Origin of the sequence: Mesonia sp. K7 (genome assembly GCF_003233725.1) — a bacterium.
Lineage (GTDB): Bacteria > Bacteroidota > Bacteroidia > Flavobacteriales > Flavobacteriaceae > Mesonia.
This window is the reverse complement of the sequence record NZ_QKQV01000004.1, coordinates 115,344-173,014: the sequence shown is the minus strand read 5'-3', so window position 1 is coordinate 173,014 and position 57,671 is coordinate 115,344. Positions and strand designations below refer to the sequence as shown.

Here is a 57,671-nt window from a genome sequence, read left to right as displayed (position 1 = left end):
AATTTTAAGACAGGCGATGTTCAAGCGATAAAAGATAACGTCCCTGGTTTAAAATATGTTTCACCGAGAAACCAATTGGGTGGTTTTGGAGGATCAAACAATGTAGTTAGAGGTTTAAAAACTGGAGCTTTTAACGTATATGGCGATTATCCTGAAATCATTTCTCAGCAGCCGATGGACATTACTTCGGGTAGATTTTTAAATTATAATGATATCAATGAAAAAAGAAAAGTAGCTATCATTGGTGAAGGCGTAAAATCTACGATGTATGATTATGATGAAGAAGTTTTGGGAAGCTATATCAAAATAAATGGGGTAAACTTCCAAGTCATCGGAACTTACAAGAAAAAAGGTGGGGGCGGAAACAGAAACCCAGAAGAAGATCAAAAAGAAATTTATGTCCCATTTACAAGCTTCTCTCAGGCTTTTAATATGGGTGATATTGTAGGTTGGATGGCGATTACCGCAAATGACGGAAATTCTATTACCGTTTTAAAACACGATATCATCGAAGTGGTGAAAGAAAGGCATTCCATTCACCCTGAAGACGATCGAGCAGTCGGAAATTTCGATTTATACGAAGAGTTTAAAAAAATAAATGGTTTGTTTACCATCTTGAATATTGTGGCTTATGTAGTTGGCGTTCTAATACTCGTTTCAGGTATTATCGGGATTAGCAATATTATGCTAATTGTCGTAAAAGAACGTACCAAAGAAATTGGAGTGCGAAGAGCCTTAGGTGCAACACCTTGGTCTATTCGTGGGCAAATTTTACTCGAGTCTATATTTTTAACTATCATTTCTGGAATGACAGGTATTATTTTAGCTACAGGAGTTTTGTGGTTGGTCAATTACCTGTTGAGCCAAAACCCAAGTGACGATATGATGTTTGCCAATCCGTCTGTAGATATTGGTACCATCGCTGTCGCTTTATTTATATTGATTTTTTCAGGTTTATTGGCAGGGTTTATTCCTGCACAAAATGCAATTAAGATAAAACCTGTAGATGCTTTAAGAACAGAATAATTTAAAATAAAAATGAAAAGAGTTATCACCATTGTCATTTTATCGATTATAGGCATTTTGTTTATAGGTTCGCTGTACTATTTGTATAAAAAGAACCAAGAAGATCCAATTGTCTATACCACAGAAAAACCTTCGATGCAAACAATTGTAAAAGAAACTGTTGCTACTGGAAGTATTGTTCCGAAAGAAGAGATTTTAATTAAACCTAACATTTCCGGAATTATCGATAAAATTTATATCAAAGCAGGCGATACCATAAAAGTAAACGATTTGATTGCGCAACTGAAAGTGGTGCCTAATGTTTCGAATTTGGCAAGTAGTAAAAACCAAATTACAAGTGCGAGAATTGCTTTAGATAATCAAAAGAAAAATTACGACAGGCAAAAAGCCCTTTTTGATAAAGGTGTGATTTCGGCTAATGAGTTCGATCAAGTAGAAGTAGCTTATCAACAAGCTAAGCAAACGTATAATGCGGCATTACAAACCTATGATATTGTAAAAACAGGTACGACAAGTGGTATCGGAGCTTCAGCAAACACACAAATAAGGGCAACAATCTCTGGAATGGTTTTAGAAGTTCCTGTAAAGGAAGGAAACCAAGTAATTGAAGCAAATAATTTTAACGAAGGAACAACCATCGCGACTTTAGCCAATGTAGATAAAATGATTTTTGAAGGTAAGGTAGATGAATCTGAAGTAGGAAAAATCAAAGAAGGCTTACCGTTGGAAATTACCGTTGGAGCTATCGAAAACAAGAAGTTTGATGCAGTATTAGATTATATTGCGCCAAAAGGTTTAGACGAAAATGGAGCGATACAATTTGAAATTGAAGGGACATTGAAAAATGATGAAAGTACCTTTATTCGTTCAGGTTTAAGTGCTAACGCATCTATTATTTTAGACAAAGCAGAAAATGTTTTAGCGATAAAAGAAGCTTTGGTTCAATTCGACCCCAAAACAAAAGAACCCTTTGTTGAAGTAAAAACCGGAGATCAACAATTTGAAAAGAAAAATGTAAAATTGGGTGTAAGCGATGGTATTTTTGTTCAGGTAATTGAAGGTATAAGTAAGGACGATGAAATAAAAGTTTGGAATCAAATAAAACCAGCAGCCGACTTTAAGCAAGGCTAATTTTGTAACAAAAAAGTAAAAACTCATACAAATCTATTAGAAATATAAACAATGAAAAGCTATCTCTCTTTAATAATCTTAGTGTTTACCACAAGTTTGTTGACTGCTCAAGAAAAAAAATGGACACTACAAGAATGTATAGATCACGCCTTAAAAAACAATATTTCTATCAAGCAATCTGAACTCGATTTAGAAACTTCAGAAATAGATAAAAGCGATGCAATAGGAAGTTTTATTCCTTCGTTAAACGGTTCAGCTTCTTATTCTACCAATACAGGAGCAAACATTAATCCGGTTACCAATGAGTTTGAAAATGAAACTTTCTCTTCGTTTACGACAGGTGTGAGTTCTAGCCTAACATTGTTTGATGGCTTGAGAAATATAAGACAATTACAAAGAGCAAAACTTGCTAGATTAGCTAGTCAATACCGCCTAGATAAAATGAAAGATGATATTACACTTGCCGTAGCCAACTCCTATCTGCAGGTTTTACTAAATAAAGAAAACCTAAAAGTAATAAATTCACAAAATTTAGTCACTTTAGAACAATTACAGCGTACTCAAGACCTAGTTGATGCAGGAGTTTTACCAAAAGGAGATTTATTAGAAATAGCCGCACAAGATGCAGATGAGAAGCAAAATATTGCTGTTGCAGAAAATAATGTGAAAATATCACTGATTAGTTTAGCGCAATTACTACTAATTAAAGATTACGAGGCTTTTGATGTTGTTGATGAAACTTATGAAATTGTTCCTTCAGAAATCATAAACAAACCAGTACAAGAGATTATAGCTTCGGCTGAAGAAAATAGAAACGAAGTAAAAATTGCAGAGCAAAATGTAGCATTAGCCGAAAAAGATTTACAACTTACACGAAGTAATTATTACCCAACTTTATCGGCATTTTTCGGATACAATACGAGATATTCTGACAACGATTTTTTTGAAAGATCTTTTACCGAACAATTATGGCAAAACGATGGTATTGGTTATGGTTTAAGATTAGATGTGCCAATTTTTAATGGGTTTGCAGTTAGAAATAATGTAAAACGTAGTAAAATAAATTTAGAGCTAAATAAGTTTCAGTTAGAACAAGCAAAACTAGATTTAGAATCTAATGTTTATCAAGCATATGTAGATGTAAAAGGAGCTTTAAAAGCATATGAAGCTTCACAAAAAGTAGTCGAGTCACAAGAGTTAGCTTACGAATATGCTAAAGAGCGCTATGATGTTGGTTTAACAAATGCTTTCGATTTTAGTCAATCAAAACTGAGGTTTGATAATGCCAAAATAAATATGAATATTGCCAAGTATGATTATATTTTTAAACTAAAAGTGTTAGAATTGTATTTCGGAATAGAACCAGAAGATCTTAAATTATAAGCATGAAAAACAAAAAATTACTCTATATAGGTTTAGCTGTTGTCTTTCTAATTGTTTTATTAGTTGTGGGCAAAAAAGCAGGTTGGTTTGGCAAAACAGGTAACTTTAAACAAGTTGAAGTAGCTAAAATCGAAACATTGGATATTACCGAAACAGTCTCGGCAACAGGTAAAATTCAACCCACAGTAGAGGTTAAATTGTCGAGTGAAGTTTCTGGAGAAATTATCGAATTACCGATCAAAGAAGGTCAATTGGTAGAAAAAGGAGATTTATTGGTAAAAATAAATCCAGATATTTATCAGTCTAACTTACAACGTTCACAAGCAAGTTACCAAAACATTCAAGCTTCTTTAAAGCAGAGTGAAGCGAGCCTAAAACAAGCAAAGGCCAATTACGACAGAAATAAAACTCTGTTTGACAAAGGTGTGATTTCAAAGTCCGAATGGGATAATATTGTATCACAATACGAAGTGGCTCTTGCAAATAAACAGTCAGCTTATTATAGTGTGCAAAGTGCAGCGGCTAGTGTTTCTGAAGCTCGAGATAATTTAGGAAGAACATCTATTTATGCACCAATGGATGGGACTATTTCTAAACTCGATGCCGAATTAGGCGAGAGGGTTGTAGGGACACAACAAATGGCTGGAACAGAGATTTTACGAGTAGCTGATCTCGCCGCGATGGAGGTTGAAGTGGATGTTAATGAAAACGATATTGTAAAAGTTAGTATAGGCGATTCTGCTGTTGTTGAGGTAGATGCTTATCTAGGAAAAGAATTTGCAGGAAAAGTAACAGAGATTTCAAACTCAGCAGATGATGCACTTACGGCAGATCAGGTGACCAACTTCAAAGTGAAAGTAAAAATCTTGGAAGAATCATATAAAGACTTGCTAAAAGAAAATGTTAAAAATTATTCTCCCTTTAGGCCGGGAATGACCGCAACTGTAGATATTATAACCAACCGTAAAAAAGATATTATTGGGGTTCCCATCAGTGCGATTGTGGTGAAAAGCGATACCACTAACACAAAAAAGACAACGGATTCAGCAAATAGCAATACAACTTCGGAAAGTAACGAGACTTTTGAGTGTGTTTTCGTTAAAAACGGAAGCGAAGTGAGATTGCAACCTGTCACCACAGGCATACAAGATGATGCTAATATCGAGATTACTAAAGGCTTGAAAGTAGGAGATTCGATTGTTACCGGACCGTATAATTTGGTCACCAAGAGCTTAAATCCGGGAGATAAAGTTGAGGTAACCAATAAAAAATAGGTTTTGGCAGTAATTCTTTGTATAGAAACCACCACCACCAATTGTTCTGTTGCGATAGCAGAAAATGCTAAACTTTTAGTATTTCAAGAAGAAGACAAAGCTAATTTTTCGCACGCAGAGAAACTTCACTTGTTTATTGACGATGTTTTAAAAAAAGCTCATAAATCTCTAACTGAAATAGATGCGGTAGCGGTAAGTAAAGGTCCTGGTTCTTACACAGGTTTGCGTATTGGTGTCTCTGCGGCAAAAGGCTTATGTTATGCGCTTGAGAAACCACTTATTTCTATTGATACTTTAGAAGCTTTGACAAGTCAAGTTCAGGGGGATGCATACATCATTCCAAATCTTGACGCTCGTCGTATGGAAATTTATACAGCAATTTATTTTCGTCAAAACGGAAGTCTAAAAGCGATCAAGGAAACTTATGCAAAGGTGATCGATGAAAATTCTTTTAAAGATTTGGATAATAAAAAGCTCATTTTCATTGGAAATTCCAATCAAAAAATAAATGAGACTATCAAAGTTGGCAATGTTGAGTTTATAGAGCAAAATCCCTCTGCTCGCTTTATGGTTGATTTAGCTTTCACGAAATTTCAGCAACAGCAATTTGAAGACGTTGCCTACTTTGAGCCTTTTTACCTAAAAGATTTTGTCGTTGGAGGGAAATAAAGAAGCATCCGTATTTACGGATACTTCTTTATTATATGGCTGTGATTTATCAAAGGCTGATATAGTAATTTACTAATGCTTTCAAATCTTCTTCTTCGTCTTTAAACTTTAGCTTTTCTTTTTTGATATAAGTCTCTAACTCTTTTTGATGATCAGGAAAAGCTTTATAAGCTTCTTTTTTGTGAGGTATAATTTCTACTAAATTGTTGTTTATCTCTACGAAATAATGAGAATTGTTTACTAAATGCATCTCTACTGTTCTGGCTTGACCATATTCATCTTTAACTTTTTGATTTATTTTTTGACTCATTCTTTTATAAAGTTTTACTTTATCACTTTTTAAGAGGGTTAGTAAATAGCCATTATTCACACCATTTATTTTAGTTGGTAGAATGTAAGAGAAAATAAATTCTTTCCCATTCATAATTAGGCTATATTGGTCACTTCTATCAAGGTAAACAATCTTATCGCTATCATAGTGAGGGTTAACTTCAAACTTATCATCAAAAATCCTGTATCGAACATAAACATTAATTGTCTCTCCAGTATTTAAGTCGATAATTGTTGCAGGAACAACTTTCTCATTATAATAAATAGATCCTGTCAAATCCTCTATTTTTATTTCTCTATTATCAAAATTTATATAACCAATTCCATAGTAGTCTGTCTGATTACGTATGTTCAGAGGTTTAACAAACATTTGAGCTGTCATAAGCTGAGTGATTAAAAGCAATAGAGAAATACTTAGGTAGTTTTTCATTTTTTATTTTTGTTTACTATATATATGCTAATATAACACAAATAAATCGGCTAAAATATAATTTATATCAATTCCAAATTAATTCGAAAAAATTAATAATTTGGTAACAATAGAACATTTCATTTTTCAGATATTTAAGAGAATTTTGCACGTTCAAAATAAACACGTTCAAAATAAACACGTTCAAAATAAACACGTTCAAAATAAACACGTTCAAAATAAATAAAACCATTCGATGGAGAACTTTTATATTGTATTGCTAGTTATCTTATTTGTACTCGCAATAACAGATTTAGCAGTAGGGGTGAGCAACGATGCAGTTAATTTTCTTAACTCAGCCATAGGTTCAAAAGCAATTTCTTTCAGAACAATTATGATTGTTGCAAGTATTGGGGTTGCAATTGGAGCAATATTTTCGAGTGGTTTGATGGAAGTTGCCCGAAAAGGAATTTTTCTTCCTGGAAAATTTTATTTCGACGAGATTATGATTCTCTTCGTCGCCGTGATGATTACCGATGTTTTATTACTCGATTTTTTTAACTCACTTGGTTTACCAACATCAACAACTGTTTCTATTGTTTTTGAACTTTTGGGAGCTTCAGTTTGTATAGCGGCATTAAAAATTTATGAAGGTGGTCAAGGTTTTGAAGAAATTGCTACATATATCAATTCGAGCAAGGCTTTAGAGATTATTTTAGGTATTTTACTCTCGGTCGTGATCGCCTTTAGTGTCGGTGCTTTAGTGCAATACTTGTCTAGGCTTGTTTTCTCTTTTAATTATGAGAAAAAAATAAAATATTTTGGAGCTGTTTTTGGAGGACTTTCTATAACAGCGATAACTTATTTTATTTTCATAAAAGGGATGAAAGCCATTGCTTTTATACCTTCGGAGGTTAAAGACTTTGTCAATAATAACACCTTAATCATTATTCTTATAAGCTTTGTGTTTTGGTCTATCATCTCACAGTTAATTATGAGTGCTTTTAAGGTAAACATACTTAAAGTAATTATTCTTATTGGAACCTTTGCTTTAGCTTTAGCTTTCTCAGGAAACGATTTGGTAAACTTTATTGGTGTGCCTATTGCGGCTTGGCAGTCTTTTCAGTTATGGATGGAATCTGGAGTAGCTCCATCAGAATTCAACATGGGTGGTTTGGCAGGTTCAGTACAAACACCAGAACTTTTGTTAATTATAGCCGGAGGTATCATGGTTACAACATTGTGGTTGTCTAGTAAGGCAAAGTCTGTTGTAGAAACCGAGTTAAGCTTGGCTAGACAAGGCGAAGGAGCAGAAAAATTTGAGCCTAATAACTTTTCTAGATTGTTGGTGAGGTATTCTATTTTGGTAGGAAATGCATTTACTTCTGTTTTACCTTCTTCCTTAAAAAATAAAATAGAAAACCAGTTTCAGAAACCTAAAGAATTGGTGCCAAGCAAAAGATTTGATGCGCCAACTTTTGATATGGTTAGAGCTTCGGTAAACTTAGTTGTTGCAAGTATTCTAATTTCTATAGGTACCAACTTAAAATTACCACTTTCTACAACTTATGTTACCTTTATGGTAGCGATGGGTACTTCACTAGCTGATAGAGCTTGGGATAGAGAAAGTGCGGTTTATCGTGTCGCAGGAGTTGTAAATGTTGTTGGAGGTTGGTTTGTTACAGCAATTGTTGCCTTTTTAGCAGCTGCTTTATTTGCGCTTATTATATGGTATGGTGGTATGACTGCTGTTGTTTTCTTAGTAATTTTAGCTTTCTTCTTTATTATTAGAACAACCATTATTCACAAGAGAAAAGCAAAATTAGAGAAAAGCAAAAAGAGATTTAACCGTCAAGATATTATTACTATAAACGAAATTACGATAGAAACTTCTGAAAATATTTCTACGGTAATTGCAGATGTTAATAAGCGATACAGTAAAGTGATAGATCACTTGGGTTATCATGATGTAAGTAAACTCAAAAAGGACAGTAAAAAGCTAAAAGACTTAGAAAAACAAGTTGAAGAATTAAAAGATAACGTTTTTTACTTTATCAAATCTTTAGAAGATAGTCCTGTTGAAGCTAGCAAATTTTATATTTTGTTTTTAGATCATATACAGGATATGGTGCAGTCGATTTCGCAAATAACAAGATCGAGTTATAAACATGTAAATAATAACCATAAGAATCTAAAATTCAACCAGATTAGAGATCTAAAGAACATTGACAGAGACCTTCAGGTGTTATTTGATAATATTGTGGATGTTTTTGAGTCACATTCTTTCGATAGAATCTCAACAATAATATCAGATAAGCAACAACTTATCGATAAGATTTCTGGATTGATTCAAAAACAAATCGATAGAATTAGAACTTCAGATTCTAGTCCGAAAAACTCAAAGCTTTACTTTGGTTTACTGTTGGAAACCAAAGATCTGGCAACATCAACAATTAGTTTGTTGGAGTTATTTCAGCAGTATTACGAAGATGCAAAAAGACAGTACTAAAATTTAATCACGATAAAACAAAAAGGGTAGAATTAAATTCTACCCTTTTTTATTTCCGCTTTAAGCGAAATTTTAACCGTTAATGGCTTCAACCGTATTTACTTTGTTGTGAAGCATCTCTTTCAGCATGTTTTCGATGCCATTTTTAAGGGTAAAAGTAGAAGACGGGCAACCGCTACAAGCACCCTGTAAGATTACTTTTACGGTTTTGGTTTCTTCGTTGTACGAATCAAACAAAATGTTTCCTCCATCGCTTGCAACCGCTGGTTTTACATATTCGTCAAGAATGGCAATAATTTCCTTTGAGGTATCGTCAAGATTTTTTTGAGCGGTAACTTCTGGTTGTGTTTCTTTCGTCGTAGCGGAATTTTGACCCGTTTTTACTACTTCATTTCCTTCTTGAATGTAATTGCGGATAAACTCCCTAAGCTCTAAGGTAATATCTTCCCATTCTGCGATGTCATATTTAGAGATAGAAATGTAGTTTTCGTCGATAAAAATCTCTTTTACAAAAGGAAAATGAAATAATTTTTGTGCTAAAGGTGAATTTTTTGCATCATCTATCGACTTGTATTCTGAAGATTGTAACACCAATTTTTTGTTGGCAACAAACTTCATTGTTTTTGGGTTAGGCGTGCTTTCAGCGTACACCGTTACTGGTATGTTTCCTTTTTTGTCTTCACCTTCTTCAATAATTTTTACGCCAGAATTTAACAGTTCTTCAATGGTATTTTTCAGTTCATCTTTTATATCTGTCCATTCGGCGATGTCATATTTTTCTATTGCCACAAAATTTTGTGCTAAAAAAACCGTTTTAACAAAAGGAAAATAGAATAATTTTTGGGCTAATGGCGATTTTTTTGCATCGTCTATGTTTTTAAATTCATAATTTTTATGATTTACTAAAAACGAATTAGCTTCAAATTTATAGATGTTTGGACGTGTTGTGGGTACTATTTCAAGCGAATAATTACTCATGGCTTTAATTTTTGACAAAAATACTAAACATATGTGTTGAAATAAATATATTTACGCCTTATATTCGTTTTTAATTTTTCAGAAATTATGCTTTATATATAAAGAAATTTCTTATTTTGGCGAAATCTTAAGAAAATGCTAAAGTCTATAAAAGTAGCTAAAGACTTATTTTTCTTAATTTTTTATTTTGGCGCCTTAACAACATAAAAAAACATGAGATATTTAAAACCCTACTTACTTCTTATACTTTTCAGTTTACCTATTATATCGTTTTCACAAGAGAGAGGAGTCCCAGTTTATTATGACTATCTTACCGATAATTATTACCTTATTCACCCATCGATGGCTGGAGCAGGTATCAATAATAAGATTAGACTTACAGCTCGTCGACAGTGGTTTGATATAGAAGATGCTCCTTCTTTAGAAACCCTAACGATAAACGGAAGAATAGGAGAGTCTAATATTGGTGTTGGTGCGATTATTTATAATGATAACAATGGTAGGTTTTCTCAACAAGGCGCGATGGCAACATTTGCCTATCACTTGCTGCTTTCTAGAGATAGGGTAGACCTCAACCAGTTGTCTTTTGGTTTAAATGTGGGCGTGGTACAAGAAGGTCTTGATGAAAGTGACTTGATTGGAGGTACAAATCCTAATGATCCAATTATTACAGGAGGAAATAATAGTGAGTCTGTATTTAATGTGGACTTTGGTATGTCTTACTTCTTTCTAGATTTTTACGCACACTTTACAGCAAAAAATATTGTTCCTACACCACGTAGAATTTTTACTGAGTTAGAATCTGAAAACCAAAGACAATATTTACTTTCGTTAGGCTATGTTTTTTCTCAGTATAACTCTGATTGGAGTTTTGAACCTTCAATTATGTTCCAAACAAAAGAAGAAACAGGGGAATCTGCAATCGATGGTAACTTTAAAGTGTATAGAGAATTAGATTTTGGTCAAATTTGGGGTGGTTTATCTTATAGAAGAAGCCTTGATGGTGCAGAATTTACGGAAGATGGTTTAGGAACTATTGAAAGCCAAAAGTTACAGCATTTTTCACCTTTTGTAGGGATTAACTTCAACAAGTTTATGTTTGCTTATACCTACACGCATCAAGTAAATGCTTTGATTTTATCAAATGGTTTTCACCAAATCACCTTAGGTTACAATTTTGGTGGATCTAAAGAACCATATCATTGTAATTGTCCAGCTATCAACTACTAAAAATCTAAGTAGCTAATACGGTATTTCTGAAGATTTTTGTTGTCTAACAAAAGTTCTAAAACTTCAATATCTTTGTTGGTGTAGAGTGTTGGTTTTTCAGTTAAGGAATGATCACTTAAAAGATTTTTGCTTTCTAAAACCGCTTTTGTTTGTTTTGCGACAGCTTCACCGGAATCTATAATGCTTACATTATCGGGTAATATTCTTTTTATCTGTGGAATAATGTACGGGTAATGACTGCAACCTAGAACAAGGTAATCAATTTGGTTTTCAATAAAGGGTTTTAAGAGTTTTTCTAGCAAGCTTATCATCTTTTGGCTGTGTAGATCACCGTTTTCAATTAAAGGTACTAAACCTTCTCCTACAACCTCTATGATTTTAGTGTTTTGAACAAACACTTTAGAGGTTTCCGAAAAAAGTTCGCTAGAGAGAGTTCCTTTAGTAGCGAGTATTCCAATAATGTTATTGGTAGATTTTAAGGCTGCAGGTTTGATCGCAGGCTCAATTCCTATAAAGGGAACGGTATAATTTGCCCGTAAAACCTTTATTGCGTTGGTGGTAGCTGTATTGCAAGCAACGACAATTATTTTAGCTCCTTTTTCTAGCAGGAATTCTGTGTTTTTGATAGAAAGATCGATAATCTCTTGTTGAGAACGAGAACCATAAGGCGCATTTTTGCTATCTGCCAAATAAATAATTTTTTCATTGGGGAGTAATTTGTATACTTCTTTTAAGATAGAAGTGCCGCCAACTCCAGAGTCAAACATTCCTATGGGATTATCTTTTTGCATGGTTTTAAAATAAGCTTAAAAATAAAAAAGCACCTCTAAAAATAGAAGTGCTTTATAAAGTTTTTATGATTAAAAAAATTAGTTGATGCCTAATTCTTTCTGCACATCCTTTAGAAGATCGTAACCATCTGCTAAAAGAACTCCTCCTGCACCGATTGTAGAATCTAACACATAATCGTAACCTTTAGCTCTTGCTACTTTATGAATAGCTTCTCTTGCTTTTTCGTAGATAGGCTTTAAAAGCTCATTTTCTTTTTTCTGTAACTCTTTTTGAGCATTTTGCTGAAATTGAACTATTTTTTCTTGTGTAGCTTGTAACTCTTGAGCCCTTGCCGCATTTTCTTGATCGGTCTTTGTTGGAGCCTCTTGTTGGTAGCGTTGGTTTTTACTTTGAGCCTCTTTCAATAAATCATCGATATCTGCTCTGTAGGTGTTTTCTATTTTTTCTAATTCGCTCATAGCAGATTTATAAGTAGGCATAGATTCAATCAAATCTTGTGTTGCGATATGGGCAACTTTGGTTTGTGCGCTAGAAATACCATACGAACCTAATACTAATGTTAATGCTATTAATAAAGTTTTAAACTGTTTCATTTTTCTTGTTGTTATTTGTAATTATTGAATTTTTATTATTGATTATCTATTATTATTTCGGGCTTGTTCTATACTGTCTCTGCGCCTTTGTCTGTCTTCTAAAAGCTTACGTCGTCTTTCTTCGTACTCTGCTTGCCTTGCTTGGCGTATGGAGTCTCTCATGCGCTGGCGTTCGTTGAGCATTTCATTTCTTTCGTCTTCTCTTTCTTGTCTTTCTTGTTGGCGTTGTGCTTCTTCTTGGTTATCTTCTCTAGCTTGCTCAACAGATTTATATTTTTCTTCTTCTTGTTCTTTTATCTCATTTTTACTCAATCTAGCATTTCGACCAATCATTGTTAAGACTTGGTCACTTATATCGTGACGATCGGCAGAAAAAAGCATTAAGGCATTCGATGAATTTTCGAAAATATAATCATATTCTCTTTTTAAACCTATTTCTTGTATTGCATTAAAAACTTGATCCTGTACAGGTTGTACCAGTTGTCTTTTGCTAACAATTAAAGAGCCTTGGGGTCCAAACTTTTCTTGTTGATAATCGAGCATCTTTTTTTCTTCAAAGGCAATTTCTTCTTCACGTTCTTCAATAAGTTCTTTGGTTAACAAAGGTCGTTCGTTTTCCAAAGTTTGTTTCATATCATCAATCTTATTTCGCATAACCTCAATTTCAGATTTCCACTTTTGGGCTTTTGCGTCAAGTTGTGTACTTGCTTGCTGATATTCTGGCACATTTTTTAAAATATAATCCATATCAACATAAGCGATTTTAAGACCTCTTTGTGCATAAGAGGTTGTACTTAGTGCAAAAATTGCGAAAAGAAATAAAATACTTTTTTTCATCTTGTTGTGTATTAGAAAATATCGTGCCAAATTAAAACTGTTGACCGATAATAAAATGTGTTTCCCATCCGTTGGCACCACTCTCTGTTCCAGGAATTGGGTCAAATCCATATCCAAAATCAATTCCTAACATTCCGAATGCCGGCATAAATATACGTAATCCTAGTCCGGCAGAACGATTTAATAAAAACGGATTATACTCTCTAAAGCTGTCATAACTTGCGCCACCTTCAGCAAAGGCAAGTGTGAAAATGGATGCTTGAGGCTTTAATGTAATAGGGTATCTCAATTCTAAAGAGAATTTATTATATATAGGTGCTCCATACGAAGAATTTTCTGTTATAGTACCAGTTCTAGAGGCAGGATATACAGATTGGTTAGGATAACCTCTCAGTCTAATATTTTCTCTGCCATCTAAAGAATATCCCCCTAAACCATCTCCTCCTAAGAAAAACCTTTCAAAAGGAGGGATGCCTCTATCTTGGTTGTAAGCGCCTAAATATCCCAATTCGATTCCAGTTCTTAAAACTAATTTTGCAAAAAGATTATTGTACCAATTAGCATTAAATTTTACTTTATAATACTCTAACCATTTATACTTTTCTTGATCAATGGCAGCGTAATTAGGAGAGCCGTTTACATTTTGAAATTCTTCTTGGTTTTCTAAGTTAGCGTAATCTACTCCATTGAATGCTGAATATGGAGGTGTTAGTTTTGCTGTTATTCCAAAGCTTGACCCACCCATGGGAAAAATAGGATTGGTGTAGGTGTTATCTCTAGTTAATCCTAAAGTAAGTGCGAAGTTTCTTGCGGAACCATTTTCAAATCTAAATAAACGTGCAACTTGAAAATTATTTAAATCATAATATTGAAAACTCAATGCAGCTGAAGCTGTAAAGAAATCATCGGGTATGGTTAATCGTTTTGCTAAACCTATAGAACCTCCGATGATATTAAAATTTTGGGAACGATCGACATCTCTATTTACGAAATCAAATTGAAATTGTTTGCTATATGAAAAAGAGGTACTTAATCTAATAGGTTTTTTGCCACCAAGCCAAGGTTCTGAAAAAGACAGACTGTAAGTTTGGTAAAAAGTTGCAGCTTGTGCTTGTAATGATAAAGTCTGCCCATCGCCCATAGGTAATGGCTTGTAAGCATCTTTATCAAAAATTCCTTTTATAGAAAAATTATTGAAAGATAACCCCAAAGTGCCTACAAAGCCACCGCCACCATAACCGCCTTGTAATTGTATTTGACTAGCTCCAGCTTCTTCTACGTGATAATTTAAATCTACGGTTGCGTCTGCTGGGTTTACATTAAAGTCTGGACTTAGTTTTTCTGCATTAAAAAAACCAGTAGCTCCTAATTCTCTTACCGTTCTAACTACATCTTGTTTACTGTAGATCTGACCTGGTTTTGTTCTTAAATTACGATAAATCACATGGTCGTTGGTCTTGTCGTTTCCAGTAACCGTAATTTTATCAAAATAGGCCAATTTACCTTCGTAAATTCTTATTTCAAAATCGATAGTATCGTTATAAACCTTGGTTTCAACTGGATTGATTTGAGCAAACAAATAACCATTGTTTTGGTATAAATTGGTGATATCGTTAGCTTCCGGATTTTCAATGTCCGCAATTTTCTTATCTAAAAGAGTACCGTTGTATGTGTCGCCTTTAGCAATTCCTAAAACTCTACGAAGTTGTTGGTCTGTATAAACCGTATTCCCTAAAAAAGAGATGTTTCCAAAATAATATTTGTCTCCCTCTTCTAAATTTATAGCTAATTCAACGGCTTTGTCATTTTTTACAGTCATGGTGTCAGCAACTATTCTTGCATCCCGATAACCTTTAGATTTATATTTTTCGATGAGTTTCTGTTTGCCAGCTTCGTAATCTTCTTCAATAAATTTTGATCTTTTCCAAAAGCGTAGAAAATTTCTTCTTTTAGTTTTAAACTGCCTTCTTACTTTTGCGTCAGAAAACACCTCATTGCCTTCTATATTAAAATTAGCAATTTTTACTTTGTCTTTTTTATCTACATTTACAATAAACTCTACTTTTTTTCCTTCATCAGAAGAAATAGTGTCTGCAGGTATATCTTTAGTAGTTATCGTAGCTTCTGCAAAGAGGTGTCCTTTTTTTGCAAGGTCTTTCTCTATCTTATTTTCAGTAGTTGTGATGAGGTTTTCGGTAATCTTAGTTCCGGTTTTGAGCTCATAATCTTTAAGAAATTTTTCTTTTTTTGATTTGCGATTTTTTATCCCAACTAAAGTAATTTTTCCTATCGTAGGCAACTCTTTTATTTCTATTTCTAAATTGGCAACCGTACCTTGTATACCTACCACGTATATGTTTACATCAGAGAAAAGTTCTAAGTCCCATAACTTTTTAATGACATTACTTAATCTATCACCTGGAATATAAATACTTTGTCCGGTTTTTAATCCTGTATAGGCAATGACTGTACTTTCGTTATAATTTGTGGTTCCTGTAACTGTAATTTTACCAATGGTATATTTTTGACCATTACCCAAAGCGATATCTTGGGCTTCTACTAGCTGTGTGCTAAATATGATAAGTAATAAGGTGATTAGCTTTTTTATCATCGATAGGTTAATTGATCTGCTCACTTGTTTTTCCAAATCTACGTTCTCTGTTTTGGTAATTGATAACTGCTTTTAATAAATCTTCTTTGGTGAAATCTGGCCACAGTACTTCCGTGAAATATAATTCCGCGTAAGCGATTTGCCATAATAAAAAATTGCTGATGCGTTCTTCACCACTTGTTCTGATAAGTAAATCTACATCAGGAATGTCTGAGGTGTATAAATGCTCATCTATAGTTTGTTCTGTAATCTTGCTGCCGTTTAATTCTCCAGACGTCGTCTTTTCGACTATTTTTCTTACGGCAGAAACGATCTCTTCTCTAGAGCCGTAACTTAAAGCTACGGTTAAGGTCATGTGTTTGTTGTCTTTTGTATCTTTGATAGCTTCGAGAAGTTCTTTTTTTGGTTTCTCAGGAAGCAAATCTAAATTGCCGATGGCGTTAAGCCTAATGTCATTTTTCTGAAAAGACTCGATCTCTTTTTTTAAGGATTTCACAAGTAATCTCATCAAGGTATTGACTTCGTACTTTGGGCGATTCCAGTTTTCTGTTGAAAAAGCAAATAAAGTTAGATTTTTGATGCCTATTTCCCTACATATTTCTACGGTCTCTCTTACAGAATTTTCACCTTGTTCATGACCTTTTGTCCGGATTAAACCTTGTTTTTTTGCCCACCGACCATTCCCATCCATAATAATGGCAATGTGTTGCGGCAATTTATCTTTATTTATTTGGTTTTTTAAATCCATTAAAAATTACAATAACAAGGTTTTCTTCCGAAGGAATAGGTAACCGTAATGCCGGCAAACATATACCAATCATTGGTGTTCTGATTTCCGAAATGAGGATAAACTTCTCCGCCATCAAATTCTTCGGGGGTGCTTCCGTCAAAATTATCGGTAAACATATACCTCGCTCCCAATTCTACCCCAAAAATCCATTGAGTGTCTAAAGTAGCTTTAACGCCAATAACCATAGGAATTGCAGCGACTACTTTGCTATCATTCGTTATGATGGTATTGGTACGATTGCTTAGGTATTTATCGTCGGTAAAAACTCCGGTTAAACCAGTGTATAAATACGGAGTAAGTTGCTTTTTGAAATGATGTAAATTCCATTCCCAGAAAGTGTACTCTAGACCTAAAGAAACTTCTGTAATTTGATTTTCAAATGCTAAATCCCTTTCAATTCTTCTGTTGTCACTACTGTTTGCATCAGAAGCATCGATCGTAGTGTGTAAAACAGATAGCCTAAAGGAGTGTCTATTAGAACGATTCCATTTAAATAAACCACCAACTACTAAATTTTCTGGGTTAACATATTGTGTAGAACCAATATCACCAATATAATTAGAACCTCCGATGTAAGGTCCTATTTCATAGGTTTGTCCTTGCGATATGTTGACGTAAAGTAGCATTATAAAAATGGCTATAAAATGTCTCATAATTTTCTAAAGTTTGCAAATATATGAATTAAGTTATCGAATACTTAATTTACATTCGTTTTCTACTTATTAGTTAACAAATTATAGCTGTATTTATTGTTTTTTATTTCTTTTATCTTCGCCCCATAAGAGCTTTTTTCTTAGTGTTTTCACAAAACTTTCTTGCTCTAAAGAGACAAGGCCAATTGTAAAATCTGCTTTTTTAAGTGTCATTGTAGTTTCGTTATTTAGCGAGGTAAGTCTAGAGTCTAACGATACCAAAAACTCATCCTCTCTTCCCGAAACTTTTAATGTGAGTTCTGTATCATCAGGAATTACTAATGGTCTCGCATTAAGATTATGTGGAGCAATAGGTGTAATGACCAGCGATTTTGTCTCTGGCGTAATGATTGGTCCACCGCAACTTAAAGAATAACCCGTAGAACCAGTTGGTGTTGCCACAATCAAACCATCTGCCCAATAACCGTTGAGGTATTTTCCATCTAACCAAGCATCTATGGTAATCATCGAAGTGGTATTTTTTCTGCTGATAGCAATCTCGTTTAAAGCAAAATTCATATCAGAAAGACTTTGGTTTTTTGGAGTTGTTGCAATGCTTAGTAATTCTCTTCGGGAAATGGTGTAATTTTTTTCGCTTAAAGCTTTGAGCATCGATTTGATCTCGTCTTTTTGTATTGTGGCTAAAAAGCCCAATCGTCCGGTATTGATACCAACAATAGGGACTTTGGTGTCTCTCACATAGTTAATGCATTTTAAAATCGTACCATCGCCACCAATACTAAAGAAGTAGCTGTACGAATTATCGATTTTAGTAAACGTATCGAATTGAGGGTATTTTTTATTGATTTCTTCTGTTTCGTTGATGATTTTCAGGAAATTTTCTTCGATATGCACTTCTACATCTTGTGCTTCTAACTCATCCAACAGCTCTTGAATGTATTTTCCTGAATCTTCGTGGTAAAACTGACCGTAAATTGCGACTTTCACAAGGCTAGATTTTTTTATGTTGGTTTAAGTGTTGAGGTACTTGTCTAGATACCTCGCACGATCTTTTAGGTTTTTGGTAAACATATCTTCTTGGTGCGAACTGATAATCTGATAACCATACCTTCTAAATGATTGGATTACTTCGTTTACACCACGCGAATTCGTTTTTAGCGTGACTTCAGCCATATCGTTTTCTATCTTGCTGATAAAAGCTCCGATAAGTTTAGAATTAGAAGATTCAACAATTTGTGCAATTTCGCTTAACGAATATTCTTCAAAAGACTTTTGCACCACGATAATCGCTCCGCTTTCCTTTAGAAATGGCGTATCGTTAAACAACGTCATGATATCGTTCAGCTCAAAATAACCAATATATTCTTTGGTTTCCTCATCTATAACGGGCATTAAGTTGGTGTTGTTGTCACTAAAAGTTTTGATCACTTCCAGCCAATTGTCATTGGTGGTAACAAAAAAACACTCGACAGCATATTCGTAATCTTCTATGGTTTTATCACTATCAAAACAACGTACATCATTTTCGAAAATACACCCAACATATTTGCCTTTTTTTTCAATAGGTAAATGACTGTAGGTTAATTCATTAAATAGATTTCTAAAGTGTTTAACAGGCTCTTTAATAGACTGAATTTTGATATCGTTGATAAGAAAATCTGACAATTGCATAATCTTGATTTTAACGCAAATTAATGATTTTAAAAAACATAAAAGAAATTCTACTTTGTATTTTTGTGACTAAAAAGTGTATAAATGACAAAACTAAGCGTAAACATCAATAAAATTGCAACGATTAGAAACGCTCGTGGCGGAAGTATTCCTAACCTTGTTGAGGCTGCAAAAAGGATAGAATCTTTTGGTGCACAAGGCATCACGGTTCATCCGCGACCAGACGAAAGACATATTACTTATCAAGATGTGCGGAATTTACAACCTGTGGTAAAAACCGAATTCAATATCGAAGGAAATCCAACACCTACCTTTATCGATTTGGTTCTAAAAAATAAACCTATGCAGGTAACTTTAGTGCCCGATGCTCCCGACGCCATTACATCTAACGCCGGTTGGGATACCAAAAAGCACAAAGATTTTTTGGTAGAAGTAATTGCTGAATTCAAGAGAAATGGTATTCGCACGTCTATTTTTGTTGATCCAGTTGTTGAAATGGTAGAAGCTGCAAAACATACCGGAACCGATAGGATTGAGTTGTATACTGAAGATTTTGCTTCGGGTTACGAAAAAGGAAATTTAGATACCATCAGGCCTTATATCGCTTCCGCGAAAGTAGCGAATCGGTTAGGTTTAGGCATTAATGCAGGTCACGATTTGTCTTTGAAGAATATCAAATACTTCAAAGAAAATATTCCAAATCTATTGGAGGTTTCCATTGGTCATGCACTAATTTCGGAAGCTTTGTACGATGGTTTGGAAACAGTCGTCAAAAAATATTTACAACTTTTAAAATAAGCGATGAAGTTATACTCAAAAATAATAGGAGAGGGAAAACCATTGTTTATCCTTCACGGATTTCTCGGAATGGGTGACAACTGGAAAACACTCGGGAAGCAGTTTGCAGATGAAGGTTTTCAGGTGCACCTTATCGACCAACGGAATCACGGTAGAAGTCCGCATACCGATGAGTTCAATTACGAATTAATGGCAGAAGATATCAAAGATTATCAGAAAGAACACAACATCGACAAAGCGAGTGTTATTGGTCATTCTATGGGTGGAAAAACGGCGATGAAATTTGCGGTAAATTACCCAAACAGTGTCGAAAAGCTAATTGTTGTGGACATCGCGCCAAAATATTATGCGCCACATCATCAGGCTATTTTAGAAGGCTTGACCGCTTTGCACCGTTCAAATTTAGATTCGCGTGAAGATGCCGATGATATCCTAAAAAACTTTGTCAAAGAAGTTGGAGTAAGACAATTTTTACTGAAAAACCTGTATCGAAAAGATAAAGATACCCTGGCTTTACGGATGAATATTTCGGTGTTGGAAGAGAAAGTAGAGCATGTTGGTCAAGCTATAAATGACAACGAAATCTATAACGGTAACGCCCTTTTTGTAAATGGTGACCAGTCAGATTATATCCGCGAAAGCGATACAGAAACCATTAAAAAGCATTTTCCGAAAAGCAAATTGGTGACCATAAAAGGAGCAGGACATTGGATTCACGCTGAAAAACCTAAAGATTTTTACGAAACGGTGTTGCAATATTTACAAAGTTAAAATTTCCTATGCCTGCATAATAATTTTGCAAATTCCTTTGAAATCTACTTTTTTATGTTTTAATTTGATATGAACAAAAATTAACAAATCACTAAATTAGTATGAAAAAACTCTTTTTTATGATCTCTTTGCTTATGGTTTCGGCCATAACTTATGCGGGAGGTTATCGTGTGAGCACACAAGGACAAAGGGCTTTAGCGATGGGCCACGCCGGAGTTGCTGTCGTAAATAGTGCCGAATTAGCATTTTTTAACCCTGCGGGTTTAATACACTTAGAGAATAAAATAAATGTTTCGGTAGGAGCAACAGCAGTCATGGCAAATGCCAAATGGCAAAACACTTCTACAGGGCAATTTGCTGAAACAGATGGTATTTTAAAAACCCCTTTTTATATTGGGTTTTCTTATAAGTTAAACGAAAAATTAGCTTTAGGTTTAAGTGTTACTACACCTTACGGAAGTACAGTAAAGTGGCCAACCGATTGGGCTGGTTCGCACTTGGTTAATGAGATTGAACTTTCAGCTGTATTTATCCAACCTTTGGTTTCATACAAAATCAACGACTTAATTAGTTTGGGTGCTGGGCCAATTTATGCGACCGGGAGTGTGACTTTTAATAGAAATTTGAACAGAACACTTACCGATGAAGAAGGAAACCGTTCTAATGTAGATTTAGAAGCGAAAGGTGCTAATGGTTTTGGTTGGTCTGCCAGTGCGATGATTACACCGATGGAAAAACTAAAAATCGGAATCAATTACCGATCAGAAATTACCATGAAAGCTGAAGATGGGGATGCTACATTTAGAAATGTACCGAATTCTCCTTTGGCGCCGGTAGAAAACGGAACTGTTGGGTTTACGGCAGAACTGCCAATGCCAGCAGAGCTAAGTATAGGTTTTTCTTATGAATTTATGGATAAATGGCTAGTTGCTGTAGATTACAACAGAAACTTTTGGAGTGCTTACGAGAGTCTAGATATCGATTTTGCTCCAGAAGACTATCCAGATTCCTCTAACCCAAGAAACTATGAAGACTCTTCTATCTACAGATTAGGTTTACAATACCAAGCGATGGATAAATTATTCTTAAGAGCAGGTTATTATTTCGATCAGTCGCCTGTTCAATCAGGTTATTATGCTCCAGAAACTCCAAGAAACGATTCTCAAGGTTATACAGGAGGTTTTACGTATCAAATCAACCAAAAATTTGCAGTTGATGCAGCATTTACCTACTTACATTTTAAAGAAATTACCGAATCTTATGATTATTACCAAGAAAACGGACAAAATGTGCCTTTCGAAGGAACTTATAAAAGTAATGCAGTGTTAGTTGGTTTAGGTGTAACTTATAAATTATAATGAAAATGAAATTAAGACATATATCATATATCGCAATTGCAGCCATAGGTTTTGCGTCTTGCGAACCAGAATTTGATAACCCGGTAGAAGATGGTGGTTATTTTGACCAAGGTTCTGCAGATTTTACAACCTATGTTGCTTTAGGAAACTCACTAACTGCTGGTTATGCTGATGGTGCATTGTATATTCGAGGGCAAGAAAATTCGTTTCCAAATATCTTAGCGCAACAGTTTATGCAAGTTGGAGGCGGAGAATTTACCCAACCCTTGATGAATGATAACCTAGGTGGATTGTTACTGGGAGGAAATCAAATCGCAGCTCCTCGACTAAAATTAACTCTTGTTGAGGGCTCACCATCACCAGTGCCAGTTGATGGCACACCAACAACAGAGGTGACCAATACGTTAAGTGGAGGCTTTAATAACATGGGCGTTCCAGGAGCAAAATCTTTTCATTTATTAGCTCCAGGTTATGGAAACGTTGCAGGAGTTCAAACAGGTCAAGCCAACCCTTATTTTGTGAGATTTAGAAGTGCAGAAAACACTACAGTTTTAGAAGACGCAGTAGCACAGAATCCTACTTTCTTTAGTTTATGGATAGGAAATAATGATGTGTTGAGTTATGCTACTTCAGGCGGAATTGGAGTAGACCAGACAGGTAATTTCGATCCTTCTACCTACGGGCCAAACGATATCACAGACCCAAATGTTTTTGGTGGTGCATATACGCAAATTGTTGACGGTATGATTTCTGCAGGAGCTTCTTCTGGTGTGGTTTTAAACATTCCTGACGTAGCTTCAACCGCTTTTTTTAACACAGTGCCAACACAACCTATTTCTCCAGCAGACTTAGAAGGTCAGTTAGCAACCCTTAATGGAACTTATGCGCAACTCAACCAGGCTTTTGCATTTTTAGGAGTTCCGGAAAGATCGATTCAGTTTTCAGAGTCTGGGCCAAGTGGTTTGGTGGTAAAAGATGAGTCCTTGCCAGATATGTCAGCTCAATTAACAGCAGTGTTGACAGGAGCAGGAGTTCCTCCAGCACAAGCGCAAATTTTTGGGCAACAATACGGTCAGGCAAGACAAACCATTTACGAACCAGAATTGGTGACACCAAGTGATACCAGTGATGATGCGGATAGAACTGATTATGAAGATTTAATTTTATTGACTACATCATCTGTGATTGGTGTAGTAAATGAAGATCGAGTGGCAACTTTAGTTGGTATGGGAGTACCGCAAGCAGAGGCAGCTCAATTATCGATCAATGGGATTACTTATCCTTTAGAAGATCAATACGTGCTTATAAAAGCTGAGCAAGATGAGGTTGCCGCAGCGACAACAGCATACAATCAAACCATTAAAGCGATAACAGACGCAAACAATTTAGCGTTTGTAGATGCCAATGCGTTATTAGATCAGTTGGCAAATGGAGGTTTAAGTTTAGAAGATGGTACTTTTCTTACAAGCGAATTTGCTACAGGTGGGGCATTTTCTTTAGATGGAATCCATCTTACACCAAGAGGTTATGCATTTATTGCCAATGAAATTATCAAAGCTATCGAGCTAAAATATGAGGCTGAAATTCCGAATGTAAATGTTGGACAGTACAGTGAAGGCCCAGCACTTTATTGATAGAAAATAGTTAATTATTTTAAAAAGGTATTCTCGAAAGAGGATACCTTTTTTATCTTTATAAAAACACTATCAATTATGCGACTTATTTTAAAACTTTTGCTCACGGCAGTTATCGTGGTTTTCTTAGCCTATTTTCTGCCTGGTGTAACGACAGATGGTTATTTAGATGCGATTATTTTGGCGATTATTTTAGGTATTCTCAACCTTATACTCAGACCAATTATTGTGTTGTTAACCTTGCCCATCACCATTCTAACCTTAGGTTTGTTTCTTTTGGTCATCAATGCTTTTATTGTTCTCATTGCAGATTCGCTTTTAAGCGGATTTGATGTCGATGGCTTTTGGTGGGCACTTATTTTTAGTTTGTTGCTGACCATTTTACAATCGATTGTCAATTCGATTTTAGACTAAAGTATAATTCTTCTAAAAAATTGGTTGTTAGTTAAATAAATTGTAGTTTTGCACTCCAATTTTTTAGAAGAAAAGTCTATGAATATTACGAGAGAAAACATCGATGAATTAAATGCGGTTGTAAAAGTAGAAATCAGTAAAGATGACTACAACCCAAAAGTAGAGCAAGTATTAAAAAATTATAAGAAAACGGCAAATATTCCTGGCTTTAGAAAAGGTCATGTACCCATGGGTTTTATCAAAAAGCAATACGGTCAAGCTGTTTTGGTAGATGAGGTAAACAAATTATTGCAAGAAACCTTAAATAAATTTATCAACGAAGAGAAAATTGAACTTCTCGGAAATCCACTTCCTAAAGACCAACCAGATTTTAATTGGGATAAAGATGACTATACTTTTGAGTTTGAATTAGGTTTGTCTCCAAAATTTGACGTTGAAGTAAATACCAAAAAACCGATTACCCATTACAAAATTGTGGCGGATGATAAAATGATTGACAACCAGATCAAAACCATCCAAAAGCAATACGGAAAAATCCAAACTAAAAATGAAGTAGAAGAAGGTGTAAACGTTACTGGGATTTTTACAAACCAAGAAGAAAATATAGATAACGATGCTACCTTTTCGTTAGATAAAATAAAAGGAAAAAGAAATGTCAACAAATTAATAGGGGCAAAAGTAGGTGATAAACTTACTTTTTCGACCAAAAATTTGTTTGAAGACGATCACGATTTGATGCACTTTTTAAAAGTAGATCACGATAAAGCGCACGATTTAGAAATCGATGTTGATTTTGAAATTACAGAAATCAGTGAACAAATTCCTGCCGATTTAGACCAAGAGTTGTTCGATAAGCTTTTCGGAAAAGATAACGTAAAAACCGTTACAGAGTTAAAAGAAAAGATAAAAGAAGACGCAGAAAAGCAGTTTGTACAGCAAAGCGATCAACAATTGTTAAACGACGTTACCGAGCGTTTAATTGAAGATACAAAGTTTGATTTGCCAGATGAATTTTTACAAAGATGGATTCAAGTAAGCGGCGAAAAAGAACTTTCTGCTGAAGAAGCTAAAGAAGAGTACGAAAAGAGCGAAAAGGGTTTGCGTTTTCAGTTGATCGAAGGAAAATTGATTCAAGAGAACAAAATGCAAGTTACTTTTGATGAAATCAAAGATATGACCAAAGACCGTATCAAAATGCAAATGGCACAATTTGGGCAAACGAATCCTTCCGATAAAGATTTAGAAGATATTACGGCAAGAGTTCTGTCTAACCAAGAGGAAGTGCGTAAAATCTCAGAGCAAGTGATGAACCAAAAGTTGTTGGATTTTTACAAAGAAAACGCCAACTTAAAAACCAAGGAAGTTACTTACGAAAATTTTGTTAAAGAAGTATACCAATAGACTTCTAACTAAGATAATATAAGTATATTTAAGGCGTTAATCAGAAAAGGTTAACGCTTTTTATTTAAACATTAATAGCGATTAGAATATGAAAGATATAGGTAAAGAATTTGAAAAATTTGCCATCAAAGACCAAGGGATCAATGGTAATTACTACTCAAAAATAGTATCGAGTATGATGCCCGTTGGCTTAACCCCAAATATTATTGAAGAGCGTAAACTCAATGTTATCGCCATGGATGTTTTCTCACGTCTGATGTTAGACAGAATCATCTTTTTGGGTACAGGCATCAACGACCAAGTGGCTAATATTGTACAAGCGCAAATGCTTTTTTTAGAAAGTGCCGATGCTGGTAAAGACATTCAAATTTATATCAATTCACCAGGAGGAAGTGTATATGCAGGTCTCGGAATTTACGACACCATGCAATTTATCAAACCAGACGTAGCAACCATTTGTACCGGTATTGCCGCTTCTATGGCTGCAGTTTTATTATGCGCAGGAGCGCACGGAAAACGTAGTGGCTTGCCGCATTCTAGAGTGATGATTCACCAACCTTTAGGAGGTGTTCAAGGTCAAGCGAGTGATATCGAAATTACAGCAAGAGAAATTCTTACTTTAAAAGAGGAATTATACCAAATTATTTCAAAACACAGTGGTCAGTCTTACGATAAAGTTTATAGCGATAGTGATCGTGATTACTGGATGAAAGCTGATAAAGCAAAAGAATATGGTATGATAGATGAGATTTTAACCAGAAATGAAGTAAAAAAATAATTTATGGCAAAAGACGATTTAGTATGTTCGTTTTGTGGTCGCAAAAAGCCGGAGACTAATCTGTTAATTGCAGGATTAGATGCGCATATTTGTGATCGTTGTATCGAACAAGCTCACGGTATTGTGATTGAAGAATCGAAGCAAGAAGGAGCAATAGAGCTTAAATCTGAATTTAAACTAAAAAAGCCCAAAGCAATAAAAGATTTCTTAGACCAGTATGTGATTGGTCAAGAATATACCAAAAAAGTACTATCAGTAGCTGTTTATAACCACTATAAAAGGTTATTGCAAACCAAAGATGATGAGCAAGACGATATCGAAATTCAGAAAAGTAACATCATTTTGGTAGGTCAAACCGGAACAGGAAAAACATTGCTGGCAAAAACCATTGCAAAAATGCTAAATGTTCCGTTGGCAATTGTCGATGCTACCGTACTTACTGAAGCAGGCTATGTAGGTGAAGATGTAGAAAGTATTTTGACTCGCCTATTACAAGCGGCAGATTACAATGTCGATAAAGCACAGCAAGGCATTGTTTTTATCGATGAGATCGATAAAATTGCCCGAAAGAGCGACAACCCTTCTATTACAAGGGATGTAAGTGGTGAAGGTGTACAGCAAGCCTTATTGAAACTATTGGAAGGAACGACTGTAAATGTTCCACCAAAAGGAGGAAGAAAGCATCCCGACCAAAAATTTGTCGAGGTAAATACCGAAAACATTTTATTTATCGCTGGTGGAGCTTTCGATGGAATTGAAAAAGCGATTGCAAAACGGCTCAACTTTCAAGCGGTAGGTTATAGTGCTTCTAAAATTGAAGACGATTACGAAAAGGATAATATTTTAAAATATATCATCCCAAAAGATTTAAAAGACTTTGGGTTAATACCAGAAATTATCGGTCGCCTGCCTGTTTTAAGTTACCTCAATCCATTGGATTCGAAGACTCTAAGGGCTATTCTAACAGAACCTAAAAACTCATTGGTCAAACAATACACCAAGCTTTTTGCGATGGATGACATTGAGTTTTCTATTACCGAAGGAGCCTTAGAATACATTGTAGAAAAAGCCATCGAGTACAAATTGGGAGCAAGGGGTTTACGCTCATTGTGTGAGGCGATTCTTACAGATGCGATGTTCGAAATGCCAGACAGTGGCGAAAAAGAGCTCAAAATAACAAAAGCATACGCTGAAAAAGCACTCAATAAAGTAGAAATAAAAAAATTAAAAGCGGTTTCCTAAGAGCCGCTTTTTTTTGCTTGTTTCTTTTTGGCTTTGTTTTTGTTTAGTAAAATAAAAACAAAACCATTTTAATAATGAGAACAAAATTTTTACTCTTTTTACTTTCCCCATTTTTTATTTTTGCGAACGAGATTTCTCCTAACTTCAAGATTAAAGAAGTGACCGTTTTTCTAAAAGGAGCACAGATTTCTGGTGTTTCGGAAGTCTCACTTCCGCAAGGTGTTTCTTTGGTGAAAATTAGCGGATTGTCACCAGAAATAGATCCAAACAGTATTCAGATAAGCGGTTTGAATGATGTTACCATCAATTCCATAAAATTTGAAATTAACTACCTAGAGAAGAAAATCAACCAAGCCGAATATGATAAAATAGAAAAAATTTACTTAGAAAGAAACAGAGCTTTGGCCATGTTCCGTAATAAAGTTACTGCTTTGCGCGAAGAAGAATCTTTATTGAAAGAAAACAAAAAAGTAAATAACGAACATGAAAATGTAACGATAGAACAACTTAACGCTTACGCGGAATATTACAGAAGGCGAATTGCTGAAATACAAAACGAAATTTACGATCTCAATCAAGAAATCAATGAGTTGAGTCAGGAAGTAAATGATATTACCCAGGAGTTTAATAAACTTAAGAACGAGAGAAACGAGCGTCGTGGCGAAATTTTCTTGACCTTAGATGCAGAGAGAAATAGTAATCTCAATCTCGAAATCAGTTATAATGTGAGAAACGCGGGTTGGTATCCAACTTACGATATCAAAACCGATAATACGAACCAACCGCTTTCATTTCATTACAAAGCCAATGTTTTTCAAAACACAGGAAACGATTGGGAAAATGTCTCGGTAACACTCTCTACCGGAAACCCAAATCTCAACAGCCAAAAACCAGATTTAACGCCTCTATACTTAAATTTTATACAATACTATAGTTATGGTTATATGAATGGTAGTGTAGAGCAAGCTTTACAAGGGAAAGTTGCAGGTGTTAGATTAGAAGCTGATGATGCTGGGGAAATGAGAGAGGAAGCTGTGGTAAGACAACCCGAAGTTACCAAAGCCGATAATATGACGCATAAGCTATTTAACATCACAAAAAAATACAGTATATATTCGTCTAAAGAAAACACAAGTATTACCATAGATGAGTTTAACATTGCAGCCGATTACGAATATTTTTCGGCACCCGTGTTACAACAGAAAGTGTATTTAACCGCAAAACTAGAAGAGTGGGAAAACTTCGATTTGTTGCCAGGGGAAGCCAAAATTTACTTCAACGGAAATTACGCTGGTAAAACTTTTATCGATCCGTTTAGTGTAGAAGAAGATTTTGTGGTTTCGTTAGGCGAAGATCCGAGTTTGGTTGTCGAACGTGAAGAAGTCAACGATCTCAAAGATAAATCCTTCTTCGGAAATACCAGAATCGTTAATAAAACCTATAAGCTTACGCTGAAAAATAATAAGAATATTCCTGTGGAAGTCACGATGGTCGATAGAGTTCCGATTTCTCAAAACAAAGAAATAGAAGTAGACGATGTAGAAGTAGGTAATGCAGATTATAAAAAAGACACCGGCATTCTCACCTGGAAAGTGAACCTATCTGCTAACGGAAAACAAGAAAGACAGTTCTCCTATGTGGTAAAATTCCCGAAAGACAAAAAGATTAACTTGAATTAAACGTCATTGCGAGAAAAAGCAGTCTTTCAAAATGAGATAACTTCGCTCATGACATTCACTTGTTATGACGTAATGGTCATTAAAAGCGAAGCGAAATAATTTTTTTTTCAGAAAGGTACTGACATCATAAAGCATAAAAAAATCCGCTGTAAAAGCGGATTTTTTATTTTATAAAGTGCTTGAGTGATTACATCATTCCTGGCATTCCGCCACCCATTCCAGCTGGCATTCCACCTCCACCTTTTTCTTCTTCAGGAAGATCGATTAAGGCACATTCTGTCGTTAAAATCATACCCGAAACTGAAGCTGCATTTTCTAAAGCTACTCTAGTTACTTTTTTCGGATCGATAATTCCTGCTTTTAGCATATCTACATACTGCTCGGTTTTGGCATCGTAGCCAAAGTCTTTTTTACCTTCCAAGACTTTATTGATGACTACAGAACCTTCACCACCAGCATTTTCTACGATGGTTCTTAGCGGAGATTCGATCGCTTTATTAACAATCTGGATACCTGTTTCTTCGTCGTTGTTTTCACCTTTTAGCTTTGCTAAAACAGCTTTTGCACGTACTAGGGCAACACCACCGCCGGCAACAATACCTTCTTCTACGGCAGCTCTTGTTGCATGTAAAGCATCATCAACGCGGTCTTTCTTTTCTTTCATTTCCACTTCAGAAGCAGCACCTACATAAAGAACAGCCACACCACCAGAAAGTTTAGCCAAACGCTCTTGTAATTTTTCTTTGTCGTAATCTGAAGTTGTACTTTCGATTTGAGCTTTAATCTGATTGATTCTAGCCTTGATGTCTTTATCGTTTCCAGCACCGTTTACAATCGTGGTATTGTCTTTATCGATAGATACTTTTTCTGCGGTACCCAACATATCGATGCTTGCGTTTTCTAAAGTAAAACCTCTTTCCTCAGAAATTACGGTTCCGTTAGTTAAGATAGCAATATCTTCTAACATTGCTTTTCTACGGTCACCAAAACCAGGTGCTTTTACCGCAGCAATTTTAAGAGAACCTCTCAATTTGTTAACGACCAAAGTAGCTAAAGCTTCTCCATCTACATCTTCAGCGATAATCAATAATGGTTTACCACTTTGTGCTACTGGTTCTAATACCGGCATCAAATCTTTCATGGTAGAAATCTTCTTATCGTAGATCAAGATGTATGGATTGTCTAAGTCGGTAGTCATCTTTTCACTATCGGTCACAAAATAAGGTGATAAATAACCTCTGTCAAACTGCATCCCTTCTACAACTTCCACGTAAGTGTCTGTTCCTTTTGCTTCTTCTACCGTAATTACCCCTTCTTTACCAACTTTGCTAAATGCTTGAGCGATTAAATCACCAATCACGTCATCGTTGTTGGCAGAAATAGAAGCAACTTGTTTGATTTGCTCAGAAGAACTTCCTACTTCTTTGGTTTGTTTTGCTAAATCTTTAGTAATAGCTTCTACGGCTTTGTCGATACCTCTCTTTAAATCCATTGGGTTGGCACCAGCAGCTACGTTTTTCAATCCTTCAGAAACAATAGCTTGCGCTAAAACAGTTGCGGTGGTAGTTCCGTCACCAGCCAAGTCGTTGGTTTTTGAGGCGACTTCTTTTACCATTTGTGCTCCCATGTTTTCAAGGGCATCTTTTAATTCTATTTCTTTTGCAACACTTACACCATCTTTAGTGACTACGGGTGCACCAAAAGATTTGCTGATGATAACGTTACGGCCTTTTGGGCCTAAAGTTACTTTTACTGCATTAGCTAAAGCATCAACACCTTTTTTGATGCCATTTCTTGCTTGTGTGTCAAATTTTATATCTTTTGCCATAATGATTTTTATTTTTTATGTTTTTTAGAAATGATTTTAAATGAAAAAAAGGACTTATAAAATCCCTAAAATTTCATCTTCTCTCATAATTAAATAATCTTTTCCATCTAGTTTTAATTCGGTTCCCGAAAATTTTCCGTAAAGAACGGCGTCTCCTTTTTTAACCGTCATTTCGTGGTCTTTTTTTCCTTTTCCTACTGCAACTACATTACCTTGTTGAGGTTTTTCTTTTGCTGAATCTGGAATATAAATTCCTGAAGCGGTTTGGGTTTCGGCCGCTACTGGCTCTACCAGTACTCTATCGGCTAATGGTTTAAATTTTAATGCCATTGGTTATAAATATTTTAAATGATTAATTTTTATTTTACTCGCTTATATTCGAAAAGTATGCCAAGCCAGTTTTTACTGTCAGAATAAAAAAAATGCCATCAAGTGGTGACAAGATGGCATTTGTATAAGGATAAAACCGTTTCTTAATTCTCGTTGTTGCTTTCAGGAACAAGTTGGTTGTCAGTAGCATTGGTTGCAGGAGTAGAAGTTTCTACATCACTTTTCATAATTCTGGATTCTTGAGAGTCTCCACTTCCAAAAATGACCACGTTTGATAATAGGACTAAAGCGATAAGCACGGTTGCCAATACCCAAGTACTACGGTCTAAGAAGTCTGTGGTGTTTTTTACACCTCCTAATTGCTGTGTACCTCCACCACCAAAAGAAGATGACAATCCGCCACCTTTTGGGTTTTGCACCATAATTACAACCACCAATAAAAAGGCTACTAAAACGATTGCTATTAAAAATACTGTAAACATATTGTTGATTATTTTATTCTTTTAAATTTTCGATTGCTCGAATTTGGTTTGCAAATAAACTACTTTTTTCTGGATATTTCAAAATTAATATTTTATAAGCTTGTATAGCTTTGTCATATTTTTTTTGTTCCAAGTAAACTCTTGCCAAAGTTTCGGTCATCAAGTTGGTTGAACTTGGTTCTAAAACAGGAACTGTTGGGCTGTTTTCTTTAGAAGGATTAATTTTTGGATTCTCTTTGATGAACTTATCGATGAGCTCAAAATTTTGCTCTTTTTCCGATTTTTCTCTCACTATCGGTTTCATCGAGGTAAGTTTGAGCCATTCGGTAAAGGAATGTGTCTCGGTTTGATCAAACTCTAAAGGTTTTCCTATTTCTAATTCACTTCTTTCGAGTTCAATTTTATCTTCATCTTCGATTTCAGTTTCATTGCTCTTCGTTTGAAAAAGTTCTGGATCTAAAACTTGATTCACTTCGTGATCTTCCATTTCGAAGTTATGAGTTGGCTTTTCGCTTACAGCGGAATTTTGTTTTGCTGCAAAACTTGCTTCTTCGGTTTCTCTTGCTTTTATTTCCTGCGAAAGCTGGTTTTGGTCAAATTCCACGGAAGTGATAAAATCAAATAAAACAGTACGATCACTTGTGTAAGCAGCTGTTCTTTTAAGTTCAAAATTATACTCAAAACTGTTGGTGTTTTTGAGAAGTTTGAGTCGCATGGCTCTTGCCGACTGAAAATAAGGATACTTCGCCAAGAGCAAATCGAGTTCGTGCAAATCGTTGTGATTTACCGTTTCTAAATTTGCTGTTTTTGCGATGTATTCTTCTTTTTCCATTTACCAGTTGGTGAGTGAAGCGTTAAAAATATCTTGGGTGATTCGAGTATAAATTTCTTCGAGAGCCGTGTCTAACGTTGAGCCAACCATTTGTAAATTGGCATCGTAATCGTAATAAAAGGTAAACGATCTTTCAAAATCCTTTTCAGGGTCAAGCGTGTTGGTAAACCTAACATTTATAGCGATTGTTAAACGGTTTTGTGCCGCTCTACTATCGCTCGTGGCGGTCATCGGGGCAATGTAATATTGTGTAATCTCACCTTCGTAAATCAAGTCGCCGTTGGAAGTAGTTAGACCTAGATTGGTCTGGTTTTGTATTAAATCCTGGAGGTCATTGGTAAACTGCCTGTCGATACCAGGCTCTATAATGCTTGCCGTATTTCTGAAAAACTCTACCTGAAAGGTTTGCGCGTCACCAACTTCAGCATTAGAAAGTGAATAAATACCGCAGCTTGAAAGCGAAAAAAAACAAACAATTGTAAATAATTTAAAGAGGTTTTTCATTATAAATCGTATTGTTTTATTTTTCGGTATAATGTACGTTCGCTAATCCCAAGTTCGTCTGCTGCCGCTTTTCGTTTGCCGTTATGGCGTTCCAAAGATTTTTTGATAAGCTCAATTTCTTTTTCTTGCAAAGAAAGGGTTTCTTCTTCTTCGATTTCTTCCGCAAAAGCGTATTTGTCCTCTTTTATTTCTTCTTGCTGCTGCGAATGCGAAATTTGTAAAATTTCTAATTCGTCTTCCTCTTCTTCTTGCTCTTCATAGTCTTTATCGGAACTGTTACCGTAAATCTTATTGATGAGTGTTTCGTTGTCACTTTTTACTTTTTCGCTGCCGTTTTGCATCAATTCCAACGTAAGTTTTTTCAAGTCGTTGAGGTCATTTTTCATATCGAACAGAACTTTGTACAAAATCTCACGCTCATTGCTAAAATCGCTGTCTTGCTTTTTACTTTCGATTACGGCAGGCAAATTACTACTCTGGTTAGGTAAATAGGAGCGAAGGGTTTGCGGTGTAATCGTTCTGTTTTGTTCTAATACCGAAATTTGTTCGGCTATATTTCGAAGCTGTCTAATGTTTCCCGACCAACGGTAACTCAATAGCATTTGTGTAGCTTCTTCGTTGAGTTTTATCGCTGGCATCTTATATTTTAGAGCAAAATCGGATGCAAACTTTCGAAACAACAAATGAATGTCATCTTTTCTTTCTCTTAAAGGTGGAAGGTTGATTTCTACCGTGCTTAAACGGTAATACAAATCTTCTCTAAATTTCTCTTTTTTTATAGCGTCAAACATATTGACATTGGTAGCTGCAACAATACGCACATTGGTTTTTTGCACTTGTGACGAACCTACTTTTATAAATTCGCCATTTTCTAAAACCCGCAACAAACGTACTTGTGTGGTCAAAGGCAATTCGCCTACTTCGTCCAAAAATATAGTTCCGCCATCGGCAACTTCAAAATAACCGCTACGTGTCTGAGTAGCTCCTGTAAAAGCTCCTTTTTCGTGACCAAAAAGCTCACTGTCTATTGTTCCTTCTGGGATAGCTCCGCAGTTTACAGCGATATATTTACCGTGTTTACGATGTGATAACGAATGGATGATTTTAGGAATACTCTCTTTCCCGACACCACTTTCACCAGTGACCAACACCGAAATATCGGTGGGAGCTACTTGTATCGCTTTTTCGATAGCCCGGTTTAGTCTTGGGTCGTTACCAATAATTCCGAAACGTTGTTTGGTTGCTTGTATGCTTTCCATACCATATTAATTGTTATCTGAATATCCCACAGCTTCGCCAATTAAAGTTGCACTGGTGCAGTCAGTAATTTTTACATTTACAAAATCACCTACTTTATAATTTTCTTTCGGGAAAACTACCATTGTGTTTTGAGTGTTTCTTCCACTCCAGTGTGAATCAGATTTTTTGGATTCTTTTTCGATTAAAACCTCTTCTGTTTTTCCTAAATGCTCTTCAGTACGATACAGAGAATGTTTTTGCTGTAGCTGAATAATCTCTTGTAACCTTCTCTTTTTTACTTTTTCAGGTACGTCATCTTCAAACTTTCTGCCTGCCATTGTTCCTGGTCTTTCAGAATAAGCAAACATAAATCCGAAATCATACTTTACATATTCCATCAGCGAAAGCGTGTCTTGATGGTCTTCTTCGGTTTCTGTTGGAAAACCAGCAATCATATCTTGCGAAATAGCACAATCTGGAATTAGTTTTCTGATGTTGTCAATCAACTCAAAATATTCTGCTCTGGTATGCAAACGATTCATTTTCTGAAGAATCCTATCGCTACCACTTTGTACTGGCAAGTGAATGTATTTACAAATGTTCTGATGCTTTGCCATCACTTCAATCACATCAAGCGTCATATCTTGCGGATTGGAAGTCGAAAATCTAAAACGCATTTTTGGTTGTGCTTTGGCAACCATATCAAGCAATCCTGCAAAATTTACAGCAGTAGCTTTTTGCATTTCGCTGGCTTTATCAAAATCTTTTTTCAGGCCACCACCATACCAAAGGTAGCTATCAACATTTTGCCCAAGTAAAGTAACTTCTTTAAAACCTTTATTGGCTAAATCATTTATTTCTTCAACAATACTTTGTGGGTCACGACTTCGTTCGCGTCCTCTGGTGAAAGGTACTACGCAAAAGGTACACATATTGTCACAACCTCTAGTGATAGAAACAAAAGCAGTCACTCCATTCGATTGTAAGCGCACCGGAGAGATATCGCCGTAAGTTTCTTCTTTCGATAAAATCACATTAATCGCATCTCGGCCTTCGTCTACTTCTTCGATCAAGTTGGGTAAATCTTTGTAGGCATCTGGGCCTACGACGAGATCTACAATTTTTTCTTCTTCTAAAAACTTGCTCTTTAAACGTTCTGCCATACAGCCGAGAACACCCACTTTCATTTTTGGGTTGATTCTTTTAACAGCGTTGTATTTTTCGAGACGTTTACGCACGGTTTGTTCGGCTTTGTCACGGATAGAACACGTGTTGACCAAAACCAAATCGGCATCTTCTATGTTTTGAGTAGTGTTAAAACCTTCTTTGGCAAGAATGGAAGCTACAATCTCACTATCGCTAAAATTCATTTGGCAACCATAACTTTCGATAAAAAGTTTTTTGGTGTTGATTGTATTTCCCTCCAGAACAAGCGATGTACCTTGTTTACTTTCTTCAATCACCTTCTCCATAAATCCAAATATGCTTAAAAATTAGAACTGCAAATATACCAAGAAATAAAGTATATGACAAACTGACAGCGTGTTAAATAATAAAGCAAAGTTTTCTTTGTATGAAGTAGAATTCTGTTGTATTTCTAATTATAGAAACCGCAATGATTAATTACAATTATTGAATTAGCTTTTTGATTTCAAGATGATGACCAGTATCATAACCTCTCCATCGCCCAATAATAACTCCTTCAGGATTTACTAATATTTTCACAGGAATACCCGTTACTGAAAAAGTTCTCTCAGCTACTCTTAAAGCTTGGTTTTGTGCCAATGAAATGTGTATAAAGCCATCAATTTGATGTTTTTTAATCGCTTTTTCCCATGAGGTAATATCTTTATCTATTGAAATAGATATCACATTAAGATTCTCTTTATGGGCTTTTTTTAAATTCTTTAAGAAAGGAAAATCTTGAATACAAGGAACACACCAAGAAGCCCAAAAATCTATCAACAAGTATTTTCCTTTTAGGTTATTAAAATTTATTGGTTTTTTTGAAATATCATTAAGGGTAATGTTTGATATATTGCTTCCAACATTGCTTTTATAAAAAACATCTATTCTTTCTTTTAGTAATTTTCCTTTATCGGTATTTTTAATATCTGGAGTTAGGTTTTTGTAAATAGAGGTTATTCTATCTATATGTTTTTTTGCATACGATCTTGAAATAAGAAGGCTTAAGTGATCAACAAACAAATAAGAACTTGTTTTACCTTCAAAGAAATCTAGTTCAGATAGAAGATATTTTTCTAATATTATCTCTTGTTCTGATTTTAATTTATCAATTATTAACTGAATGCTATCTTTTTTAAAATATGAATTTTGAATGAGCTGGTTATTGATGCGTATTAATTCATAGTTGTATAGCAAAGCTTTATTTATACCATAATTATGGTTATGAAGGCTTTCGTATTCTTCATTAATTTTAGAACCAATGATTTTAACAGAGTCAATATCTTTTTTGCAATCTATTGCTAATTTATTTTCGCCTTTATCAAAATAAAAAGTTTTGAATTTTTCTAAACCTTTAGAGGGACTAATATACATCCTTTTAGGGTTTTGACTTAGAATTCTTACTTCTTGATCTGATAGAGATGAATCTAAAGAATCTAAAATATTATTTGATTCATCAAACAAATAAAAAACCTGGTTATCGCTACACTTACTATAATCAGCGTAAACTATTATATGTTCTTTTTCTAATTCGCTGAGATGTTTGTTGTTTTGTTTGCACGAAATAAGTATCAATAAAAGAAAAAATAATCTCATTAATGAATGATTTAAAATAAAAGACTAATTTAAAGTTTTGTAGTCTATTATTATAAAACAAATGCTCTAATTTAAGATGGTCATAAAACTTTTCATGGCTTCCAAAAAACGAAATAAAAAAAATCATATACTTTTGCAATCATACAAAATACAATTATGGCAAAAAATTTAGTAATCGTAGAGTCACCTGCAAAGGCTAAAACCATCGAGAAATTTTTAGGAAAAGAATACCAGGTGGAATCTAGTTTTGGGCACGTGGCAGATTTACCGGCAAAAGAATTGGGAGTTGATGTTGAGAAAGATTTTAAGCCAAAATATATTGTAAGTAAAGACAAGAAAGATGTCGTTAAAAAATTAAAAAGCCTTGCCGATAAAGCGGATACCGTTTGGTTGGCGAGTGATGAAGACCGTGAAGGAGAAGCGATTGCATGGCATTTGGCAGAAGTCTTAAAGTTAGATAAAAACAAAACCAAGCGTATTGTTTTTCATGAAATCACCAAAAAAGCCATCCTTAAAGCGATTGAAAACCCTCGTGAAATAGACTATAATCTGGTCAACGCACAACAAGCGAGACGAGTCTTAGACCGTTTGGTGGGTTATGAGCTTTCACCAGTTTTATGGCGAAAAGTAAAAGGAGGATTATCGGCTGGTCGTGTTCAATCGGTGTCGGTACGTTTGATTGTAGAACGCGAACGCGAAATACAAGATTTCAAACCACAGGTTTTCTACCGTATAGATGCCGAATTTCTAACGGAAAAGGGTAAAAGCTTTAAAGCAAAATTGCCTAAAAACTTCGACACCAAAGCTGAAGCTGAGAATTTCTTAAAAGAAAATATAGGAGCTAATTTTGAAGTAGCCGATTTAACCAAAAAGCCTGCGAAAAAGTCACCTGCGCCGCCATTTACCACTTCTACTTTACAACAAGAAGCGGCAAGAAAACTTTATTTTTCGGTGAGTAAAACGATGACAATGGCGCAACGTTTGTACGAGGCGGGGCACATTACCTATATGAGAACCGATAGTGTGAACCTTTCAGATGAGGCAAAAAGCGGAGCGCAGCAAGAGATTATTTCCGCTTACGGCGAAAAATACCACAAAGCCAGAAATTACAAAGGAAAAAGTAAAGGAGCACAGGAAGCACACGAAGCTATTCGTCCGACCAATTTCGAAAATCAATCGATCAATGTAGAATACGATCAACAGCGGTTGTATGAGCTGATCTGGAAACGTGCGATTGCTTCGCAAATGAGTGATGCGCAATTAGAAAGAACCAATGTCAAAGTAAAAGCAGATAAACATACGACAGAATTTACGGCAAATGGTGAAATGCTCAAGTTTGATGGGTTTTTAAAAGTTTACCTAGAAGGAAAAGACGAAGAAGACGAAGAGCAAGCAGGTTTGTTGCCAACGATGAAAATAGGTGACGATTTGCAAAACCAATACATCACAGCGACAGAAAGATACACAAGGCAACCTTCAAGATATACGGAAGCTTCGCTGGTAAAACAGTTGGAAGAATTGGGTATTGGTCGACCTTCTACGTATGCACCAACCATTTCTACCATTCAGAATAGAAACTATATAGAGAAAGGAAGTTTGGAGGGTCAAGAAAGGAAATATCTTAAATTTACTTTGGAAGCAGATAAAATTTCTGAAAAAACCTTAACGGAAACTGTTGGAGCCGACAAAGGAAAATTGATGCCAACCGATATAGGAATGGTGGTCAACGACTTTTTGGTGCAACACTTTAGTAGTATTCTCGATTATAATTTCACCGCCAAGGTAGAGCAAGATTTTGACGACATTGCCGAAGGAAATGAAAAGTGGACACAAATGATGAGCGATTTCTATAAAGATTTTCACCCACGGGTAGAAGATGTTGCCGAAAATGCAGAGCGGGAAGTTGGTGAGCGCATTTTAGGAACCGACCCGAATACAGGAAGGCAAGTGAGCGTAAGGTTAGGAAAATTTGGTCCGATGGTGCAAATTGGTACGGTCGACGATGAAGAAAAGCCACTTTTTGCGAGCCTGATGGAAGATCAATCACTAAACACGATTACTTTTGAAGAAGCTCTAGACTTGTTTAAACTCCCAAAAGCCTTAGGTGAGTATAAAGGAGAAAGTGTTGAGGTAAATAATGGACGTTACGGGCCTTATGTGCGTTACGGAAAAAAGTTTGTTTCGCTAGAAAAAGGTGAAAATCCGCTTGACGTAGACTTAGATCGCGCTATGGAACTGATCGCAGCCAAAGAAAAAGCCGATGCTCCTATCTATAATTATGAAGGACACGACGTGCAAAAAGGCGTAGGTAGATTTGGGCCTTTTATCAAATGGAATGGCATTTTTATAAATGTGAATAAAAAGTATGATTTTGATAACTTATCTAACGATGATATCGAAGAACTGATTGAGGATAAGAAGCAAAAGGAGATTGATAAGGTGATTCATCATTGGAAAGACGAAGGGATAAAAGTAGAAAAAGCACGTTGGGGAAGAAGTAAGATTACCAAAGGAAAAATAAAGATTGAACTACCGAAAACTGTAGATGCTTCTCAACTTACGTTGGAAGAGGTGAAAGAACTCATCGAGAAAAAATCACCAAAAAAGAAGACTGCTAAAAAGAAAACCACAAAAAAAACAACGACCAAAAAGAAAAAGTAACCTATGTGGACCGATTTTCTTCACCCGATAAATATTGAGTTTGATGAGACTTTTCTTCAAGATAAAAATCTGTTGGGAAATCAAATTCAAATCCATACACAAGAAAAGTTCCCAGATTTATCGAGTATAAAAGTTGCTGTTTTAGGAGTTTTAGAGAATAGAAGAAGTAACCTTCAGTCAGGTTATGATGCCTATCCTTTTCAGGAAATCAGGCAAAAATTTTATCAATTGTATGCAGGAAACTGGGGTTTTCAAGTTGCAGATTTAGGAAATATCCACCCAGGAAATTCTGTAGAAGATACTTATTTTGCTTTAAAGTCTATTGTTGCCGAATTGGTTAAAAACAAAATCATACCTATTATATTAGGAGGAAGTCAAGATTTGGTTTATGCCAATTACCGAGCTTACGACGATTTTGGTAAAATGATTAATTATGTAAACGTAGACACCAAGTTTGACTTAGGGAATACCGAGGCACCAATTTCATCATCCTCATACGTAGGGAAAATGGTCATTAATCAACCCTATAACTTATATAACTATTCTAATGTAGGTTATCAAACGTTTTATAATTCGCAAGAAGAAATAGATCTCTTAGAGAAATTGTATTTTGATGCAATAAGACTTGGAGAAGCCACTTCCAACATCGAAAAAACAGAGCCCATTTTTAGAAATGCCGATATTGTAGCTATCGATATCAATACCATAGAATCTTTTCAAGAAAAGAATACCATCGGAAACCCAAATGGTTTTACCAACAGAGAAATCTGTAGAATTGCAAGATATGCAGGCATAAGTGACCAATTATCTAGTTTTGGTTTATATCATCTAGAAAATTTGCAAAACTCAGAAAATAGTATTATGTTGGTTGCCCAAATTTTATGGTACTTTTTAGAGGGAGTAGCTTATCGAAAAAATGAAAATACTCTTCAAGCTCAAAAAGATTTTATAAAGTACAAGGTCCTTATAGAAGATGAGGTTTTAACATTTTACAAAAGCGAGATTTCTGGTCGTTGGTGGATAGAAATTTCAATTTTTAATGGTTTTAACAATAATTTAGATAAAACCACGTTATTGCCTTGTACGCATCAAGATTATTTAGATGCTTGTAATCAAAATATTCCAGAGCGCTGGTGGAAAGCGCAAAGGAAAAATGAAGTGTAGATGTTTTCTAAATTTTAACTTTTTTTTAAAAAATTATTGTTTTTTAGGAAATATTTAGATAGGTTTACGCCCTTATAATTAAAAAGATCATCTTAACCTTAATATAAGTTATGAGAAAAATTTTTGCTATTCTAGTAATATCTGCTTTTTTAGCTAGTTGTGGAGGTAATACCAATGGGCAATTAGTAGGAGTAAAAGGTAAAAAATGGCACGCAGAAAAACCTTACGGAATGAGTTTAGTTCCAGGAGGTGCTTTTATCATGGGTAAATCAGACGACGATATGGCAGGAGTAGACGATGCTCCTACCAAAACCGTTACGGTAAATTCATTTTACATGGATGAGACCGAAATTACCAATTCTGAGTACCGTCAATTTGTTCACTGGACGAGGGATTCTGTAATCCGTCAACGTCTAGGAGAAGAGGCAGAATTATCAGGTGGTGGAAGTGCTGGAGGTAACAATGGTTCTATTGCTGATTTTGCTTTCAAAGGCTCTGCTACTGCTCAAGGAGGTAATAATCAACAAACGCAAACTCCTTATCAACAGTACTCTAAGCATTACGATCCCAACCAGCAAGGTATCAACTGGGATGTAGACATCATTTGGGAAAAAGATGAATATCCAGATGAGTCTTACGTATATGTAATGGATGAATTTTATCTTCCAAACGACCAATCATATAATGGTATGCGTTTGATGGATGTTACTAAGTTTGTATACAGTTTTAAATACTTAGACATAGAAGAAGCGGCAAGAGCTCAAGGTAATCGTTCTGATTTTATAAAAGAAGATCAAGTAGCGGTTTATCCAGATACAACTGTTTGGATTAAAGATTTCCATTATTCTTATAATGTTCCGATGCATAATGACTATTTCTGGCACTCGGCTTATGATGAGTACCCAGTGGTTGGTGTGAGTTGGAAACAAGCAAAAGCTTTTTGTGATTGGAGAACACTGTTACATAATGGCTATAAAACAGAAAAAGGTCAGCATAGAGTAAATATGTATCGTTTACCTATTGAGGCAGAATGGGAATATGCAGCAAGAGGTGGTTTAGAGTCAGGAACTTTTCCTTGGGGAGGTCCTTACGCAATGAACGATAGAGCTTGCTTTTTGGCAAACTTTAAACCTTTGCGAGGTGATTATGCGGCAGATCAGGCATTATACACGGTTGAAGCCGATGCTTATGAAGCAAATAATTTTAACCTTTATAATATGTCAGGTAACGTTGCAGAATGGGTGGATTCTTCTTACGATGCTTCATCGTATGAGTTCTATTCTTCGATGAACCCTAACGTAAACGACAAAAACAATAAACGTAAAGTTACTCGTGGTGGATCCTGGAAAGATGTAGAATATTACTTACAAGTTAGCACCAGAGATTACGAATATTCAGATTCTGCGAGAAGCTATATTGGCTTTAGAACAGTACAAGATGCACCTGGAGAAGATTTCGATTTCGCTCAAGGTGGAGGTGCGAGATAATAAAAATTAAAAACTTAACTCAAATTAAATAAACTTAAACAACTAAAACTTAAATTAAATTAATTATGGCAAAATCAAAATCAGCAAAGAAATTGACCAATATGGTATATGGTCTTGGAGCAGCAGTAGTAATTTTAGGAGCTTTATTTAAAATTATGCACTGGCCATTTGCAAACCCTATGCTTATTGCAGGTCTTATTGTAGAAGCATTAGTATTTGCGTATTCTGCGTTCGAACCTGCAGATGACGAATTAGACTGGTCTCTTGTTTATCCAGAATTAGCTGGTGGAGAAGCTTCAAGAAAAAACATCAAAGAAGCTCAAGAAGCAGAAGGCTTATTATCTAAAAAACTAGATAACATGCTTAAAGAAGCGAAAATAGATGGTGAATTAATGAGCAGTTTAGGTGATAGTATCAGAAACTTTGAAGGTGCTGCTAAGAACATGTCACCTACCGTAGATGCGATTACTTCTCAAAAGAAATACAGCGAAGAAATGACTTTGGCAGCTGCACAAATGGAATCTTTAAACAACTTGTATAAAGTACAATTAGAGTCTGCAAGCAGACAAGCAGAAGCGAATCAAGCTGTTGCAGAAAATGCATCAAAACTTCAGTCTGAAATGCAAAACTTAGCTACTAATTTATCTAGCTTAAACAATGTTTACGGAGGTATGTTAACTGCTATGCGTCCAAACGCATAATATTTACAATTTTAACTTAACAAAAAAATTAGATAAATATGGCAGGAGGCAAATTATCACCAAGGCAGAAGATGATTAACTTAATGTATTTGGTATTCATCGCAATGATGGCACTAAATATGTCTAAAGAAGTATTAACTGCTTTTGGTACGTTTAACGAAAGTTTTGAGCAGCACAATAGAACAGCTACTGATAGAAACAATGCTTTTATGGCAGGCTTAGCTGAAAAAGCGGCTGAACAACCTAAGCAATATGTTCCTTTACAAGAAAAGGCTAAAAAAATTAGTGCAGCTTCAAATGAATTATATTCATATATCGAAAATCTTAAAAATGAAGCGACAGCTGAAATGGATGATAAGAGAGATTACGAATCTATGGATAAAGGAGATTACTTTGATGAACTTTTCTACAGAGGAGGTAAAGTTTCACCAGAGGGACAAGAGTTTCTAAACAAAATTAAAGACTATAGAACGAAAGTAGCTGCAGAAATGGGTGATCAATTTCCCGTTCAAAAGAAACAGTTAGAGGAGAAGTTTTCTACTGAAGATATTGTTGACGGTGAAAAGGTAAAAAGAGATTACATCAACTATCATTTTGTAGGTTTCCCTTTAATTGCGTCACTTACTAAATTGACTAAAATGCAGTCTGATATTAAGTCTACTGAAAGCGAGGTCTTGTCAGCAATGTTCCAAGGTAACTTAGGGAGTCAAGTTTCTTTAACAAACTATAAAGCTATCGTTATTGCTGATAAAACAGCATTCTTTAACGGTGAGAATTTTACTGGTAGAGTTGTTTTAGGTAGAGTTGATGAAAACACTCAGTTTGATAAGGTTATCATCAACGGTGCTGAAATGGAGAAAATGGAAAACGGTCAAGTAGTTTTAGATTTTCCAGCAGGAAATGTTGGGGAAAGAGAACTTAAAGGAGAGATTCAGTTTACAGAAGATGGTGAAGTGAAATCTATTCCTATCGAAAGTTCTTATGCAGTAATTCCAAAACCAAACGCAGCGGTTATCTCTGCAGATAAAATGAACGTGGTTTATCGTGGGGTACAAAACCCAATGACGATTTCTATTCCAGGTGTTCCTGTAGTAAGTGCAAATGCACCAGGTCTAAGACAATCTGGAGGAGCTGGAAGCTATATGATGGACGTAACCAATGTAAAAGCGAGAGAGGTTAAAATTAACGTTTCTGGGGAATTACCAAACGGTGAAACTGTTTCAGATAGTAAAACATTTAGAATTAAAGAAATTCCACGTCCAGTGGGTGTAATTGGAGCAAAAGACGGTATGGATGGTACTATTCGTTTATCAAGAAGAGCTGTTCAGGTTTCTCCGGTAAGCGCAAAGCTTCCAGATTTTGACTTCGATTTAAATTTAGTGGTTTCAGGATTTAAATTCCAAGTAATTGGTAAGCCAGTAGTACAAGTAAACGGTACAAGACTTAACGGAGCTGCAGAAGCTGCTTTAAACTCAGCTAAACGTGGTGATGTGATTCAGATTTTTGATATCAACGCAAAAATTTCTGGAAACTCAAGCTATAAGTTACCAAGAGTAGCTCCGTTAGTAATTGAATTGACAGATTAATAAAATATTATATTTATGAAAAAGAGTTGTTTTTTAGTATTAGCTTTTATTGCTACTTTAAGTATGTATGCTCAAAGTAACATCTTAAATGCTACAAAGCCTGATGAAATTGGTAAGAAAAGTCAAGCGCAAATAGAAAACGATGCCAATACTGAACCTTTACCATACGGATATGTTGATGATAGAGATGTAATGTGGGCTAAGACAACTTGGGAGTATATTGATTTAAACCAACGTGTAAACTTTCCATTACTATTCCCGTTAGATAAAGTTAGTCAAGGACGTCGTTCTTTGTTTGAGGTTTTAATTGAAGCTATCAAAAAAGATAGCGTAACTATGTATTACGATTCTTATTTTCATCAAACTTATCCTATGGAACAGTTGGAGACCAACTTGTCTGTAAAGGTATTAAACGATGAAGGTATAGCGGCTCAAAATGCAGGAGAAGCGGTTGAAGAATGGCATTATTCTATGGCAGAAATTAAGCCAGCAGATGTTGCTGGTTACAGAATCCGTGGATATTGGTATGTAGATAAGAGACAAGGTGATTTACGTTGGAGACTTTTGGCTTTATGTCCAGTTGTAGTTTCAGCACAAAACAAATTACAACAACAAGAGAATCCAGATTTAGAGGTAGTTCCAGTAGATTTGTTTTGGGTTTTTTACCCAGAGGTTCGTAAACAGATGCATGCCAACTATGTATTTAATGAGCAAAACTCTGCTGTACCTATCACATTCGACCATTTGCTAAACTCAAGACGTTTTGATGCAGTGATCGAAAAAGAGGATAACGTTTATGGAGATCGAGAGGTAGATGATTATATAGCAGATAACACTCTTATGCAATTGTTAGAGTCTCAAAGAATCAAAGAGACAATAAGAGATTTTGAAGCTAATCTTTGGAATTACTAATCTTTGCAAACAATATAAAATTAAAACGCCCTGAACAAGGGCGTTTTTTTATGATATGAAACAGGTAGACTTTATTATTTTAGGTTTTGGTATTGCTGGCTTGTCACTTTGTAGACGATTAGAACAGGCAAACAAAACCTTTTTGGTGATTGCTAACAATCAACATCAAAGTGCAACGAAAGTTGCAGGAGGAATTATAAGCCCCATAAATTTAGGTTACTACCGAATGCTAGATAATGGCCAGGAACTCTACGAAAATGCAAAGTCTTTTTTCAAAGATTTAGACTCGTATTTAAATGCACGTACTTTTAAGGAGCAACCTATCTATAAAGTATTAAAAAACCCTGGAGATCAAAACGATTGGTTAACGACTTCAGAAAAGAATAATTTTCATTATTTTATGGAAGATGATTTGGAACCCAATATTGCAAACTTACATACAGTCCACAAGTTTGGAAAAACTAAAAATACGGCTCTTATAGACACGGTTCAGCTTCTAAATAATTATAAAGAAAAGCTTCAACAGCAAAATCAATTTGAAGAAAACCATTTTTCTTATGATGAATTAAAGGTTAAGGAAAATAGTATTGCATATAAAGGTTACAAAGCAAAATATATTGTTTTTTGTGAGGGAAGTAGTATTAAAAATAACCCTTACTTTCAAAATATGCCTATTAATGGAAATAAAGGCGAGTACATTACTATAAAATCTCCAGCCTTAGAACTTGGTGTAATCGTCAAGCATCATTTTTTTATCATTCCGCAAGGAAACGATTTGTATAAAGTGGGCGCAACCTACGAACGTGATCATCATCATTTAGAGCCTACAGAAAAAGCCAAACGAGAAATGGTTAATTCTTTGAATGAAGTTTTAAAAGTTCCTTTTGAAGTGGTTCAGCAAGAAGCAGGAGAAAGACCAACAGTTTATGATAGAAACCCTATTATAGGTGCACATAAAAGTCACAAAAATATATTTGTCTGTAACGGTTTTGGAAGTCGTGGTTTATTGTTTGCTCCAAAAGTGTCTAGTGTTTTGGTAGATTTTATTTTAAGAAATAAAAGTATTCCAAAAGATTTTGATGTGGCTCGTTTTTACTGATTTTTAGCAAAGTTTTTATCGTAATGTAGATAGATGTTTATCCAGATGTTTCTGGAAAGACGAATGATAATAGGCATTAAAACAACAAGAGCAACCACGATTGACCAAAAAGCACCTAAAAGTGAAGTTTTAAATCCATAGTGAGCAATTAAAAACACACAAAAGCTAATCGCTACTCCAATGGCATAACTTACATACATAGCACCAAAGAAAAAAGAGGGCTCAATTTTATATTTAGTGTTGCAATGAGAACAGCGTTCGTTCATATCAAAAATACGGATGAGTTTATATGGATTTTTCTCTTTATACATACTTTCTTGGTGACAAATAGGGCAAACTCCTGTCAAAATGCTATAAATTTTGGTTCCTTTTAAACTCATTATCGTTGTTTTACACTGCAAAATTAAGCATCTTTGCAGTCATTTAAAAACACTTTTTAATGCTTAACGTACATAATTTATCTATCTCTTTTCAAGGCGAATATTTGTTTGAGGAAATCACGTTTAGACTTGGTGCTGGAGATCGTGTGGGTTTGGTTGGAAAAAATGGAGCAGGAAAATCTACCTTGCTCAAATTGCTTTCTAAAGAAATTGCTTCCGATTCTGGGCAGTTGGCTTATGAAAAAGATATTAGCATTGGGTTTTTAAAACAAGATATCGATTTTGAGGAGGGAAGAACGGTTTTGGAAGAATCCTACGAAGCATTTGAGGAAATAAAAAAGATCGAGACGAAATTAGAGGAAGTCAATTCTGCTCTAGCGGAAAGAACCGATTACGAAAGTGAGGCTTATCATCAATTGATGATTGATGTAAATGAACTGCAACACCAATACGAAATTTTGGGAGGTTACCATTACCAAGGTGAAACTGAACGAATTTTACAAGGTTTGGGTTTTAGCAGAGAAGATTTCCATAAAAAAACCGATACTTTTTCCGGAGGTTGGCGAATGCGTATTGAACTGGCTAAACTCCTGCTTCAAAATAACGATATATTACTGCTCGATGAGCCTACCAACCACTTAGATATAGAGAGTATTATCTGGTTAGAAGATTTTCTAAAAAGCCATCAAGGTTGTGTGGTAATTGTCTCGCACGATAAGATGTTTCTCGACAATGTGACCAATAGAACCATTGAGATTTCGTTGGGTAGGATTTATGATTACAATAAAGCTTACTCACAATACCTTGTGTTGCGAAAAGAACGAAGAGAGCAACAATTGGCTACCCAAAAAAACCAACAAAAAGAGATAGAACACACCGAAAAACTCATCGAAAAATTTAAGGCAAAAGCTTCTAAAGCATCAATGGCGCAATCGCTTGTTAAAAAACTAGACCGGATAGACCGAATAGAAGTCGATGAAGAAGACAATGCTGTAATGAAATTACAATTTCCGGTTTCAATCAATCCGGGTAAAGTGGTTATCGAAGCCGAAAATGTTTCTAAAAGTTATGGAAATAAAGAGGTGCTAAAAAACATTGATTTCTTGATTGAACGTAATTCTAAAACCGCTTTTGTAGGACAAAACGGTCAAGGAAAGTCTACTTTGGCAAAGATTATAGTAGATGAAATTGAGCATGAAGGAAGTTTAAAGCTGGGTCATAATGTGCAAATCGGGTATTTTGCCCAAAATCAAGCAGATTATCTTGACGGAAATAAAACCGTACTCGACACCATGATTGATGCGGCAAATGAAACCAATCGTACCAAAGTAAGAGATATTTTAGGAGCGTTTTTATTTCGTGGAGACGAAGTAGAAAAATATGTAAAAGTGCTTTCTGGAGGAGAGCGTAACCGTTTGGCTTTAGCAAAAATGTTACTACAACCTTTTAATGTTTTGGTGATGGATGAGCCGACAAACCATCTCGATATTCAATCGAAAAATGTCTTAAAAGAAGCACTTAATAATTTTACAGGAACCTTGATTTTAGTTTCGCATGATCGTGATTTTTTACAAGGTTTGACCAATAAGGTATATGAATTTAAAGACCATCGCATCAAAGAGTATTTAGGCGATATCGATAGTTATTTGGCAGAAAGAAAAGTAGAAAACATTAGGGAACTTGAAAAGAAAGAGGAAGTAAAAAAGAATGTTTCTACGGATAAAATTTCGCGAAAGCTGACCTATGATGAACAGAAAAAACTAAAATCATTAAAAAATAAAATCAGTAATTTAGAGGCAAACATCAATAAGTTGGAAAGTGAACTCAAATCGTTAGACACACAATTGGCAGATAATTACGAGCAAACTTCTGGAGATGAGGTGTTTTTTAAAAACTATGAGTCTAAAAAACAAGAACTCAAAAAAATGATGAAAAACTGGGAGGACAAGCAGTTAGAACTCGAAATGTTAGAAGCATGATAGAACATTTTTTTCAATGCCCTTATTGCTGGGAAGAAATATCGATGTTATTAGACACATCGTCTTCTCAGATCTATATCGAAGATTGCGAGGTTTGTTGCAACCCAATACAAATTTCGGTGAAATTTAAAAACCAAGAACTCCAATCTTTTGACGCTGAAGCTCTTGGTCAATAATTTTACTTTTATCTTCTAAAAAGTCTAGACAGTAAAGAAATTACTAAAAGAATTAAGAAGATGTAAAAAATAATTTTGGCTATTCCTGCGGCTCCTTCGGCAATACCTCCAAATCCAAAAATAGCTGCGACAAGCGCAATAATCAAGAAAATAACAATCCAGCGAATCATAATTTTAAGTTTTTAAGTTAGTAATTTTTGTGGTTATCTAAAAGTAAACAATATTATTTGTCTTTGCATAAGATTTAATTTTCTTTTAAGATAATTTGGAAATAACTAATAGAATATTGTATATTTGCACCTCAATAGCGCGGGATAGAGCAGTAGGTAGCTCGTCGGGCTCATAACCCGAAGGTCACTGGTTCGAGTCCAGTTCCCGCTACAAAAAAAAAGGCTTTGATTTTTCAAAGCCTTTTTTATTTAATAAATCCTTACACTTTCTATTTTAGAATCTGCTTTAAAGTCGGAAATTTTTAAAGAAGTGATTTCACTTTTGGGTATAATCTCTTCTCCTGTATAATCATTAGGATTTAAGATATACTGTATATTGTTTTGCTCACTCTGTATGATGTATCTATCAGAGACATAAGTAAACCAGATTTTGTAATCCGGATATTGGGTTGTAAAATCTTCTAATTTAGTTCCGACACCTACATTTTTATCATTTCTATATAAGGAATCAACAATCCAGAGTTCATTTACTTTGTTTTCATGTATTTGAGTTTCGGTGTTGTAATAAGGTTTAACTTTTAAAACAAGCCTATTATCATAACTTATGTGATAAAAAACTTCGTCATAAGTCATTCCTTCGATCTCTTTTTGGGTGGTTGTTTTTTCAGATTTATATTCGGTTGTTCCTAAGTCTGGAATTTTTGCGTTTAATACAAAAACATCAACCGACTCGGTGTCAAAACTTGGTTTGATTTCTTTTTTGGGAATAGGTATTGATTCTTTTTTTTCTTGAGTAGCTTGCTGATTTGTTGCTGTTTTCGCTGTGTTTTCTTTACACGCAAAAAATAAGAAAGATAGTATGCTTAAAACGATAAGGTTTTTCATAAAAATTAGGTTTTGTTTAAATGTATTTCACTTAAAGTGAAATTCAATAGAGCTTGGCAAAACTTTAATACCAAACCTAAATAATTTCACAAAAAAAATCCACCTTTAAGGCAAAGGCGGATTTTATATAAATTGAAAGGGTTTTAATACTTCGGAAGGTTTTTTCTTATTTTTTCAATCGCATTTTCAATTGATTTGTCAGGCTCTATGATGTTGTTTTCTCCCCAGAAATTTTCATCTTTAAAACCAGAAACATCATCGGTCATCACAATAGAAGGTTTGATGGCTTCTCCTTTCATTTCCGTAGAAGTATCCCAATTGGTCACTAGCATTTCGTTTTTAACGGTATAATGCGAGTTAAACAGTTTTTTCTTCCAATCTACCGTAAGATCTAGATGAATATTTCCATGGCCGTAATACCATTTGCCGTTTTTCTCAAAATAATTGATTTCGTAAGCCACTAAATCAGGATATACTTTTACTTTCCCAGGCTTACGGTGTACAAACAAATTAGCAGCTTTTTTACGATCTTCAATATTCAGCTGAAATTCTGCTCTTACCAGCGTGTATGTTTGTGCGTCTACATACAAATTTCCAGAATACCAAGTGTTTCCTTTGTTGTTTTCTTCAAAATTTACTTTATGAATTAACCTGTTATTGATTTCTGTAGGAATATCTAACGTATAAGTATAGTTTTGAAATTGGTTACCGTCAAATAAATTTTCTGGATAAGCCATCACGTCAAGGTATAAAGAGCTGTAAGGTCCACCTCTAAATTTTAATGCCAAGGTATCTAAACGGTCATAGTCGGTGCTTTTTCTTGCTTTGTACAGCGAGATATCTTCGTTATTTGAGCTATTGTATCCCGATTTATTGATGTTTACAATGGCTTCAGATAGCGAAACATTCCTGTTTCCTTTGGCTATTGTCTCTCGATAAAAAGCAGTCATTTGCACAGGGTTATCAATGTAGTTGTCACCTTTTTTGGCAAAGCATTTTTTGATAATGTCTTCTGCATCTCTTTTAAAATAAAGGTTTACTTCTTGTAACTCGCGAGCAGAATTCATGAGTTTGATTATATTTTCTTCTTCGTTTAAATAAGAAAGGTGAATTGCTTTTTTATCAAAACCTAGGGCGTTGAAAGAAATTACAGAATTGGTTTTTTCAGCAGGTATTTTAATCGTAAACTCGCCATCTTTGTTTGTAATTGTGGCGTAATCAGAGTCGTTTAGCTGAACCTGAACTGCTTCGACTGGCGAATTAGTCTCTTGGTTCACTACTTTTCCTTGTATGGTTTTATAGTTTTCTTGAGCAAACGAAAAAAAACTCATAAAAAATATAAACACCATGCAAACTACAGGTTGAAGATATTTTGTTTTCATGGTATAAAAATTTATAATATTATTGTAAATGTACTGAAAATAAATATATTAAACACTATTTTGGTTAAATACATGAGAATATGTTATTTCATGTAAATTGTTATAATATTTTTATCTTCGATGCAAAATTTACCAAAATGCTCAAAGCAGTTTTATTCGATATGGATGGTGTGATTGTAGACACCGAACCTTTACACAAAAAAGCTTATTTCAAAATGTTTGAAAGTTTTAATATCGATGTTTCTACGGAGATGTATGAAGCTTTTACAGGGCAATCAACTATAAATATTTGCAGGCAACTTTGTGATCACTTTAAGTTAACTTGTCAACCTGAAGACTTAGTCAATTCTAAAAGAGCATTTTTTAAAGATTTGTTTTATAGCGACCCTGATCTAGATTTGATTCCCGGGGTGAGAGCGCTTATCAAAAACTACTATGATAATGGGTTAAAATTGGTTTTGGCTTCTTCAGCATCAATGCTTACGATAAATAATGTTTTTAATAGGTTTGAGCTTAATTCATATTTTATCGGAAAAATAAGTGGTGCCGATTTAAAAGCTTCTAAACCGCATCCGGAAATCTTCCAAAAAGCAGCTCAAATGGCAAGCGAGCCTGTTGAAAATTGCATGGTGATAGAAGATTCTACCAGTGGAATAAAAGCTGCAAAATCGGCAAATATTTATTGTGTAGCGTTTAAAAGTCCGAATTCAAAAAATCAAGATTATACCCTGGCCGATCAGCTTATTACCGATTTTGATGAGATAACTTACTCAAAAATCAGACAAAAGTTTGTTCGTTAAACTTTTGTTAATCAGACCCTTTTAAAAATCCTCTTACTTAAAAAGTGTCGTAAGTATTTTTATAACTCTAAAAACTTATGACATTATGAAAAAAATTACACATGCAATAGGTATTCTTCTATGTATTGCATTTTTCAACACAACAAATGCCCAAGTGGTAACTAGTGCTGCAGACGATGGTTCTGATGGAACTTTGCGTCAAGAGATTATAGATACACCTTCTGGAGGGACAATTACTTTTGGGGTAACTGTACTCAATGTAACTTTAAATAGTGAACTTGTCATCAATAAATCATTGACCATACAAGGTTCTACTGTGCTTAATACAACCATAGACGCTGATAGCAACGGAAGGGTTTTTAATGTAACCACTGGATCCTTGACGCTCAATAATCTTAACTTAATAAACGGAGTTGACGATGATGGAGGTGCAATGTATGTCACCAATGCTACCGTCACTATAAACGATTGTGAAATTACAGACAATATTGCCAACGGAACATCTGGTTCTGGTGGTGGTATTTTTGTAGACACCGGAGGAAAAATAATTGTAGCTGATTCAGAAATATCCAACAATCAAGCAAACAGAGCGGGTGGCGGAATTGAAGATAATTCGGGTGCAGGTGTTGGTGTAGAATTACTAAATGTACTCATGAATAATAATAATGCTGGAGTTTCTCCGGCAACAGCTGCTCCAGGAAATGGAGGTGCGATTCATATTACAGGAGCAGGAAGCATCGACATCAATTCTTGTAGTTTTGATCAAAATATTGCGGCAAGCGAAGGCGGAGCACTCTGGAACGGTTCAGGAACGATGACAGTTGATGACACTACTGTCAATAACAATACAGCTTCTGGTGACAGCGCAGACAACGGAGGTGGAGGAATATATAATTTAAGTGGTACGGTAACTATCCTTAACGGAAGTGAAATTACTAACAATACTGCAGATGGAACCTCTGGCTCTGGAGGAGGAATCTTAAATGATGTAGGGGCAACTTTAAATATTTCAGATAGTGAAATTTCTGGGAATTCAGCTAGTCGCGCTGGTGGTGGAATAGAAGATAATTCTGGTTCAGGTTCTATTGTCACTTTATCCAACTTAGATTTACTTAATAATACAACGGGTAGCATGCCTGGAAATGGTGGTGGCTTACACGTTACGGGAGCAGGTATAGTAATGATTACTGGTGGAAACGTAAATGGTAACACCGCAGCTTTAGAAGGTGGAGGTCTATGGAACGGATCAGGGAGTATGACTGTAGATGGTACCACTATAAATAATAACACAGCTTCTGGTGGTAATGCCAACGAAGGTGGAGGTGGCTTGTTTAACGCTGGAGGAACGCTTACAGTGACCAATGCAACCATCAATGGAAATATTGCCGATGGAGCTTCAGGTTCAGGAGGAGGAATCTTGAACGATATGGGAATTTTGACGGTTTCTAACACGACCTTAAATGGTAATTCATCTATGAGAGCAGGAGGTGGGATAGAAGATAATTCTGTTGCTGGTAATACTTTGACACTAGACAGTGTAGATTTTATTTTAAATACTACTGGTGGTTCTCCTGGAAACGGCGGTGGATTGCATATTACAGGTCCTGGTAATAGTATGATTACTGGTGGATCTGCTGTAGATAATATTGCTGATGCTGAAGGTGGCGGACTCTGGAATGGAACAGGAAATATGACTATTGATGGAATGCTGATAGAAGGAAATACGGCTAGCGGAAACGATCCTGACCATGGAGGCGGTGGCGTATTCAACAATGGAGGGAACATCAATTTTATAAATAACGTAATGGTTATAGATAATTTAGCAACAGGAACATCTGGTTCTGGAGGTGGACTTTTGTCTATTGCTGGCTCAATCAACATTACCGATGCGGAGTTTACAGGAAATTCAGCAAACAGAGCGGGAGGAGCAATAGAGTTCATAGACGGTACGGTATTGATTGATAATACGCTCTTTTCAACTAATGATGTAAACGGAGTAGCAGGAACAGCAGCGCCAGGAAACGGAGGAGCAATTCATATTACCGGGGCAACTTCTATTGCGATTACAAGTTCAGCCTTTTTAGCTAATGAAGCTGCAAACGAGGGAGGAGCTTTATGGAATCAAGCGAATTCAGATATGAGTGTTGCAACCACTACAATTGATGGTAATTCTGCCCTAGGAAATGGAGGAGGAGGTATCTTTAATAATGGAGGTATGTTAAATGTTGAAGCTTCTACAATAGCTAATAACACAGCTACCACAGCAGTTGGTGGTGGTATCTACAATGATACTGGAATGATGGAGATTATGAGAAGCACCATTGCTATGAATACCGCAGCTACCGATGGTGGCGGGGTTTATAATGATGATATGATGTCTATCAATGCGGTTACTATTGCAATGAACACCGCAAATGCAGGAGGAGGTATTCATGCCAACACTTCTTTAGAAATAAAAAACACCATAGTTGCGGACAATACCGCAGTTACTGCTTTTGATGTGAATGGTACTTTTTTATCTAATGGGTATAATCTTATCGGAGATGATGATATGAGTATTTTTCCAACAACTCAAAGTACAGATATGATTGATGTTGATGCTATGTTAGGCACACTTTCAGATAATGGTGGAGATATGCAAACCATACCTTTAATGGCTGGAAGCCCTGCGATAGATGCAGGAGATTCTGCAGATACTTTTAACGATCAGCGTAACTACATGCTTGACGGAACAAGAGATATAGGAGCGTACGAATTTGGCGGTGTGGTTTCTGCAGAAAACTCAAGTATGGAAATTGTGAGTACTGTTTATCCAAACCCGAGTAATGGTATAATAAACATAGATATTAATGAAAATATAGTTGGCGAAATTAAACTTAGAGTAGTGAATATCTCTGGAAGATTAATTTTAGAAAGAGAAATAAATATTAGTCAAAACCAATTGAACTTAAATCAATATGCCAACGGTCTATATTTGTTATCCGTACAAACTAATAATAGTGTAAATACTTTTAAGCTAGTATTAGAATAATTAAAATAGATCATTAAATTTTAAAAGCTACTCTTCTTGGGGTAGCTTTTTTTATTTCCAACAAAAACTTACATTTGTTACCCTTATTCACTTAAATTCAAAAATTTTATAATGAAAATTCGTTTTTTATTAGGATGTTTTTTAGCATCTTTTTTCATGCAAGCACAAGTAAACGATGCTATAGAAAATAATCAAGACCAGTTTGAAGAAGAACTTTACCGTCGCGGAAACGTTTACCGCACAGCTACCGGGAAACCTGGTCCGGAATATTGGCAAAACAGTGCCAATTACAATATCGAGGTTCAACTTGACGATCAAAGACACACTATTACAGGATCTATAGAGATTGAGTATACGAATAACAGCCCAGAAGAATTAGATTTTATTTGGTTGTATCTCGAGCAGAACAGGTTTACACCAGATTCTCGGGGTACGCTAACAACGCCAGTGCAAGGCAATCGTTATAACGGTGATGTTGAAGGCGGTTACACGATCAAGAATTTTAGTGCTGAATCTGGTGGTAAAAATTCAACCGATTATGTAATTACCGATACCAGAATGCAAGTTCGATTAGCAGAACCTGTAAAAGCTCAAGGCGGAAAAGCAATCATTTCGATGGGTTTTGCTTATAAAATTCCTGTAAAAGGAATGGATAGAATGGGAAGACTTGATGTCGAACAAGGAACTATTTATGCTTTGGCACAATGGTTTCCTAAAGTTGCAGTTTTTGACGATGTCGTTGGTTGGAATACAGAGCCTTATTTAGGAGCGGGTGAGTTTTATGTCGATTACGGAAATTATGACTACAAAGTAACTGCCCCATATAATCATATTGTCGTAGGTTCTGGCGTTTTGCAAAACCCAAAAGAAGTTTTATCTGATAAAGTTTATGACCGTTGGGAAGATGCCCACGAAAGTGACAAAACCGTCTATTTGGTAAAACCTAGCGAAGTAGGAAAAAAAGCTATTTATAAGAAAAATAGCGGGACATTAACTTGGCATTTTAAAATGGAAAATACCAGAGATGTAGCCTTCGCTTCCTCAAAAGCATTTATTTGGGATGCTGCAAAAATCAACTTAAATACAGGAAGAGCCGTTCTTGGTCAATCGGTTTACCCAAAAGAAAGTGATGGTAAAGACGCTTGGTCACGCTCGACAGAATATACGCAAGCTTCCATCAAATTTTATTCAGACAATTATTACGAATATCCATATAATGTAGCTACAAACGTCGCGGCTGATGTTGGTGGAATGGAATATCCCGGACTAAGCTTTTGCGGATGGAAAGCTAAAGGAGCTTCACTTTGGGGAGTTACCGATCACGAATATGGGCACAATTGGTTCCCGATGATTGTGGGGAGTAACGAAAGACGTTATGCCTGGATGGACGAAGGTTTCAATACCTTTATCAACCACTACAGTACCTTGGCGTTTAATAACCAAGAATATCCATCTAGAATTGGTCAGGTACAAATTATCAATCCGTATTTAATGATGGATTCCCGTGAAGGTATCGATACTTACCCAGATGTGACCAATTTAAGAAATTTAGGTTACACCGCGTATTATAAACCAGCTGTGGGCTTGATCATGCTCCGTGAGTATGTGATTGGCCCAGAACGATTTGATTATGCTTTTAAGTCATATATCGAGACTTGGGCGTTTAAACATCCGCAACCTACAGATTTCTTTAACCATATGGAAAATGCCACTGGCGAAAACTTAGCTTGGTTCTGGAAAGGTTGGTTCTACGGAACAGAAAATATCGATTTGGCACTTAAGAAAGTCGTACAGGAAAAAGAAGGTGCTTTCATCACAATCGAAAAAGTAGAAGAAATTCCGATGCCTGTAAAAATGAAAATCACTTTTGATGACAATTCAAGTGAGATCGTCAACCTTCCGGTGGAAATATGGCAACGTGGTGACGAATGGACGCACTTTTACGAAACTTCAAAAAAGGTAAAAGAAGTAGTAATCGATCCGCATCAACAAACAACAGACATTAATCCGTCAAATAACAACTGGAAAGCTTAAAGGGTTTTTCTTAGATTGGTAGAGATGAAAAGGTTTTATGTAAATTCAGGGAGCCTTTTTCATTTTAAAACTATCTTTGTGCAAAGTTTTTGAAAATGAGTCATAAAGCAGGTTTTGTAAATATTGTAGGAAATCCCAATGTTGGGAAATCTACCTTAATGAATGCTTTTGTAGGGGAACGCCTATCGATTATTACCAGTAAGGCACAAACCACAAGGCATCGTATTTTGGGTATTGTAAACGGCGAAGATTTTCAAGCGGTTTTTA

General features: G+C 35.3%; 51 protein-coding genes and 1 tRNA gene (2 of these 52 cut by a window edge). 30 read left to right on the top strand and 22 right to left on the bottom strand.

The genetic code is table 11. The features are described from left to right. The 5 genes in view from DNG35_RS04675 to tsaB are tightly spaced (at most 51 nt apart) and all read left to right on the top strand, a layout consistent with a single transcriptional unit that may run on beyond the window. Positions 1–1,026: the 3' portion of an ABC transporter permease gene (locus tag DNG35_RS04675; protein ID WP_111126591.1), read on the top strand. It extends 243 nt beyond the left edge of the window; the window shows 1,026 of its 1,269 coding nt (coding positions 244–1,269); its start codon lies beyond the left edge, outside the window; its stop codon occupies positions 1,024–1,026. 12 nt (positions 1,027–1,038) lie between these two features. Next, positions 1,039–2,157 (top strand): efflux RND transporter periplasmic adaptor subunit, encoded by a 1,119-nt coding sequence (locus DNG35_RS04670; protein ID WP_111126590.1) that lies wholly within the window; start codon positions 1,039–1,041, stop codon positions 2,155–2,157. A 51-nt stretch (positions 2,158–2,208) separates the two neighbouring features. Continuing rightward, a complete protein-coding gene (locus tag DNG35_RS04665; protein WP_111126589.1) occupies positions 2,209–3,540 on the top strand; it encodes a TolC family protein in 1,332 nt (443 codons plus the stop codon). Positions 3,541–3,542: 2 nt separating this feature from the next. Next, entirely contained in the window at positions 3,543–4,814 is a 1,272-nt protein-coding gene (locus DNG35_RS04660) for an efflux RND transporter periplasmic adaptor subunit (protein ID WP_111126588.1), read from the top strand. 3 nt (positions 4,815–4,817) lie between these two features. After that, positions 4,818–5,483: a tRNA (adenosine(37)-N6)-threonylcarbamoyltransferase complex dimerization subunit type 1 TsaB gene (gene tsaB, locus DNG35_RS04655; RefSeq protein ID WP_111126587.1), complete on the top strand. Its 666-nt coding sequence runs from the start codon at positions 4,818–4,820 to the stop codon at positions 5,481–5,483. Between the two features lie 49 nt (positions 5,484–5,532). On the opposite strand, the gene DNG35_RS04650 is transcribed toward tsaB, so the two are convergent. Next, complete coding sequence (locus tag DNG35_RS04650) at positions 5,533–6,243, bottom strand: hypothetical protein (RefSeq protein ID WP_111126586.1); 711 nt, start codon at positions 6,241–6,243, stop codon at positions 5,533–5,535. Positions 6,244–6,478: 235 nt separating this feature from the next. Between DNG35_RS04650 and DNG35_RS04645 the strand changes: the two genes are divergently transcribed. Further along, the gene (locus tag DNG35_RS04645; protein WP_111126585.1) at positions 6,479–8,731 is read left to right on the top strand and encodes an inorganic phosphate transporter; all 2,253 of its coding nucleotides are present in this window, start codon (positions 6,479–6,481) and stop codon (positions 8,729–8,731) included. A 72-nt stretch (positions 8,732–8,803) separates the two neighbouring features. On the opposite strand, the gene DNG35_RS04640 is transcribed toward DNG35_RS04645, so the two are convergent. After that, positions 8,804–9,709 carry a NifU family protein gene (locus DNG35_RS04640; RefSeq protein ID WP_111126584.1) on the bottom strand — a complete coding sequence of 302 codons (906 nt, stop codon included), beginning with the start codon at positions 9,707–9,709 and terminating at the stop codon, positions 8,804–8,806. Positions 9,710–9,922: 213 nt separating this feature from the next. Here DNG35_RS04640 and DNG35_RS04635 point away from each other — a divergent pair, with 213 nt between their 5' ends. Beyond that, positions 9,923–10,939, top strand: coding sequence for a type IX secretion system membrane protein PorP/SprF (locus DNG35_RS04635; RefSeq protein ID WP_111126583.1), 1,017 nt, complete (start codon positions 9,923–9,925; stop codon positions 10,937–10,939). Here the strand turns inward: DNG35_RS04635 and murI are convergent. From murI to DNG35_RS04595, 8 genes are all read right to left on the bottom strand, one after another. Then, the gene (gene murI / locus DNG35_RS04630) at positions 10,936–11,730 is read right to left on the bottom strand and encodes a glutamate racemase (RefSeq protein ID WP_111126582.1); all 795 of its coding nucleotides are present in this window, start codon (positions 11,728–11,730) and stop codon (positions 10,936–10,938) included. The two genes, DNG35_RS04635 and murI, sit on opposite strands and share 4 nt — an antisense overlap. Before the next feature lie 78 nt (positions 11,731–11,808). Further along, a complete protein-coding gene (locus DNG35_RS04625) occupies positions 11,809–12,324 on the bottom strand; it encodes an OmpH family outer membrane protein (protein WP_111126581.1) in 516 nt (171 codons plus the stop codon). 42 nt (positions 12,325–12,366) lie between these two features. After that, positions 12,367–13,161: an OmpH family outer membrane protein gene (locus DNG35_RS04620; protein ID WP_111126580.1), complete on the bottom strand. Its 795-nt coding sequence runs from the start codon at positions 13,159–13,161 to the stop codon at positions 12,367–12,369. 31 nt (positions 13,162–13,192) lie between these two features. After that, positions 13,193–15,772 (bottom strand): outer membrane protein assembly factor, encoded by a 2,580-nt coding sequence (locus DNG35_RS04615; protein ID WP_111126579.1) that lies wholly within the window; start codon positions 15,770–15,772, stop codon positions 13,193–13,195. Between the two features lie 7 nt (positions 15,773–15,779). Next, positions 15,780–16,520: an isoprenyl transferase gene (locus DNG35_RS04610; RefSeq protein WP_111126578.1), complete on the bottom strand. Its 741-nt coding sequence runs from the start codon at positions 16,518–16,520 to the stop codon at positions 15,780–15,782. After that, complete coding sequence (locus DNG35_RS04605) at positions 16,520–17,215, bottom strand: DUF6089 family protein (RefSeq protein WP_111126577.1); 696 nt, start codon at positions 17,213–17,215, stop codon at positions 16,520–16,522. Before DNG35_RS04605 ends, DNG35_RS04610 begins: the two co-directional genes overlap by 1 nt. Positions 17,216–17,308: 93 nt before the next feature. Further along, on the bottom strand, positions 17,309–18,202 hold the full coding sequence (locus DNG35_RS04600) for an NAD kinase (protein WP_111126576.1): 894 nt from the start codon (positions 18,200–18,202) through the stop codon (positions 17,309–17,311). 24 nt (positions 18,203–18,226) lie between these two features. Further along, the gene (locus DNG35_RS04595; protein WP_111126575.1) at positions 18,227–18,886 is read right to left on the bottom strand and encodes a CBS domain-containing protein; all 660 of its coding nucleotides are present in this window, start codon (positions 18,884–18,886) and stop codon (positions 18,227–18,229) included. Positions 18,887–18,970: 84 nt separating this feature from the next. On the opposite strand from DNG35_RS04595, the gene DNG35_RS04590 reads away from it, so the two are divergent. From DNG35_RS04590 to DNG35_RS04550, 9 genes are all read left to right on the top strand, one after another. Continuing rightward, complete coding sequence (locus DNG35_RS04590) at positions 18,971–19,684, top strand: pyridoxine 5'-phosphate synthase (protein ID WP_111126574.1); 714 nt, start codon at positions 18,971–18,973, stop codon at positions 19,682–19,684. A 3-nt stretch (positions 19,685–19,687) separates the two neighbouring features. Then, positions 19,688–20,455, top strand: coding sequence for an alpha/beta fold hydrolase (locus tag DNG35_RS04585; protein ID WP_111126573.1), 768 nt, complete (start codon positions 19,688–19,690; stop codon positions 20,453–20,455). A 101-nt stretch (positions 20,456–20,556) separates the two neighbouring features. Continuing rightward, positions 20,557–21,813, top strand: a complete 1,257-nt coding sequence (locus tag DNG35_RS04580; RefSeq protein WP_111126572.1) for an OmpP1/FadL family transporter — start codon at positions 20,557–20,559, stop codon at positions 21,811–21,813. A gap of 5 nt (positions 21,814–21,818) precedes the next feature. Continuing rightward, positions 21,819–23,447 carry a G-D-S-L family lipolytic protein gene (locus tag DNG35_RS04575; protein WP_111126645.1) on the top strand — a complete coding sequence of 543 codons (1,629 nt, stop codon included), beginning with the start codon at positions 21,819–21,821 and terminating at the stop codon, positions 23,445–23,447. Between the two features lie 78 nt (positions 23,448–23,525). Continuing rightward, positions 23,526–23,861, top strand: coding sequence for a phage holin family protein (locus tag DNG35_RS04570; protein ID WP_111126571.1), 336 nt, complete (start codon positions 23,526–23,528; stop codon positions 23,859–23,861). Positions 23,862–23,939: 78 nt separating this feature from the next. Next, positions 23,940–25,262 (top strand): trigger factor, encoded by a 1,323-nt coding sequence (tig, locus tag DNG35_RS04565; protein ID WP_111126570.1) that lies wholly within the window; start codon positions 23,940–23,942, stop codon positions 25,260–25,262. A gap of 88 nt (positions 25,263–25,350) precedes the next feature. After that, positions 25,351–26,040, top strand: coding sequence for an ATP-dependent Clp endopeptidase proteolytic subunit ClpP (gene clpP / locus DNG35_RS04560; RefSeq protein ID WP_111126569.1), 690 nt, complete (start codon positions 25,351–25,353; stop codon positions 26,038–26,040). A gap of 3 nt (positions 26,041–26,043) precedes the next feature. After that, complete coding sequence (gene clpX / locus DNG35_RS04555) at positions 26,044–27,282, top strand: ATP-dependent Clp protease ATP-binding subunit ClpX (protein WP_111126568.1); 1,239 nt, start codon at positions 26,044–26,046, stop codon at positions 27,280–27,282. 74 nt (positions 27,283–27,356) lie between these two features. Continuing rightward, positions 27,357–28,961 carry a DUF4139 domain-containing protein gene (locus DNG35_RS04550; RefSeq protein WP_111126567.1) on the top strand — a complete coding sequence of 535 codons (1,605 nt, stop codon included), beginning with the start codon at positions 27,357–27,359 and terminating at the stop codon, positions 28,959–28,961. 187 nt (positions 28,962–29,148) lie between these two features. On the opposite strand, the gene groL is transcribed toward DNG35_RS04550, so the two are convergent. From groL to DNG35_RS04510, 8 genes are all read right to left on the bottom strand, one after another. Beyond that, complete coding sequence (gene groL, locus DNG35_RS04545) at positions 29,149–30,789, bottom strand: chaperonin GroEL (protein WP_111126566.1); 1,641 nt, start codon at positions 30,787–30,789, stop codon at positions 29,149–29,151. A 54-nt stretch (positions 30,790–30,843) separates the two neighbouring features. After that, positions 30,844–31,119: a co-chaperone GroES gene (groES, locus tag DNG35_RS04540; protein WP_111126565.1), complete on the bottom strand. Its 276-nt coding sequence runs from the start codon at positions 31,117–31,119 to the stop codon at positions 30,844–30,846. Positions 31,120–31,262: 143 nt separating this feature from the next. Beyond that, positions 31,263–31,601: a preprotein translocase subunit SecG gene (secG, locus tag DNG35_RS04535; protein ID WP_111126564.1), complete on the bottom strand. Its 339-nt coding sequence runs from the start codon at positions 31,599–31,601 to the stop codon at positions 31,263–31,265. 13 nt (positions 31,602–31,614) lie between these two features. Beyond that, a complete protein-coding gene (locus DNG35_RS04530; protein WP_111126563.1) occupies positions 31,615–32,433 on the bottom strand; it encodes a tetratricopeptide repeat protein in 819 nt (272 codons plus the stop codon). Next, positions 32,434–32,937 carry an LptE family protein gene (locus DNG35_RS04525; protein WP_111126562.1) on the bottom strand — a complete coding sequence of 168 codons (504 nt, stop codon included), beginning with the start codon at positions 32,935–32,937 and terminating at the stop codon, positions 32,434–32,436. Then, a complete protein-coding gene (locus tag DNG35_RS04520; protein WP_111126561.1) occupies positions 32,937–34,196 on the bottom strand; it encodes a sigma-54-dependent Fis family transcriptional regulator in 1,260 nt (419 codons plus the stop codon). The genes DNG35_RS04525 and DNG35_RS04520 overlap by 1 nt, the downstream gene beginning before the upstream one ends. A gap of 6 nt (positions 34,197–34,202) precedes the next feature. Beyond that, on the bottom strand, positions 34,203–35,648 hold the full coding sequence (gene miaB / locus DNG35_RS04515) for a tRNA (N6-isopentenyl adenosine(37)-C2)-methylthiotransferase MiaB (protein ID WP_111126560.1): 1,446 nt from the start codon (positions 35,646–35,648) through the stop codon (positions 34,203–34,205). 157 nt (positions 35,649–35,805) lie between these two features. Next, a complete protein-coding gene (locus DNG35_RS04510; RefSeq protein WP_111126559.1) occupies positions 35,806–36,957 on the bottom strand; it encodes a TlpA disulfide reductase family protein in 1,152 nt (383 codons plus the stop codon). A 156-nt stretch (positions 36,958–37,113) separates the two neighbouring features. Here DNG35_RS04510 and topA point away from each other — a divergent pair, with 156 nt between their 5' ends. The 7 genes from topA to DNG35_RS04475 all read left to right on the top strand — a co-directional run bounded on the left by topA (position 37,114) and on the right by DNG35_RS04475 (position 46,567). Then, complete coding sequence (gene topA, locus DNG35_RS04505) at positions 37,114–39,618, top strand: type I DNA topoisomerase (protein ID WP_111126558.1); 2,505 nt, start codon at positions 37,114–37,116, stop codon at positions 39,616–39,618. A 3-nt stretch (positions 39,619–39,621) separates the two neighbouring features. Further along, entirely contained in the window at positions 39,622–40,782 is a 1,161-nt protein-coding gene (locus DNG35_RS04500) for a formimidoylglutamase (protein WP_111126557.1), read from the top strand. 110 nt (positions 40,783–40,892) lie between these two features. Beyond that, a complete protein-coding gene (gene gldK, locus DNG35_RS04495) occupies positions 40,893–42,269 on the top strand; it encodes a gliding motility lipoprotein GldK (RefSeq protein WP_111126556.1) in 1,377 nt (458 codons plus the stop codon). Positions 42,270–42,334: 65 nt separating this feature from the next. Beyond that, positions 42,335–42,970 (top strand): gliding motility protein GldL, encoded by a 636-nt coding sequence (gene gldL, locus DNG35_RS04490; protein ID WP_111126555.1) that lies wholly within the window; start codon positions 42,335–42,337, stop codon positions 42,968–42,970. A gap of 38 nt (positions 42,971–43,008) precedes the next feature. Further along, positions 43,009–44,556: a gliding motility protein GldM gene (gene gldM / locus DNG35_RS04485; protein ID WP_111126554.1), complete on the top strand. Its 1,548-nt coding sequence runs from the start codon at positions 43,009–43,011 to the stop codon at positions 44,554–44,556. A gap of 15 nt (positions 44,557–44,571) precedes the next feature. Beyond that, positions 44,572–45,468 (top strand): gliding motility protein GldN, encoded by an 897-nt coding sequence (gene gldN / locus DNG35_RS04480; protein ID WP_111126553.1) that lies wholly within the window; start codon positions 44,572–44,574, stop codon positions 45,466–45,468. Positions 45,469–45,523: 55 nt separating this feature from the next. Beyond that, positions 45,524–46,567 carry an FAD-binding oxidoreductase gene (locus DNG35_RS04475; RefSeq protein WP_111126552.1) on the top strand — a complete coding sequence of 348 codons (1,044 nt, stop codon included), beginning with the start codon at positions 45,524–45,526 and terminating at the stop codon, positions 46,565–46,567. Here DNG35_RS04475 and DNG35_RS04470 read toward each other — a convergent pair. Then, positions 46,561–46,947 (bottom strand): DUF983 domain-containing protein, encoded by a 387-nt coding sequence (locus DNG35_RS04470; RefSeq protein WP_111126551.1) that lies wholly within the window; start codon positions 46,945–46,947, stop codon positions 46,561–46,563. The two genes, DNG35_RS04475 and DNG35_RS04470, sit on opposite strands and share 7 nt — an antisense overlap. Positions 46,948–47,006: 59 nt before the next feature. On the opposite strand from DNG35_RS04470, the gene DNG35_RS04465 reads away from it, so the two are divergent. Both DNG35_RS04465 and DNG35_RS04460 read left to right on the top strand, forming a co-directional pair. Next, entirely contained in the window at positions 47,007–48,926 is a 1,920-nt protein-coding gene (locus DNG35_RS04465; protein WP_111126550.1) for an ABC-F family ATP-binding cassette domain-containing protein, read from the top strand. Further along, entirely contained in the window at positions 48,923–49,102 is a 180-nt protein-coding gene (locus tag DNG35_RS04460; RefSeq protein WP_111126549.1) for a CPXCG motif-containing cysteine-rich protein, read from the top strand. The genes DNG35_RS04465 and DNG35_RS04460 overlap by 4 nt, the downstream gene beginning before the upstream one ends. Before the next feature lie 8 nt (positions 49,103–49,110). Here the strand turns inward: DNG35_RS04460 and DNG35_RS04455 are convergent, their stop codons facing one another. Then, complete coding sequence (locus DNG35_RS04455) at positions 49,111–49,272, bottom strand: DUF1328 domain-containing protein (RefSeq protein ID WP_111126548.1); 162 nt, start codon at positions 49,270–49,272, stop codon at positions 49,111–49,113. Positions 49,273–49,410: 138 nt separating this feature from the next. On the opposite strand from DNG35_RS04455, the gene DNG35_RS04450 reads away from it, so the two are divergent. Continuing rightward, positions 49,411–49,483 (top strand) — tRNA-Met (locus DNG35_RS04450). Between the two features lie 38 nt (positions 49,484–49,521). Here the strand turns inward: DNG35_RS04450 and DNG35_RS04445 are convergent. Continuing rightward, complete coding sequence (locus tag DNG35_RS04445) at positions 49,522–50,157, bottom strand: hypothetical protein (protein ID WP_111126547.1); 636 nt, start codon at positions 50,155–50,157, stop codon at positions 49,522–49,524. Between the two features lie 143 nt (positions 50,158–50,300). Then, positions 50,301–51,539: a carboxypeptidase-like regulatory domain-containing protein gene (locus tag DNG35_RS04440; RefSeq protein ID WP_111126546.1), complete on the bottom strand. Its 1,239-nt coding sequence runs from the start codon at positions 51,537–51,539 to the stop codon at positions 50,301–50,303. 137 nt (positions 51,540–51,676) lie between these two features. On the opposite strand from DNG35_RS04440, the gene DNG35_RS04435 reads away from it, so the two are divergent. The 4 genes from DNG35_RS04435 to era all read left to right on the top strand — a co-directional run. After that, positions 51,677–52,339 (top strand): HAD family phosphatase, encoded by a 663-nt coding sequence (locus tag DNG35_RS04435; protein ID WP_111126644.1) that lies wholly within the window; start codon positions 51,677–51,679, stop codon positions 52,337–52,339. An 85-nt stretch (positions 52,340–52,424) separates the two neighbouring features. After that, positions 52,425–55,370, top strand: a complete 2,946-nt coding sequence (locus DNG35_RS04430) for a choice-of-anchor Q domain-containing protein (protein WP_111126545.1) — start codon at positions 52,425–52,427, stop codon at positions 55,368–55,370. Between the two features lie 111 nt (positions 55,371–55,481). After that, on the top strand, positions 55,482–57,404 hold the full coding sequence (locus DNG35_RS04425; RefSeq protein ID WP_111126544.1) for a M1 family metallopeptidase: 1,923 nt from the start codon (positions 55,482–55,484) through the stop codon (positions 57,402–57,404). A gap of 95 nt (positions 57,405–57,499) precedes the next feature. Next, positions 57,500–57,671: the start of a GTPase Era gene (era, locus tag DNG35_RS04420; RefSeq protein WP_111126543.1), read on the top strand. Its footprint extends 713 nt past the window's final position; the window shows 172 of its 885 coding nt (coding positions 1–172); it begins with the start codon at positions 57,500–57,502; its stop codon lies off the right edge, out of view.

Excerpts from the sequence above, each read along its gene's own strand:
- DNG35_RS04670 (WP_111126590.1), top strand. The coding sequence starts at position 1,039 with ATGAAAAGAGTTATCACCATTGTCATTTTATCGATTATAGGCATTTTG.
- DNG35_RS04665 (WP_111126589.1), top strand. The coding sequence starts at position 2,209 with ATGAAAAGCTATCTCTCTTTAATAATCTTAGTGTTTACCACAAGTTTG.
- DNG35_RS04660 (WP_111126588.1), top strand. The coding sequence starts at position 3,543 with ATGAAAAACAAAAAATTACTCTATATAGGTTTAGCTGTTGTCTTTCTA.
- DNG35_RS04650 (WP_111126586.1), bottom strand. The coding sequence starts at position 6,243 with ATGAAAAACTACCTAAGTATTTCTCTATTGCTTTTAATCACTCAGCTT.
- DNG35_RS04645 (WP_111126585.1), top strand. The coding sequence starts at position 6,479 with ATGGAGAACTTTTATATTGTATTGCTAGTTATCTTATTTGTACTCGCA.
- DNG35_RS04640 (WP_111126584.1), bottom strand. The coding sequence starts at position 9,709 with ATGAGTAATTATTCGCTTGAAATAGTACCCACAACACGTCCAAACATC.
- DNG35_RS04635 (WP_111126583.1), top strand. The coding sequence starts at position 9,923 with ATGAGATATTTAAAACCCTACTTACTTCTTATACTTTTCAGTTTACCT.
- murI (WP_111126582.1), bottom strand. The coding sequence starts at position 11,730 with ATGCAAAAAGATAATCCCATAGGAATGTTTGACTCTGGAGTTGGCGGC.
- DNG35_RS04625 (WP_111126581.1), bottom strand. The coding sequence starts at position 12,324 with ATGAAACAGTTTAAAACTTTATTAATAGCATTAACATTAGTATTAGGT.
- DNG35_RS04620 (WP_111126580.1), bottom strand. The coding sequence starts at position 13,161 with ATGAAAAAAAGTATTTTATTTCTTTTCGCAATTTTTGCACTAAGTACA.
- DNG35_RS04615 (WP_111126579.1), bottom strand. The coding sequence starts at position 15,772 with ATGATAAAAAAGCTAATCACCTTATTACTTATCATATTTAGCACACAG.
- DNG35_RS04610 (WP_111126578.1), bottom strand. The coding sequence starts at position 16,520 with ATGGATTTAAAAAACCAAATAAATAAAGATAAATTGCCGCAACACATT.
- DNG35_RS04605 (WP_111126577.1), bottom strand. The coding sequence starts at position 17,215 with ATGAGACATTTTATAGCCATTTTTATAATGCTACTTTACGTCAACATA.
- DNG35_RS04595 (WP_111126575.1), bottom strand. The coding sequence starts at position 18,886 with ATGCAATTGTCAGATTTTCTTATCAACGATATCAAAATTCAGTCTATT.
- DNG35_RS04590 (WP_111126574.1), top strand. The coding sequence starts at position 18,971 with ATGACAAAACTAAGCGTAAACATCAATAAAATTGCAACGATTAGAAAC.
- DNG35_RS04585 (WP_111126573.1), top strand. The coding sequence starts at position 19,688 with ATGAAGTTATACTCAAAAATAATAGGAGAGGGAAAACCATTGTTTATC.
- DNG35_RS04580 (WP_111126572.1), top strand. The coding sequence starts at position 20,557 with ATGAAAAAACTCTTTTTTATGATCTCTTTGCTTATGGTTTCGGCCATA.
- DNG35_RS04575 (WP_111126645.1), top strand. The coding sequence starts at position 21,819 with ATGAAATTAAGACATATATCATATATCGCAATTGCAGCCATAGGTTTT.
- DNG35_RS04570 (WP_111126571.1), top strand. The coding sequence starts at position 23,526 with ATGCGACTTATTTTAAAACTTTTGCTCACGGCAGTTATCGTGGTTTTC.
- tig (WP_111126570.1), top strand. The coding sequence starts at position 23,940 with ATGAATATTACGAGAGAAAACATCGATGAATTAAATGCGGTTGTAAAA.
- clpP (WP_111126569.1), top strand. The coding sequence starts at position 25,351 with ATGAAAGATATAGGTAAAGAATTTGAAAAATTTGCCATCAAAGACCAA.
- clpX (WP_111126568.1), top strand. The coding sequence starts at position 26,044 with ATGGCAAAAGACGATTTAGTATGTTCGTTTTGTGGTCGCAAAAAGCCG.
- DNG35_RS04550 (WP_111126567.1), top strand. The coding sequence starts at position 27,357 with ATGAGAACAAAATTTTTACTCTTTTTACTTTCCCCATTTTTTATTTTT.
- groL (WP_111126566.1), bottom strand. The coding sequence starts at position 30,789 with ATGGCAAAAGATATAAAATTTGACACACAAGCAAGAAATGGCATCAAA.
- groES (WP_111126565.1), bottom strand. The coding sequence starts at position 31,119 with ATGGCATTAAAATTTAAACCATTAGCCGATAGAGTACTGGTAGAGCCA.
- secG (WP_111126564.1), bottom strand. The coding sequence starts at position 31,601 with ATGTTTACAGTATTTTTAATAGCAATCGTTTTAGTAGCCTTTTTATTG.
- DNG35_RS04530 (WP_111126563.1), bottom strand. The coding sequence starts at position 32,433 with ATGGAAAAAGAAGAATACATCGCAAAAACAGCAAATTTAGAAACGGTA.
- DNG35_RS04525 (WP_111126562.1), bottom strand. The coding sequence starts at position 32,937 with ATGAAAAACCTCTTTAAATTATTTACAATTGTTTGTTTTTTTTCGCTT.
- DNG35_RS04520 (WP_111126561.1), bottom strand. The coding sequence starts at position 34,196 with ATGGAAAGCATACAAGCAACCAAACAACGTTTCGGAATTATTGGTAAC.
- miaB (WP_111126560.1), bottom strand. The coding sequence starts at position 35,648 with ATGGAGAAGGTGATTGAAGAAAGTAAACAAGGTACATCGCTTGTTCTG.
- DNG35_RS04510 (WP_111126559.1), bottom strand. The coding sequence starts at position 36,957 with ATGAGATTATTTTTTCTTTTATTGATACTTATTTCGTGCAAACAAAAC.
- topA (WP_111126558.1), top strand. The coding sequence starts at position 37,114 with ATGGCAAAAAATTTAGTAATCGTAGAGTCACCTGCAAAGGCTAAAACC.
- DNG35_RS04500 (WP_111126557.1), top strand. The coding sequence starts at position 39,622 with ATGTGGACCGATTTTCTTCACCCGATAAATATTGAGTTTGATGAGACT.
- gldK (WP_111126556.1), top strand. The coding sequence starts at position 40,893 with ATGAGAAAAATTTTTGCTATTCTAGTAATATCTGCTTTTTTAGCTAGT.
- gldL (WP_111126555.1), top strand. The coding sequence starts at position 42,335 with ATGGCAAAATCAAAATCAGCAAAGAAATTGACCAATATGGTATATGGT.
- gldM (WP_111126554.1), top strand. The coding sequence starts at position 43,009 with ATGGCAGGAGGCAAATTATCACCAAGGCAGAAGATGATTAACTTAATG.
- gldN (WP_111126553.1), top strand. The coding sequence starts at position 44,572 with ATGAAAAAGAGTTGTTTTTTAGTATTAGCTTTTATTGCTACTTTAAGT.
- DNG35_RS04475 (WP_111126552.1), top strand. The coding sequence starts at position 45,524 with ATGAAACAGGTAGACTTTATTATTTTAGGTTTTGGTATTGCTGGCTTG.
- DNG35_RS04470 (WP_111126551.1), bottom strand. The coding sequence starts at position 46,947 with ATGAGTTTAAAAGGAACCAAAATTTATAGCATTTTGACAGGAGTTTGC.
- DNG35_RS04465 (WP_111126550.1), top strand. The coding sequence starts at position 47,007 with ATGCTTAACGTACATAATTTATCTATCTCTTTTCAAGGCGAATATTTG.
- DNG35_RS04460 (WP_111126549.1), top strand. The coding sequence starts at position 48,923 with ATGATAGAACATTTTTTTCAATGCCCTTATTGCTGGGAAGAAATATCG.
- DNG35_RS04455 (WP_111126548.1), bottom strand. The coding sequence starts at position 49,272 with ATGATTCGCTGGATTGTTATTTTCTTGATTATTGCGCTTGTCGCAGCT.
- DNG35_RS04445 (WP_111126547.1), bottom strand. The coding sequence starts at position 50,157 with ATGAAAAACCTTATCGTTTTAAGCATACTATCTTTCTTATTTTTTGCG.
- DNG35_RS04440 (WP_111126546.1), bottom strand. The coding sequence starts at position 51,539 with ATGAAAACAAAATATCTTCAACCTGTAGTTTGCATGGTGTTTATATTT.
- DNG35_RS04435 (WP_111126644.1), top strand. The coding sequence starts at position 51,677 with ATGCTCAAAGCAGTTTTATTCGATATGGATGGTGTGATTGTAGACACC.
- DNG35_RS04430 (WP_111126545.1), top strand. The coding sequence starts at position 52,425 with ATGAAAAAAATTACACATGCAATAGGTATTCTTCTATGTATTGCATTT.
- DNG35_RS04425 (WP_111126544.1), top strand. The coding sequence starts at position 55,482 with ATGAAAATTCGTTTTTTATTAGGATGTTTTTTAGCATCTTTTTTCATG.